The organism is Actinomycetes bacterium, assembly GCA_035506535.1.
In the GTDB taxonomy this organism is placed as follows: Bacteria; Actinomycetota; Actinomycetes; order DATJPE01; family DATJPE01; genus DATJPE01.
In genome coordinates, this window is the sequence record DATJPE010000001.1 from 1 (window position 1) to 57,671 (window position 57,671).

Below are 57,671 nucleotides of genomic sequence, written 5' to 3' on the forward strand. Positions count from 1 at the left end.
CCGCAACCTCGCGAAGTCGGTCACCGTCGAATAGCCCAGCACCGCCGCCTGGCCACCTCCTCACCGCGCCCGCCTCTGTCCTGCCCGAATGAACGCGACGTTGAGTCGGACCTATTGGAGGAACGCCGCGTTCATTCGAAAAGGTCGGGGGTGGGGTCGTAGCGTGGCGGCGTGATCATCGGGATCGGGACCGACGTGGTGGCGCTGGACCGGCTCGCGGCGGTCCTCCAGCGCACCCCGTCGTTCCTGGATCGGGTGTTCACCCCGGCGGAGCGCGGCCTGCCGCTGGAGTCCCTCGCGGGCCGCTGGGCCGCCAAGGAGGCGGTGGCCAAGGCGCTCGGCGTCCCGGACGGCCTGTCCTGGCAGGACTGCGAGATCCGTAACGAGAGCGACGGGCGGCCGGTGCTCACCGTGACCGGGACCGTCGCCGAGGCCGCCCGGGCCCGGGGCGTCACGTCCTGGCACGTGACGCTCACCCACGACGCCGGGGTCGCCTCGGCGGTCGTCGTCGCGGAAGGCTAGGCGCGTGCGCACCGCCCACACCGCCGATCAGGTCCGCGCGGCCGAGGCCCCGCTGCTCGAGGCCCTGCCCGAGGGCGCCCTCATGGCGCGTGCGGCCGGCGGCCTGGCGGCCAGGTGCGCCTCGCTGCTGGGGCGCGTGTACGGCGCCCGCGTGGTCCTCCTCGTCGGCGCCGGCAACAACGGCGGCGACGCGCTGCACGCGGGGGCCGCCCTCGCCCGGCGGGGGGCGCGCGTCGACGCCGTGCTCCTGGGCGCGAGCGCGCACGAGGCCGGCCTGGCGGCGCTGCGCCGGGCCGGCGGGCGTCCCTGCTCCGCCGCGGACGCCGCCGGCGTCCTCGCCGGCGCCGACCTCGTGGTCGACGGCATCCTCGGCATCGGCGGCCGCGGCGGCCTGCGGCCCGAGGCCGCCGCGGTCGTGGCCGCCGTCCCGCAGACCGCCATCGTGGTCGCGGTCGACGTACCCAGCGGGGTCGACGCCACCACCGGCGAGGTCCCCGGCGAGGCGGTGCGCGCCGACGTCACGGTCACCTTCGGCAGCCTCAAGGCCGGCCTGCTGGTGGCCCCCGGGGCCGACCACGCCGGCATCGTCGACGTCGTGGACATCGGCCTTAGGCCCGGCCCCGCCGCGCTCGAGGCACTCCAGGCCGAGGACGTGGCGCAGCGCTGGCCGTGGCCTCAGGAGCAAGGGGACAAGTACGCCCGCGGCGTGCTGGGCGTCCACGCCGGGTCCAGCGCCTATCCCGGGGCCGGGGTCCTCTGCCTGGCCGGGGCGCTGGGGGCGGGCTGCGGCTACGTCCGGGTGGCCGCGACGTCGGGGGCGGCGGTGGCCGTCCGGATGGCCCACCCAGAGGCGATCGTCGTCCACGTCGAGCCCGAGCACCCCGCCCACGGGGTCGGCCGCGTCCAGGCATGGGCGACCGGGCCGGGCCTGGGGACCGGACGGGCGGAGCAGGCCGGGGTACGCGCGCTGCTGGCGGAGGGGCTGCCGACGGTGCTGGACGCCGACGCCCTGGTCGTGCTGGCCGCCGACCCGGGCCTGCTGCGTGGTCGGGAGGGCGGTCCGGGGGCGGTGCTGCTGACCCCGCACGCGGGGGAGCTGGCCCGGCTGCTGGGCGTCGGGCGCGAGGAGGTCGAGCAGCGACGGCTGGAGCACGCGCGGGCGGCCGCCGAGCGCTTCGAGGCCACCGTGCTGCTCAAGGGGTCGACGACCCTGGTCGCCGCTCCCGGCGAGGTACCAGTGCGGGTCAACACCACGGGGACGGCGTGGCTGGGCACGGCCGGCTCGGGCGACGTCCTCACCGGCGTGGCCGGGTCCCTGCTCGCCGCCGGCCGAGACGCCCGGGACGCCGGCTCGGTCGCGGCGTGGGTGCACGGCCTGGCCGCCCGCCTGGCCTCCGCCGGCGGCCCGCTCACCGCCTCGCGGCTGGCCGAGGCACTGCCCCGAGCGGTCGCCTCCCTGGGCTGAGCCGCCGCGCGTGACAGACTCGACGCCGATGGGCGGGACGTCGACACACCCGGTCCACCGGGCCGAGGCCGTGGTGGACCTCGCGGCGATCCGCGCCAACGTGGCGACGCTGCGCCGCGCCGCCGGTCGGGCCGAGGTGCTGGCCGTCGTCAAAGCCGACGCGTACGGACACGGGCTGCTCCCCGCCGCCCGGGCCGCGCGGGACGCGGGCGCGGCCTGGCTGGGCACCGCGCTGCTCGAGGAGGCCCTCGCGCTGCGCGCCGCGGGGGACGGCGGACGTCTCCTGGCCTGGATGCTCGACCCGGGCGACCCCTTCGCCGAGGCGGTGGCCGCGGACATCGACCTCTCGGTCAGCGCCCCGTGGGCGGTCGAGGAGATCGCCGCGGCAGCACGGACGGCCGGCCGGCCCGCGCGCCTGCACCTCAAGGTCGACACCGGCCTCGGACGGGCGGGGGCACCAGTGCACGACTGGCCGGCCCTCGTCGAGCGGGCCGCCAAGGCCCAGGCCGACGGCGAGGTGGTGGTCAGCGGGGTCTGGTCGCACCTGGCGTACGCCGACGCGCCGGGCCACCCCACCACCGATGCGCAGATCGAGGCCTTCCGCGAGGCGGTGGCCCTGGCCGAGGCCGAGGGGCTGCGCCCGGAGGTGCGGCACCTGGCGAACAGCGCCGCGACGCTGACCCGGCCGGACGCCCACTTCGACCTGGTGCGGCCCGGCATCGCGGTGTACGGCCTGTCCCCGATGCCCGACGACCACCCGGCCGACACCCTCGGGCTGCGCCCGGCGATGACGCTGCGCGCCCGGATCGCCCTGGTCAAGCGGCTGCCGCCCGGCCACGGTGTCTCCTACCTGCACCGCTATCGCACGACCCGGGAGACGACGACCGCGCTCGTCCCCCTCGGCTACGCCGACGGCATCCCGCGCAACGCGACCAACGTCGGGCCGGTGCTGGCGGCGGGGGCGCGACGCACGATCGCCGGCACGGTGTGCATGGACCAGTTCGTCCTCGACCTGGGCGACGACCCGGTCTCGGTCGGCGACGAGGTCGTCCTCTTCGGGCCAGGGGACGGCGGGGAACCCAGCGCCGACGACTGGGCACGGGCCACCGGCACCATCTCCTACGAGATCGTGACGCGGATCGGACCCCGCGTGCCGCGCGTCCACCTCGGCGGCTCGGCGTGAGCCCGCGCATGTCCGGGCCGGCGGGCCTCGGCCTCGGGGTGCTGGCCGCCGGCGCCGCCCTCGGCTGGGTCGGCGAGCGGCTGCTCGTCAAGCGCCCGCCGGGCGGCGCGATCGCCATCACCGGCCCGAACGCGGGGCGCGCCGACCCGCGGCTGCTCACCGTCGACGACGGGGTCGAGCTGTACGTCGAGATCGACGAGGTCGCCGCCACGGCGGCGTACGCGCCGCTCACCGCGATCTTCATCCACGGCTACGCGCTCAACCTCGACTGCTGGTACTTCCAGCGTCAGGCGCTGTCCGGCGACGTCCGCGGCGTGTTCTACGACCAGCGCGGCCACGGCCGCGCCGGTCGGGGCGAGGCGGGCACCCACACCATCGAACGACTGGGACGCGACCTGGGCGAGCTGCTCGACGTCGTGGCCCCGCAAGGACCGGTCGTGCTCATCGGTCACTCGATGGGCGGGATGACCATCATGGCGCTCGCGGAGCAGCGGCCCGAGGTGTTCGAGCGCCGGGTGGTGGGCGTGGGTCTGGTCGCCACGTCGGCCTCCGGGGTGGGGGAGTCGCCGCTCGGCCTGCCCCGCCGGCTCGGCGAGGTCGTGCACCGGGCCGCCCCGCTGGTGGTGTCCGCGTTGTCGCGGGCACCCGCCCTGGTGGAGCGTGGGCGCAAGTCGGGCAGCGACCTCGGACACCTGCTCACCCGCTACTACAGCTTCGCCTCGCGTGTCCCGCCGGGACTGGTGGAGTTCGCGGCGGAGATGCTCTCGGCGACCCCGCTGGAGGTCGTGGCCGAGTTCCTGCCCTCCCTCGACGCCCACGACCGCACCGACGCGCTCCCGGTGCTGCGGTCCTGCCCGGTCCTCGTGGTGGGCGCGCAGCAGGACCTCATGACCCCCGTCGAGCACACGCACGCGATCGCCGCGGCCCTTCCCGAGGCGGACGTCCGCGTCGTCGAGCCCGGCGGGCACATGATCCTGTTGGAGTACCCCGACGAGGTCACGGCCTGGATCCGGGAGCTGTTGCGCCGCTCGCTGACGCTCGCGCAGCAGCGGGGTCTCGCGTGAGCGAGGCCTGGTCCCGGCTGGCCGCACGGATCGCCGGGTGCACGGCCTGCGCCGAGCTCGTCGCGACGCGCACCCAGGTCGTGCCCGGCGTCGCGCCGCCGGGGGCCCGCCTCGTCCTGCTCGGCGAGGCGCCCGGCGCGGCCGAGGACGCGGCCGGCGTCCCGTTCGTGGGCCGCTCGGGCTGGTGGCTGGACGCGGCCCTCGGCGCGGCCGGGCTGGCGCGCGCGGACGTGGCCGTCGTCAACGTGCTGAAGTGCCGGCCGCCGGGCAACCGGGCCCCCCGCCGTGCCGAGGTGGCCGCCTGCCGCCCCTGGCTCGAAGCGCAGCTCGACCTGCTGGACCCCGCCCTCGTGGTGGCCCTCGGGGGCACCGCCGCCCAGTGGTTCTTCGGGCCCGCCGCTCGCATCAGCCGGCTGCGCGGCGAGACGCATCGGGCCCTGGGCCGCCGCGTGCTCGTGACCTACCACCCCTCGGCGGCGCTGCGCTTCGGGCCGACGGGGCAGCCCGCGCTCGCGCTGGCGGCCGACCTGGCGATCGCGGCCGACCTCCTGGCGGCGTAGTGGCCGACGTCGCGCTCGAGGTGCCCACGGAGCAGGACATGCGGGCCCTCGGCCGGCGCCTGGCGACCCGCCTGCGCGCCGGCGACCTCGTGGTCCTGGGGGGCGACCTGGGGGCGGGCAAGACCACCCTCGTCCAAGGGCTCGGGGCGGGCCTCGGCGTCCTGGGCGAGGTGACCTCGCCGACCTTCGTGCTCGCGCGGGTCCACCGCAGCCGCGTCGGCGGTCCCGCCCTCGTGCACGTCGACGCCTACCGGCTGGCCTCCCTCGCCGAGGTGGACGACCTCGACCTGGACGCCTCGCTGGCCGAGTCGGTGACGGTGGTCGAGTGGGGCGGCGGGAAGGTCGAGGGGCTCAGCGAGGACCGCCTGGAGATCGAGCTGGTCCGCCCCCGCGGCGCGGCCGGGGGAGAGGTCCGCACGGTACGCCTGCACGCGGTCGGGCCTCGCTGGAGCGGCGAGGACCTCGCCTCGGCGGTGGAGGGCCGCCCCGAGGGCAGCGCCTAGGGTTTCGGTCGTGCTCGTCCTCGGCCTCGACACCTCGACCGCGCAGCTGACGCTGGCCCTGCACGACGGGACGCGGATGGTGGCCGAACGCCACGCCCTGGACGCCCGCCGCCACGGCGAGCTGCTCGCCCCCCTCCTGCGCGACCTGCTCGTGGAGGCCGGACCGGCGGAGGTCACCGACGTGGCGTGCGGGGTAGGTCCGGGGCCGTACACCTCGCTTCGGGTCGGGCTGGTGAGCGCGGTGGCCTTCGCCGCGGCCCGCCGCCTGCCGGTGCACGGCGTGTGCTCCCTCGACGTGCTCGCGGCCGAGGCGGCGCGGACGGGCGCGAACCGGGGCGAGCCGTTCGCGGTGGCCACCGACGCCCGTCGGCGCGAGGTGTACTGGGCGACCTACGACCCGAGCGGGACGCGGACGTCCGGCCCCGCGGTCGGCCACCCGGCCGGGCTGGGCCTGCGCGAGGTGCCGGCGGCGGGGGAGGGCCCGCGCCGGTACCCCGAGGCGTTCGCGCGGCCGATCGAGCCGACCTACCCACGGGCGGCGGTGCTGGCCGGGCTGGTCGCCGCCGCGCTGTCCGGCTCGGCCTCCGGCACGTCCATCGAGCTGCTGCCGCCGCGCCCGCTGTACCTGCGCCGGCCCGACGCCGCCGAGCCGCACTCCCCGAAACCGGTGCTCACGTGAGTGCGGCCACGCTGCGTCCGATGCGCTGGTGGGACGTCGAGGAGCTGGCTGCGCTGGAGGAGGAGGCGTTCCCCGACCTGCCCTGGTCGGCCGCCGCGTTCTGGAGCGAGCTCGCCGGGGTGCCGCTGACCCGCTGGTACGTCGTCGCCGAGGAGGACGGCGGCATCGCTGGCTACGCGGGCCTGTTCGCCACGGGGCCCGAGGCCGACGTCCAGACGGTGGCGGTACGCCCGGACCGCCGCGGCAGCGGGCTCGCCGACCGGCTGGTGACCGCGTTGCTCGAGGAGGCCGGACGGCGCGGGGCGGCCCGGGTGCTGCTGGAGGTCCGCGATGACAACACGCCTGCGCTTCGCCTCTACGAGCGGCACGGGTTCGCGGCCGTGGGGCGCCGGCGCGGCTACTACGGGCCCGGACGCGACGCCGTCGTGATGGCCCGCCGGCTCGGGGCGGGGACCGCGTGAGCGACGTACCGCTCGTCCTGGGCATCGAGACGTCCTGCGACGAGACCGGGGTCGGGATCGTCGCCGGGACAGCGCTGCTGGCGAACGAGATCGCGAGCAGCGTCGAGGAGCACGCCCGCTTCGGCGGCGTGGTCCCCGAGGTCGCCTCGCGGGCGCACCTCGAGGCGCTCGTGCCGACCGTCGAGCGGGCGTGCGCCACCGCCGGCGTCGGGCTGGCCGACGTCGACGCCATCGCCGTCACGGCGGGGCCGGGCCTCGTGGGGGCGCTGCTCGTCGGTGACGCGGGGGCCAAGGCGCTGGCCGTCGCGCTGGGCAAGCCGCTGTACGGGGTCAACCACCTCGCCGCCCACGTCGCCGTGGACGTCCTCGAGCACGGCCCGCTGCCGGAACCGACGCTCGCCCTGCTGGTCAGCGGCGGCCACTCCTCGCTGTTGCTGGTGCGCGACGTCACCGGCGACGTGGAGCCGCTCGGCCGGACCATCGACGACGCGGCCGGCGAGGCCTTCGACAAGGTGGCGCGGCTGCTCGGGCTCGGCTTCCCCGGAGGGCCGTACGTCGATCGCGCCGCCCGCGACGGAGACCCGGACTCGATCGCGTTCCCCCGCGGGCTCACCGGCCCGGCCGACCTACGCGAGCACCGCTACGACTTCTCCTTCAGCGGGCTGAAGACGGCCGTGGCCCGCTGGGTCGAGCAGCGGGAGCGGGACGGGGAGGCGGTGCCCGTCGCCGACGTGGCGGCCGCCTTCCAGGAGGCGGTGGTCGACGTGCTCGTCCGCAAGGCGCTGCTCGCGTGCGCCGAGCACGGCGTCGACTCGCTGCTCATCGGCGGTGGGGTCGCGGCCAACTCCCGGCTGCGGGTGGTCGCCGAGCAACGGTGCGCCGGAGCCGGCGTACGGCTGCGCGTCCCACGCCCGGGGCTGTGCACGGACAACGGGGCGATGGTCGCCGCGCTGGGGTCCGAGATGGTGCGGCGCGGACGTACGCCTTCCGCCCTGGACCACCCGACCGACTCGGCGCTACCGGTCACCGAGGTCCTCCTGCCCTGACGTTGCGGGTCGGGGTCGCGTCGGGTCGGGTCGGGGTGCGGCGCGTCACGTTGCGTCGGTGATGGTGACGTGGGCGCGGGCGAGCCGTCGCGGCAGCTCCGGGAGCAGGCGGCGGGTCGGCTGCGCGACGTCCAGGCGCCGCTCGGCGACCAGCGGGACCAGGGCGGCCAGGCGCGGATCGGCGAGAACGGCCGCGAGCGCGGCGCGGTCCCCGCCGAGGACGATCGCGTCGAGGCGGTCCACGCGGGGGAGCACGACGAGCGCCGTCGCGTCGGCGGCGGCCGCGTACGACTCGCGTGCCTGCGCCTCCCGGCGGCGCGCGAAGCGCTGCTGGGACCAGCCACCCGCGGCCGAACGGCCTTGGACGTGGCGCGTCCCGACCTTGGACGCCACGACCGTGTCCCCGTCGACAACCGCGACGAGGTAGCCCGCCTTGCGGGCCAGCGCGATACCCACGAGGCGGCGGCGCCGAACGTGGGCCAGCAGGCAGGCCAGCCCCCGACCGTCGTCGACCAGGGGCGGGAACGCCACGTCGATCCTCGCCGTGGTGCCGTCCTCCGCCCGCAGCAGCGCGCCCGACGGCCCGAGCTCGGTCGACGTCGCCCCGTGTGCGGCGACGAAGCGCTCGATCCAGCCGGCCAGGCGCGCGGCGTCGACCTCGACCGCACGGGTCATCGGGGCGTCCCCAGGGCGGCCGGATCCCCTGATCGCGGCGGGTCGTAGCGCGCCACCAGCAGCGCGAGCGGGCCGCCCTCGGTACGGGTGAGCACGAGCGTCGCGATGGGGCCGTCGCCGCCGAGGGCGAGCCGGCGGCGCAGCTCTTCGGGCGCGACGCCCACCCCCCGCTTCTTCACGACCACGTCGCCGACTCCCCTGGCGCGCAGCACGGCGCGCATCCGCTTGAGCGCGAAGGGGATCTCCTCGAGCACCTCGAACACCGCCCCGAAGCGGGCGTCGGGCTCGGTCTCGGTGGTCACATAGGCGATGTGCCGGTCGAGCAGGTGACCGGCCAGCCGCTGCGCGACCGCGCCGACCAGCCCCGCGCGGATGATCGCGTCGTCGGGCTCAACCAGCCACCCCTCCACCGCACCGACCGCCACCGAGGGCGGGAGGTCAGCGTCGGTGAGCACGGTCCCTGCCGGCAGCAGGGTGGCGCGGCGCCGGGCCGTCGCCAGCGGCCCGTGCCAGATGGCGGCCTCCTTCAGCTCGCCCCTCACCGACACCCACTCGCCCTCCGCGTCCGGCGGTATCAGCGAGTGCGGGATGCCCGGGGCCACCTTGGCGACGGTCGCCGGCACCTCGCGGGCGAGGTCGGCGATCCACGACCAGGGCGGTGACCACGTCTCCGGCTGCTGCCGGCGGTGCGCGCCGGCACGGCGTGCCGGGTCGACGTACGCCGCCTCGCAGCCGAGCCCGGCGAGCCGAAGCGTCGTCACGTCGGCGGTTCGCACTGTGATCCGGCCGGAATGGCCCTCGGCGGCCGCGTTGGCGGCCGCGAGGGCCGCGACGGTCGGGTCACGGTCCACCGCGAGCACCTGCGGACCGGCGTCGGCGAGGGCCAGCGCATCGGCCCCGGCCCCGCAGCACAGGTCGGCCACCCGGGCGAAGCCGGCCAGCCGGGTGGCGCGATGCGCCGCGACCTCGGGCCGGGTGGCCTGCTCCAGGGTCTCCTGGGTCCAGAGCAGGCGCCCCCCGCGTGGACCCAGGCGGACGGCTGCCCGGCGGCGCAGGCGGCCCTGGGTGAGGGCGAGAGCGACCAGCACCGGGTCGTGACCCTCGGCCCGCAGCCGCTCGGTGAGGCCGAACAGGTCGGGCTCGGCGTCGCCGGCGTACGCCTCGGTCGCCGCGCGCAGCACGTCCGCCGCCGCCGCGGACCGCAGCAGGGCCACGTCCTCAGGGGTCACGCCCCCAGCCTGCCGCCCCCCTCCGCCGTTCGGCAGCGGCCCACCCTGGGGGAGCCACCCCAGGCACACTGGCACTCGGGTTGACGGAGTGCTAACGGCCTGGCTAGGTTGGTCGTTGGCACTCTCCGGCTGGAAGTGCCAGCGACCTCCAGGGTCTGGCCCCGCGACGGCAGGGTCTGGTGGTGGCAACCAAGCCGCATACCCACACACGAAGCTCACGGAGGGTAGACCACCGTGTCGGTCTCCATCACCCCGCTCGAGGACCGCGTCCTCGTCCGGCCGCTCGACGTCGAGCAGACGACTGCGTCCGGCCTCGTCATCCCGGACACCGCCAAGGAGAAGCCCCAGGAGGGCGAGGTCCTGGCCGTCGGGCCGGGCCGCTTCGAGGACGGCCAGCGCCTGCCGCTCGACGTCAAGGTCGGCGACAAGGTCATCTACAGCAAGTACGGCGGCACCGAGGTGAAGTACGAGGGCGAGGAATACCTCATCCTCTCGGCCCGCGACCTGCTCGCGAAGGTCGGCTGAGGCTCGACCTCGCCGACCCGCACCGAGGAGCCATCGCCCCGGCCGCCGACCTCGGTGGCCGGGGCGCCGCTCGTCCCGCCCACCGGGCGAGCGCCGCACCACCGCGCCCGCTGACCCGTCATCCGGCAGCACCCACGTTCGGAAGGACCTCCACGCCATGGCCAAGACCCTGCTGTTCGACGACGACGCCCGCCGCAGCCTCGAGCGCGGCGTGAACGCGCTCGCGGACGCGGTCAAGGTGACGATCGGCCCGCGCGGCCGCAACGTGGTCATCGACAAGAAGTGGGGCGCCCCCACGATCACCAACGACGGCGTCACGATCGCCCGCGAGATCGAGCTGCACGACCCCTACGAGAACCTCGGAGCGCAGCTCGCCAAGGAGGTCGCCACCAAGACCAACGACGTCGCCGGCGACGGCACCACGACCGCGACGGTCCTGGCCCAGGCGATGGTCCGCGAGGGCCTGCGCAACGTCGCCGCCGGCGGGACGCCGTTGGAGCTGAAGCGGGGCATCGACGCGGCCGTGGCCGCCGTCTGCGGTCGGCTCATCTCCTCCGCGCGCGAGGTCAGTGGCCACGACCAGATCGCCCACGTCGCGACGATCTCGGCGCAAGACCGCGTCATCGGCGAGCTCATCGGCGAGGCGTTCGACAAGGTCGGCAAGGACGGCGTCATCACCGTCGAGGAGTCCAACACCGCCGGCACCGAGCTCGAGTTCACCGAGGGCATGCAGTTCGACAAGGGCTACATCAGCCCCTACTTCGTCACCGACGCCGAGCGCATGGAGACGGTCCTCGAGGACGCCTACGTCCTGATCAACCAGGGCAAGATCTCCTCCGTCGCTGAGCTGCTGCCGATCCTCGAAAAGGTCGTCAAGGCTGGCAAGCCGCTGCTCCTCATCGCCGAAGACGTCGAGGGCGAGGCCCTGTCGACGCTCGTGGTCAACAAGATCCGTGGCCTGTTCACCTCGGCGGCGGTCAAAGCTCCCGGGTTCGGCGACCGCCGCAAGGCGATGCTGCAGGACATGGCGGTCCTCACCGGTGCCACCGTGATCGCCCCCGAGATCGGGCTCAAGCTCGACCAGGTCGACCTCGACGTCCTGGGCACGGCTCGCCGGGTCGTGGTCACCAAGGACGACACCACGATCATCGACGGTGGGGGCGCGGCCGAGGCCGTGGCCGACCGGGTCGCGCAGATCCGTGCCGAGATCGAGGGCACCGACTCCGACTGGGACCGCGAGAAGCTGCAGGAGCGGCTCGCCAAGCTGGCCGGCGGCGTCTGCGTCATCAAGGTGGGCGCCTACACCGAGACGGAGCTGAAGGAGAAGAAGCACCGCATCGAGGACGCGGTGTCGGCGACGCGGGCCGCGATCGAGGAGGGGATCGTCGCGGGCGGCGGAGCCTCCCTGGTGCACGCCGCCACCGTCCTCGACGGTGACCTCGGCCTGAGCGGGGACCAGGCCACCGGCGTCGGCGTGGTGCGGCGCGCGATCGACGAGCCGCTGCGCTGGATCGCGGAGAACGCCGGGCTCGAGGGCTACGTCGTCGTGGACGCGGTACGCGCCCTGCCCGACGACCATGGCCTCAACGCGGCCACCGGTGAGTACGTCGACCTCGTGGCGGCGGGCGTCCTCGACCCGGTCAAGGTCACCCGGTCGGCGTTGGAGAACGCGGCGTCGATCACCTCGATGCTGCTCACCACGGAGACGCTCGTCGTGGAGAAGCACGACGAGGAGCACGCGCACGCCGGGGACGGCCACGGCCACGGGCACTCCCACGGTCCCGGCGGCCACGTCCACTAGGGGTGCACTGGGACCGCCCAGCGAGCTCAGCCCAGCGGACGCCAGGCCAGTGAGGTCAGGCCAGTGAGGTCAGGCCAGTGAGGTCAGGCGCATGAGACTGGCCCAGGGCGGGTCTGGCCAGCGATGAGCGTCGGGCTCGCCCCGCACCGGCTCCGGCACGGTGCGGGGCGAGCTGCTCTCAGGACCTCTCAGGACGCCGTCGCGAAGGTGGGCGTGCGCCGGCTGAGCAGCCGCTCGCGCTCGTCCTCGGTCATGCCGCCCCAGACGCCGTACGGCTCCCGCACGGCGAGGGCATGCGTCCGGCAGGCGTCGATCACCGGGCAGCGCGCGCACACGGCCTTGGCCGCGCGGTCGCGGGCCAGGCGGGCCGGGCCGCGCTCGCCCTCGGGGTGGAAGAAGACGCTGGGCTCCACCTCGCGGCAGGCGCCCCGCAGCTGCCAGTCCCACAGGTCGGCGTTCGGCCCGGGGAGCCGGGACAGGTCCGCCATGTCTGCCTCCTGGAGTCTTGGCGTCGTCGATGGCACCGTATAACCGAGCCACGATCGAGTCAACTTCCAAAGATGAACAACTTATGACGCGATCGTTCCGGCTTCGGGGTGCGCTGCCGGCTCGGGGCGGGACAATGAGCGTGTGTCCGCCGACCCGCAGCCCGGCGCAGGGGCGGAGACCTCCGCCCCCGCGCTGACGGTGGCCGCGGTGGCCCGCCGGCTCGGGGTGGCGCCGGCCACCCTGCGGACCTGGGACCGCCGCTACGCGCTTGGTCCCTCCGCGCACACGGCGGGTGCCCATCGCCGCTACGGCCCCCACGATGTGGCCCGCCTCGAGGTGATGCGCCGCCTGACCATGGAGGGGGTCGCGCCGGCGGACGCCGCGCGGGTCGCCCGCGACTTCCACGGCCCCGCCCCCGAGGAGGCGCTCGCTCCGCCGCCCGACGCGCGGGTGGTCTCGATGCGCGCCGAGTCGCGAGCGGTCCGCGGGCTGGTCAACGCGGCGTCGGCGCTCGACGCCGGGCAGACCGCGCGCGTGCTGAGCGAGGCGATCCATCGACGTGGAGTGGTCTGGACCTGGGACCACCTGGCGGTACCCGCCCTGGTGAGCGTCGGCGCCCGCTGGGAGGCGACGGGGCGCGGGATCGAGGTCGAGCACCTGCTCTCCTCGTGCGTGGCCACCGCGTTGACCGGCGCCGTGGAGTCTCCGCGGCGGCCGCTGAACGCCCGGCCGGTGCTGCTCGCCGCGGCCGACGAGGAGCAGCACGTGCTGCCCCTCCACGCGCTGGCCGCCGCGCTGGCTGAACGGCACATCGCCACCCACCTGCTCGGGATGCGGGTACCGACCGCTGCGCTGTTCGACGCGGTACGCCGTACCGGGCCTGCCGTCGTCTTCGTCTGGTCGCGCCTGGAGGCCACCGGCGACCCGGACGCCCTCGCGGCGCTGCCGGCGATGCGTCCCCCGGTCGCGGTGGTCGCGGGCGGTCCGGGCTGGACCTCGCCCCTGCCGCCGGGCGTCCAGCGGGCCCACGACCTCGTCGAGGCCGTCACCACGGTGATCCGCGCCGCCGCCTGAGACGCCCCGGCGAGGGTCGCGACGTGGCACCGGCCGACGACCCGCGGTGAGCCTCGACCGACGCGCCGCCACGGTCCGTCGCGGCGCGCTCGGTACCCTGCCGCGAGGCGGTGCCGACGTCGCGGCGTGGGCGGGCCGCAGGACCGGGCGGTCAACCGCCGGCCGGTGCGAGCCGAAGGTGGGATCCGTGGAGTCGGTCGAGGGCGAACTGGCGGGGCTGCTCGCCTCCGGCGAGCGCGCCGCCTTCCACGGCCGCCCGGTCTCCGGGATCACGCCCCTTCAGCAGGCCGTGGAGGTGGCCCGAGCCGCCGGCCGCCCGGCCGAGGCCACGGCGGCCGCATGGCTGCTCGGCGTCGCCCTCGGCGCTGCGGGGCGCTACGGCAGCGCGCTCACGGTCCTCGAGCCCCTGACCACGACCCACTCGGGCTCGGCCGAGCGGCGGCTTTTCGCGGCGCTCGCCGCCGCCACGGCGGCCAGCGTGCAGCGCCAGCTGGGCAGCCACGCGGTGGCCGCCGAGCTGGACGAGCTGGCGGAACGGCTGGCCGGCGACTCACCCGAGGCCTGCTTCGACGCAGCCCTCGGTCTGGCCGCGGACGCGGTGGGGCTCGCTGATGCCGCCACCGCCCGCCGTCACGTCGAGCGCGCGGCGTCGCTGACCGAGGGCCGGGCGGACTGGTGGCGCCAGCGGGTCCGCCTGCTGTGGGTGCGCGCCGAGGTGGCGCTGCTGGAGACCGATCCCGGCTCCGCCGCCCAGCTCGCCGAGCGGGCCGTCAGCCTGGCCGAGTCCTCCCGGGCACCCAGGCATGTCGCCAAGAGTCTGCTGTTCCTGGGGATCGCCCAGGTGCACGCCGGCGAGAACGCCGAGGCCATCACGACGCTTCGACGCGCCGCGACGCTGGCGGAGTCGCTGGGCACGCTGCCGCTGCTCTGGCCCTCCCGGGCTCTCCTCGGGGCTCTGCTCGAGGCGAGCGCCCCCAAGGAGGCCGCTCGCTCGCTGGCGTCCGCGCGCAACGCGGTGCTGCAGATCGCCGACGACCTGCCCGAGAGCCTGCGCGGGCCGTGGCTGGCTCGCCCGGACGTCGCGGCGCTGCTCGGCGGCTGAGGCGATCTGTCGCTTCCGGGCTCACGTCGGGGTCCCCTCCTGCCGACACCTAGATCGTGACCACCGTGTGCGTCTGCGACGACTCCCCGCTGGCCCGGGAGTCGTTGCGCCGTGCGGTGGCGGCGCTGCCCGGGGTGACCCGGGTCACTGCGGCCGCCAGCGGCGAGGAGGTCCTCAACCGCTATCCCGCCGAGCGGCCCGACCTGGTCCTGCTCGACGTGCGGATGCCCGGCCTCGGCGGAGTGGAGGCGCTGCGACGGCTGGTGGCCGTGCACCCGGAGGCCTCGGTGCTCATGCTCACCCTCGCCGAGGACACCGACGGGGTCGCTCGCGCGGTCGCTGCCGGTGCCCGGGGCTACCTGCGCAAGGACGCCACCCGCGAGGAGCTGATCGCGACGGTCGGGCAGGCGCTCAGTCGAAGCCGGGGACGCGAGTCCGCGGCGGCCCGCCCCCGGCCGACGGTGGAGGGGATGCCGCCAGTGCTCACCGAGCGCGAGCTCCAGGTGCTCTCGGGGATGTCCCGGGGTCGCTCCAACGCCGAGATCGGGCGTGAGCTGTACCTGTCCGAGGACACCGTGAAGACCCACGCGCGGCGCCTGTTCCGCAAGCTGGGGGCCGCGGACCGCGCCCACGCGGTGGCGCTCGGGTACCGCTGGGCCCTGCTGCGCTAGCCGGGGCTCGCCCCCCGGGGCGAACGGGACGCGTCGCATAGCATCGAGGACATGAGCGACGCGTTCGTCCTCGAGACCGGACTCACCTTCGACGACGTGCTGCTCCTGCCCGGGGAGACCGACGTCGTCCCGAGCGAGGTGGACACGACCACCCGGCTCACCCGCGAGGTCTCCCTCCGAGCGCCCCTCGTCTCCGCCGCGATGGACACCGTCACCGAGGCGCGGATGGCGATCGCGATGGCCCGCGAAGGTGGCATCGGTGTCTTGCACCGCAACTTGTCGATCGCCGACCAGGCCTATCAGGTCGACCTGGTCAAGCGAACGCAGACCGGCATCATCTCCAACCCGGTGACGATCGGGCCGAAGGCGACCCTTGACGAGCTGGACGAGACGTGCGGGCGCTACCGGGTCTCCGGTCTCCCGGTCGTCGACGACGACCAGGTCCTGCTGGGCATCATCACCAACCGTGACCTGCGCTTCGTGCCGGTGGCCGAGTGGGGGACCACCTACGTCGGCGACGTCATGACCAAGGCGCCGCTCGTGACCGGCCCGGTCGGCCTCAGCCGCGAGGAGGCGACCGTCCTGCTGCGCCGGCACAAGCTGGAGCGGTTGCCGCTGGTGGACGCCCAGGGCCGCCTCGGCGGGCTGATCACGGTCAAGGACTTCGTCCGCTCCGAGCAGTACCCCAACGCCTCCAAGGACGCCTCCGGCCGGCTCCTCGTCGCCGCCGCGGTCGGCTACTTCGGCGACGCGTGGGAGCGGGCCACCACCCTGGTCGAGGCCGGCGTCGACGTGCTGGTCCCCGACGTCGCCAACGGACACGCCCGGCTCATGTTGGACATGATCGGTCGGCTCAAGTCCGACCCCGCCACGCGCCACGTGCAGATCCTGGGCGGCAACATCGCGACGAGGGCAGGCGCGCAGGCGCTCGTCGACGCCGGCGTCGACGGCGTCAAGGTGGGTGTCGGGCCGGGCTCGATCTGCACGACCCGGGTGGTCGCCGGCGTCGGGGTACCCCAGGTCACCGCGATCCGCGAGGCCGCGCTGGCGTGCGGCCCGGCGGGCGTACCCGTCGTCGGCGACGGCGGCGTCCAGTACTCCGGTGACATCGCCAAGGCGCTGGTGGCGGGGGCGGACACGGTCATGCTGGGATCGCTGCTCGCCGGGTGCGAGGAGAGCCCGGGGGAGACCGTCCTGGTGGCCGGTCAGCAGTTCAAGGCCTACCGCGGCATGGGCTCGGTCGGCGCGATGGCCTCACGCGGCAAGAAGTCGTACTCGAAGGACCGCTACTTCCAGGCCGACGTGCCCAGCGACGACAAGATCGTGCCGGAGGGGGTCGAGGGGCAGGTTGCCTACCGCGGCCCGTTGTCCACCGTCGTCCACCAGCTCCTCGGCGGGCTGCACCAGTCGATGTTCTACGTCGGCGCGCACACCATCGCCGAGCTCAAGGAGCGCGGCCGCTTCATCCGGATCACTCCGGCGGGCCTCAAGGAGAGCCACCCGCACGACATCCTCATGACGGTCGAGGCGCCGAACTACCACGGTCGCTAGGGTCGCCGCGTGACCGAGATCGAGATCGGGCGCGGCAAGCGGGGGCGGCAGGCGTACGCCTTCGACGACATCGCGATCGTGCCAAGCCGGCGCACCCGGGACCCCCAGGAGGTCTCCATCGCCTGGCAGATCGACGCCTACCGCTTCGAGCTGCCACTGCTCGCGGCCCCCATGGACTCCGTCGTCTCGCCCGAGACAGCCATCGCCATCGGGCGGCTCGGCGGCGTCGGCGTGCTCAACCTCGAGGGACTGTGGACCCGCTACGAGGACCCGCTGCCGCTCTTCGAGGAGCTCGGGCAGACCACCGACTCGTCGGTGACCGCGCGCATGCAGGAGATGTACGCCGCGCCGATCCGCCCCGACCTGGTGGCCGAGCGCATCGCTCAGGTCCGGTCCGCGGGCGTGACCGCGGCCGCCTCGCTGTCGCCGGGGCGTACCGCCCAGCTGTGGAAGACCGTCGTCGACGCCGGCGTCGACCTGTTCGTCATCCGTGGCACGACCGTGTCGGCCGAGCACGTCTCCGCCCACACCGAGCCGTTGAACCTCAAGCAGTTCATCTACGAGCTCGACGTCCCGGTCGTCGTGGGCGGCTGCGCCACGTACACCGCGGCCCTGCACCTCATGCGCACTGGCGCTGCCGGCGTGCTCGTCGGGTTCGGTGGCGGCGCCGCGCACACCACGCGTGACGTCCTGGGCGTCCGGGTCCCCATGGCCTCGGCGGTCGCCGACGTGGCGGCCGCCCGCCGCGACTACATGGATGAGAGCGGCGGGCGCTACGTCCACGTCATCGCCGACGGCGGCGTCGGCCGTTCCGGCGACATCGCCAAGGCGGTCGCCTGCGGAGCCGACGCGGTGATGATGGGCTCCCCCCTCGCCCGCGCGTCGGAGTCGCCGGGACGCGGCTGGCACTGGGGCTCCGAGGCGCACCACCCGTCGCTGCCCCGGGGCGAGCGCGTGCAGGTCGGCACGATCGGCTCGCTCGAGGAGATCCTGCTCGGACCGTCACGGCGCGCCGACGGCTCGATGAACCTCTTCGGAGCCCTGCGCCGCGCGATGGCGACGACCGGTTACAGCGACCTCAAGGAGTTCCAGCGCGTCGAGGTCACCGTCTCCGGCGCCCTGCGCTGAGCCGCCCGTCAGTCAGATAGCGGTCGTAGCGGGTGGGCCCCCGACCGGCGGGCCGGCGGCGGCTGGGCCGAGGTAACGGCTGGAGTCGAGCCCCAGGATGAGCAGGAAGATCCAGCTGAGCAGGACCAGGCCCACGGTGAATCCGGCCCCGTGGCCGAAGCTGCGGGCGAGGTCGTAGGCCACGATGATCCAGATGATGAGGCTGACGAGAGGGATGAAGAACAGGATCAGCCACCATCCTGGGCGGCCCACCACCTTGAGGGTGATGTAGATGTTGTAGATCGGGATCAGCGCCGCCCACCCGGGCTGGTCGGCCTTGCGGAAGACCAGCAGCAGCGGGAGCACCGCGATGACGTACACCGCGACGACGAGGATCAGTCCGACGAGTCCGCTCACGACGAGCCTCCCAACTCTTCGGCGCGATTCTCACAGACAGAGTGGGTCCATCCAGCCGAGGCGCGCCGCGGCGGCCGCCGGTCAGTCCGCGTCCTGCCAGGAGTGCCAGAGGGCGGCGTACGGACCGTCGGAGGCGACCAGCTCCTCGTGCGAGCCGTACTCGGTGACCCGGCCGCCCTCGACCACCGCGACGACGTCGGCGTCGTGCGCGGTGTGCAGCCGGTGGGCGATCGCGACGACGGTACGGCCGTCCAGCACGGCGCCCAGGGAGCGTTCCAGGTGCCGTGCGGCGCGCGGGTCGAGCAGCGACGTCGCCTCGTCGAGCACCAGGGTGTGCGGGTCCGCGAGGACGAGTCTCGCCAGTGCGATCTGCTGCGCCTGCGCCGGCGTCAGCTTCCACGCTCCTGCCCCCACCCGCGTGTCCAGTCCCTCGGGGAGCTCGCGGACCCAGCCGGCGGCGTCGACCGCCTCAAGCGCGGCGAAGACCTCCTCGTCGGTCGCGTCGGGCTTGGCCAGCCGCACGTTGTCGCGCATGCTGCCCACGAAGACATGGTGCTCCTGGGTCACCAGCGCCACGTGCCGCCGGACCTTCTCCGCCGGCATCCGCGCGAGTGCGACCCCGCCCATCGTCACGTGCCCGGTGCGCGGGCCGTGGATGCCGGCGAGCAACCGGCCCAGGGTGGACTTGCCGGCGCCGGAGGGCCCGACGACCGCCACCCGCGAGCCGGGTTCGACGTCGAGGTCGACGCCGTGCAGGACGTCGCGCTCGCCGCGGTAGGCGAAGCGCACGTTGCGGGCCTCGATCGCGTCACCGGCCGGCTCCTGGGAGGCGTCGACCTCGGGGTCGGGCACCTCGTGGATGCCCAGCAGCCGGGCGAGTGAGGCCTGGCCGGTCTGCAGCTCGTCGAACCACATGAGCAGCAGGTCGACCGGCTCGATGAGCATCTGGGTGTAGAGCACGGCGGCGGTCATCTGCGCGAGGGAGACGTGCCCGCCGATGTAGAGCAGTCCGCCGGCGAGCAGCACGACCGCGATCGGCAGGACGTAGGCCGCCTCGACGCTGGGGAACCACACCGAGCGCAGACCCAGGGTGTAGGTCTCCCACGACACCCAGCGGCGGACGCGGTCGTCGGTACGCCGTACCCGCCGATCACCCAGGCGGAACGCCTCGATCGTTCGCCCCGAGTCCACGGTCTCGGCGAGCGAGGCGTTGACCGAGGCGTAGGCGGCGAGCTCGGCGTAGTACGCCTGGGGCGCGCGGCGGAAGTACCAGCGGCTCGCGAGCAGGATCGGCGGCACCGCCACCAGCCAGGCGGCGGCGAGCACGGGGGCGGTGAGCAGCAGCGCCGCCAGGATGAGGACCGCCGTCACGGCCGCGATCACCATCTCGGGTACGGCCTGCCGGACGGCCCAGGACAGGCGGTCGACGTCGGTCGTGGCCCTGGTGACCAGGTCACCGGTCCCGGCGCGCTCGACCGCGCCCAGCGGCAGGGCCACCGCGCGCCCGAGGAACTCCTCGCGCAGGTCGGCGAGGATCCACTCCCCGAGGATCGCCCCCCGCATCCGGGCGAGGCGGGTGAACACGGTCTGGACGGCGACCGCCACGACGAACAGCAGCGCCAGCTGGTTGATGCGGCTGGAGGTGATGGTGGAGTCGCGAACGCCCTCGACCACGTCGCCCAGGACGCGCGGTCCGACGAGGGCCGCGAGCGCGGCCACCCCGTTGAGCAGGGCGACCTTGACGAAGCCCGAACGGTGGGCGTTGATGAGCGCGAGGGCGTGGCGGCGTACGACGGGCGGCGCCGCCACCGGCAGCGTCGTCGCCGAATCGCCGACCAGCTCCTCGACTCCGGCCGGGGCTCTCACGACTCCTCCTCGGAGCGCAGCACGACGCGCCGGTACGCCGGCTCGCCGTGCAGCAGCTCGCGATGCGTCCCGCTGGCCGCGACCCGACCGTCGACGAGCAGGCTGACGTCGTCGACCCGGTCCAGCAGCAACGGCGAGGTCGTCGTGACGACCGTCGTCCGTCCGCGCCGCAGCGCCACGAGCCGCTCCGCGATCCTCGCCTCGGTGTGCGCGTCGACGGCCGAGGTCGGCTCGTCGAGCAGCAGCACGTCGGGGTCGGCGTACAGGGAGCGGGCCAGCGCCACCCGTTGCCGTTGGCCCCCCGAGAGACTCCGGCCGCGCTCGGGCAGCTCGGTGTCCAACCCCTGGGGCAGGGAGTCCACGATGTCATCGGCATCGGCTGCGCCGAGCGCATCAGCCAGCGGCACCGCTCCGGCTCCGGGCACGTCGAGGTTCTCGCGCAACGTCCCGGCGAGCAGCGCGGGGTCCTTGTCCTGGACCAGAACGTGCTCCCGGACACGGGGGGTGGGGACGTCGGTGAGACTCACCCGACCGAGGCTCACCTCTCCCGGCAGGTAGCGGCCCAGCCGGTCGACGAGGGCGCTGGCATCGTGCGGCTCGGCGCTGACGACGGCGCTCATCCGCCCCGGCCGGGCACGAAAGCCCGACGCGGCGTCCACGAGCTCGCCCCCGCGCGCTGCGGACGACGACAGCTCGACGCCGTCCGACGGCTCGGGCAGGGATCGCTCGAGGAGGAGCAGGGCGATGGTCCGTGCCGCCGCCACCCGCGCCGACGTCCAGCGCTGCGCGGTCTCGGTGATGGTGCGGAGCGGCAGCACGAGGAAGGCCGTGTAGCCGTAGAACGCGACGAGCGCGCCGACGGAGAGCTTGCCCTCCAGGGCGAGGTGAGCGCCGAGCCAGGTGACCGCGACGACGAAGATCCCCGGCAGGGCGACCTGCAGGGCGTCGAGCAGCGAGCGAACCTTGGCGCTGCGCACCGCGGCGCGTCGTACCTCGTCCGAGGCGGTGTGGAAGCGCTCGACGAACAGCTCCTCACCCCCGATGCCGCGCAGGACCCGCAGCCCGGCGACGGTGTCGGCGGCGATCGCGGTCGCCTCCCCGAAGCGGGCCCGCTGCGCGCGCTCGCGCCGCTCCAGGGGGCGGATCAGCGGCGTGACGCCGAGGGCCACCACGGGGACGCCCACGACGACCACCGCCCCGAGGGTCGGTTCCTTGACCAGAAGCACGACGGCGACGGTCAGGAACGACACGACGGCCCCCGCGAAGCGGCAGCACACGTCCATGGCCGAGCCGATGCGCTCCACGTCGTTCGCGGTGACCGCGACGACCTCCCCGGTGGCGACCTGGCGGGGCAGGTCCGCCCCGAGGTGGGCGGCGCGGCGGGCGACAAGCTGCTGGATCCGGCTGGCGGCGTAGATCCAGTTCGAGACCGCCATCCGGTGCCGCAGGATGCCGGCGGCCGCCTGGGTCGCGCCGAGCGCCAGCACGAGCAGCGACCACTCGGCCAGCTGGGTCCTGTCGTGGCTCGATGCGGCGTTCACGCCACCGCCGAGGGCGGCCGGCACGGCCGCCTGCGCCAGCATCCACACCGAGCCCCAGAGGACGCCCAGGCCGAGGACGCGACGCTGCTGCCAGGCGAGCCAGCGCAGGAGCGCGGTCGGCGAGGACAGGTCCGGTGTGCCCGGGTCGTCCACGGGGAGACGGTCGAGGGCACGCATGGCGTACCTCAGGCTACGTGCGCGGACCCCGCCGACGGAAACCGATTTGACCGGCGGTTGACCGGCCGGCGCCTTGGTCCGCAAGGCTGTTGGCAGCGCGCGGATACCCTGGCACCGTGAGCCTCACGCCGCGTCCGGTCCTGGTCGTCGACTTCGGCGCGCAGTACGCCCAGCTCATCGCGCGGCGCGTCCGCGAGGCTCACGTGTACAGCGAGATCGTGCCCTCGACGATGCCGCTCGATGCCCTGCTGGCGAAGCGGCCGGTCGCGCTGATCCTCTCCGGGGGGCCCTCGTCGGTCTACGCGGCGGGCGCCCCGCAGGTGGACGCCGCGCTGTTCGACGCCGGCGTCCCGGTGTTCGGGATCTGCTACGGCTTCCAAGCGATGGCCCAGGCCCTCGGCGGAGCGGTCGAGCGCACCGGGCTCTCGGAGTTCGGGCGCACCCCGCTGCACGTCACCGACCCCGGTTCGCGCGTGCTGGCCGGTCTCCCCGAGCTGGTATCGGTGTGGATGTCGCACGGCGACGCCGTGGTGGCGGCCCCGGCTGGGTTCGCGGTGACCGCGTCGTCGGCCGGCGCCGCGGTCGCGGCGTTCGAGGACCTCGGTCGCGGTCTGGCCGGGGTGCAGTTCCACCCGGAGGTCGCCCACACCGAGGGTGGCCAGCGGGTGCTGGAGCACTTCCTGTACGACGTGGCGGGGCTGGAGCCGTCATGGACCACCGCGTCGATCGTCGAGGAGCAGGTGCAGGCGGTCGCCGCCCAGGTGGGCGGGAAGCGCGTCATCTGCGGGCTCTCCGGCGGCGTCGACTCGGCGGTGGCCGCGGCGCTGGTCCAGCGCGCGGTGGGTGACCAGCTCACCTGCGTGTTCGTGGACCACGGGCTGCTGCGCAAGGGCGAGGCGGAGCAGGTGGAGCGCGACTTCGTCGCCGCGACGGGTGTCTCCCTCACGGTGGTCGACGCCTCTGAGACCTTCCTGTCCGCGCTCGCCGGGGTCGCCGACCCCGAGCAGAAGCGCAAGATCATCGGACGGGAGTTCATCCGCGCCTTCGAGGGTGCGGCGCGCGCGGTGGTCGCCGACGCCGGGGCGCACGGCGAGAGCGTGGACTTCCTCGTCCAGGGGACGCTCTACCCCGACGTCGTGGAGTCCGGCGGCGGCAGCGGGACGGCCAACATCAAGAGCCATCACAACGTGGGCGGGCTGCCCGACGACCTGCAGTTCGCCCTGGTCGAGCCGCTCCGCACGCTGTTCAAGGACGAGGTGCGCGCCGTCGGGCGCGAGCTCGGTCTGCCCCCGGAGATCGTCGGGCGCCAGCCGTTCCCGGGGCCGGGCCTGGCCATCCGCATCGTCGGCGAGGTGACCCGGGAGCGGCTCGACATCCTGCGCGAGGCGGACGCGATCACCCGCGAGGAGCTGAGCGCGGCCGGGCTGGACGAGCAGATCTGGCAGTGCCCGGTGGTGCTGCTGGCCGACGTCCGCTCCGTCGGGGTGCAGGGCGACGGGAGGACGTACGGCCATCCGGTCGTGCTGCGGCCGGTCTCCTCGGAGGACGCGATGACCGCCGACTTCTCTCGCGTCCCCTACGACGTGCTCGCCCGGATCTCCACGCGCATCACCAACGAGGTGCGCGCCGTCAACCGCGTCGTCCTCGACGTCACGAGCAAGCCGCCCGGCACCATCGAGTGGGAGTGATCCATCGGCGCTGGTGGGTGGTCCGGCGGTACGGGCGTCGCGGCGTCCGATACGTCTGACCGCTCGCCGGGGGTCAACCTGTCGGCTCCACGCGCCGATGGACGGGCATGGACCAAGGTCTGGCCACCGCCGCGCCCGCCGAGGACCCGGGGGCGAAGCGCCCTGCGGGCCGTCGCGCCCTCGGCTTGCTGGTCCGCTGGCGCTTTGCGGTGCTGACCGCCTGGACGCTCGCCTGCGGCTACCTCGTCTTCCGCCCGCAGACGCTGTCGACCGACTGGTGGGTCTTCGAGTACGGCTCCCGCATGCTCTCCGGACTCAAGACCTCGCACTACACCCCGATCGAGGGCGGTCCGCTGCACCTCTACACGTGGTTCCCGCGCCTGCAGATCGGGCCGCCGCCGCTGCTCGCCGCCGTGCCGACCCAGCTCCTGCCCCCGCAGCAGGGCAAGATCGTCGCCGCGGTCGTCATGTGCGGTCTCGGGGTGTGGGCCCTGTGGCTGATCGAGCGGATCGCCGGCTTGGTCGGGGTGGCGGCGGACCGGGTCAGCCGGATGACGCTGTGGGGCGGGCTGCTCGTGCTCCCCGCCTGGGCGGTGCTCGCGACCTACTGGATGCACCTCGACGACGCCATCGCACTGACCTTCACCCTGTGGGCCACCGGCTTCGTGCTGCGCGGCCGGTGGTGGGCGGCGGCGCTGCTGCTCGGGATCGCCGCGGCGGGCAAGCCGTGGGCGGTGGCCTTCTGGTTCCTGCTCCTGCTCCTACCCAGGGCGCGACGCTCCCACGCGGCGCTGCTCGCGATGGCGAGCGCCGCGGTGTGGTGGGTGCCGTTCGTCGTCGCCGATCCGACGACGTTTCGCGCCACCGGGAACGTCGTGTACATCACCACCGCCGACTCCACCGCGCGGCTGTTGGGGTTCGCGCGCACCGACGGCGGCCTGCGCGCCTTCCAGCTGCTCACGATGATCTTCGTCGGGTGGCTGGTGGTCCGCTACGGCCGTTGGCCGGCGATCGTGCTGGCGGTCGTCGCGACCCGCATGCTGACCGACCCGCAGACCTGGTCGTACTACACGGTCGGTCTCGTCCTCGGGGCCTTCCTGGTCGACGTCGTGGCGACCCGCTGGCGCTGGCCGTGGCTCACCACGCTGACGGCAGCGTTCCTCCTCGTGCAGAGCGTGGCGGACGTCAAGGCCCTCTCGCCCGTGACGGCGCTGACGCAAGGCCTGTGCTTGCTTCGTCTCGCCCTGCTGCTCCCGATCATCGTGCTGTTCGCGTGGCCGAGCCGCTCGCAGCCGTTCGGGCAGCCGCTCCCGGCTGCGGCGGCCGAGCCAGAGGGTGCAGACCCGGACGTGCCCGACGGGGCTACGTCGGGGGAGCCGGCAGTGGTCGAGTCCGCTGCTGGGACCGAGCTGACCGACTCCCTGGCCTGAGCCGGCCCGACACCAGAGACGACGAACGCCAGGCGCCCAGACCGGGCCGCCGGGCGGCCCGGCAGACTGTGGTCCGTGACGTCCTCGCCGCGCCGGGTGCTGGTCACGGGCGGCTCAGGGGGGATCGGGGCGGCGGTGTGCCGTGCCTTCGCCGACCGCGGTGACGTGGTGGCCGTGCACTGCGGTGCCGGCCGAGCCGCCGCCGAGGACGTGCTCGCCTCGCTCCCTGGCCAGGGCCACGTCGTCGTCCAGGCGGACCTGCGCGACCCCGCGGCCGTACGCCGCATGGTGGACGCGGCGGCCTTGGCCATGGGTGGGCTCGACGTCCTCGTCAACAACGCCGGCGTGTTCGTGCCGCACCACATCGACGAGGTCGACTACGAGCAGTGGCAGGCCTCGTGGCGCGACGTCGTAGGGGTCAACCTCGTCGGCGCGGCCAACGTCACCTGGTGCGCTGTTCGTCACCTGCCTCGGGACGGCACCGGTCGCATCGTCAACGTCTCGTCGCGGGGCGCCTTCCGTGGGGAGCCGCGCAGCCCGGCCTACGGCGCCAGCAAGGCCGGTCTGGTCGCGCTGGGCCAGTCCCTCGCGAGAGCCCTGGGCCCGATGGGGATTGCGGTGACCACCGTCGCGCCCAGCTTCGTGGCGACCGCCATGGCCGCCGACGCGCTCGCCGGGGACGGCGCCCTCCGGCGCGCCGCCGAGAGCCCCTTGGACCGGATCGGCACCGCTGAGGAGGTGGCAGCCGCCGTCGTCTACCTCGCCTCAGGCGCGGCCCAGTGGGCCAGCGGAGCGGTGCTCGACCTCAACGGGGCGTCGTACCTGCGGATGTGAACCCGCGCGCACGCGCGTCGAGCCTCACGGCGTCGACACGACCAGGAAGCTCTCGGCGAGGTGCCCCTCCGGTAAACCGGCGGCGGTGGCGTTCGCCACGCCCCACTGCCGGAGTCGGGCCTCCAGACCCTCGCCCATATGAGCGGTCTGCGAGACATGGCAACGCAGGGCCTCGAGCTTGGCCGCGAAGGTCTCGGTGATGTCGACGTAATGGTCCGGGCTCGGGCCACCCATCACCCAGACCTCGGGCACGCGCCAGGCCTCGAGCCCCTCCTCGGACAGGTGGGGGTGCGCGAAGGGGTTCCGCGCGTCGGGGTACACGGCGAAGATGGCCGCTTCCCCGGCCGCCAGGTGGTCCGGGTGGGAGGCGCCGATGCGCTGCCAGTTGCGCTCCGGGGACTGCTGCAGGACCCGCTGCGGGCGGACCTCTCGGATGACCCGCGACAGGTCGCTGCGCAGCTGCTGCGTCACCGTGAGCCGGCCATCGGGATAGCCGAGGAAGCGGACGTCGTGCACGCCGACCGCGGCGGCCGCCGCCGTCTGCTCGGCCCGGCGGATTCCTGGGATGTGCGCACGGGGCACGTCGGGGTCGAAGCCGCCGGCGTCCCCGTCGGTGATCACGCAGTACGTCACCTCGATGCCGATCCTGGTCCAGGACGCGATGGTCCCGGCGGCACCGAAGTCGACGTCGTCGGGGTGGGCAGTGACCACGAGGGCCCGTTCGATCGAGGCGTCGTCGAGCACCGGCATCCTTCCAGGCAGGGCGCGGTCAGGTTCTGGCCGCGGTCGTCGAACCGGGGGCAGCGCCAGCGGACGGGTGACATGGTAGGCAGGTGCTGCAGGCCCGGGCGGCCGGTGCCGATCATCACCCCATGCGCACCGTGGCTCCTCGCGCGTCGCGACGGTGCTCGCTCACGCTGCTGTTCGGCGTGCTCACCGTGCTGGGCGTGCTGCTGCAGCCGCTTGGGGTCCCGGGCGCCCTGGCCTCGCCGAAGCCTCCGGTCCCGGCTCCAATCACGCTCCCGGCCGCGATCGAGCCGCTGCCGACCTACCAGCCGCCGGTCGCGTGCGACCCCGTGGCCAAGGCCGGCCCCAAGCGGCTCGAGGCCCTGCTCGCGGCGACGTACGGATCGACCGCGTTCGGGATCACCCGCCCCTGCTCGGGGACCCCCACCTCCGAGCACCAGGAGGGCCGTGCGCTGGACTGGATGCTCGCCGCGCCGACGACCAAGGCGGACATCAACGCCTTCCTCAGCTGGCTGCTCGCCAAGGACGCCCAGGGGCACGCCGTCGCGATGGCCCGCCGGATGGGGATCATGTACGTCATCTGGCAGAACCGGATGTTCCGCGTCTACCAGCCGTCGGCGGGCTGGCAGCCCTATCTCGACTGCGCCAAGCATCCGCAAGCGGCCTACGACACCACCTGCCACCGCGACCACGCGCACTTCTCCTTCACCTGGGACGGAGCCCGGGCGCGCACGTCGTACTGGTCGGGCCGCGCGGTCACCGTGCCGGACTGCCCCGAGGCGACCGGGCAGCCCGTTGCGACCACGGTCTCGGCCAAGGGCCTGCAGTTCCTGCCGCTGCCCGCGACGACGCTGTTGGACACGCGCACCGGCAAGGACGCCTGCCGGCTCTCCCAGGACGAGTACGTCGGCGAGGGCCGGCGCCTCGACGTCACCGTGGCCGGCGTCGGCGGGGTGCCCGCCGGCGCGAAGGCGGTGCTGCTGCGGGTGTACGCGACCAGCCCCAACGCGTCTGGCGACCTGCGCGTGCAGCCCGCCGGTGCGCCCTCCTGGGCCAGCGACGCGCTCACGCTGACCGCCGGTGTCACGGGGACCAACGTGATCACCGTCCCGGTCGGGGCCGGGGGCGCCGTGTCGCTCACCCTCAGCACGGGCCAGGCCGCGATCGCGGTCGAGGTGCTCGGGGCGTTCGTCCCGGCCGACGCGACGCTGCTGCACCCCGTGGTGCCGAGCACCGTCCTGGAGGCCACGGTGCAGCCCTCGTCCGTGACGCCGCTCTCCCGCGCCCAGCTCGGCGTCCCCGCCGACGCGAGCGCCGTCGCCCTCTCGGTCGCGGTGTCCGGCGGCAGCGTCGCGGGCGGGGTCCGCGTGTACGGCGCCCACGACCCGCTCCCCGCCGCCGCCATGGCGGCCCCCACGGCGACGACCGGGCGCACCGCGACGGCGGCCGACGTGGTCGCGCTCGGCCCTGGGCTCCCCGACGACCCGGCGGTCCTCGTCCGCAGCGCCTCCGGCACCAGGGCCGTCCAGGTCGTCCTCACCGGGTGGTACGCCCCCGCGTCGGTCGCCGGCGGGGCGCTGTTCACGGCGGTGAAGCCGGCCACGCTGGTCAACTCCGCGAGCGGTGTCGGGCTCAAGGCGGCTCTCGCGGCGGGACGTTCGGCGACCCTGCGGCTGATCGGGCACGGCGTGCCGTCCGCGGCCGTCGCGGTCGTGGCCCAGGCCCGGCTGGCCTCCAGCGCCCGTACCCAAGCAGTGGTCTGGCCGGCCGGCACCGAGCCGGACGCGTGGGTGCTCGCCGCGGAGGCCAAGCGGGTGACCACGACCCAGCTCACGACCGCCCTCAGCTCCGCGGGCGCGGCGAGGATGGCAGCGGATGCGGGGGCGACCGCGGTCCGGCTGGTCGCGGTCGGTGCCTGGGTCCCGGCCGCGGGTTAGCGTGGTGGCAACGGGGGAGGTCGGCTCGACGAAGGGGATCATGAGCACGACGCGGTCGGTCCGGGGTGCCGCGTTGGCGGTCGCCCTCGTTGCCGTCGTGGCGGGTACGCCGCGGGCGGCGGCCAACCCCACGCCGCCCTCGCCCCCCGCGCCGCCCCCTCCGGTCACGGCGGTGACGACGTCGGGCGACGCCTCGGGCAGCGTCCGTCTGTCCGTGGTCACCCGGGCCGGTGCCGACCCGTTCCAGGTGCGCCGTGAGTCGCTCGGCGTGGCCGGGGCGCTTGGGGTCTCGTCGCGGACCGACGGGCAGCCCTACGACCGCTACTTCACCCTGGTGGTGCCCCGTGCCGACGTCGCGGCGACGACAGCGGGGCTGCGCCTCGACCCGGCAGTCGCCTCCGTCGAGCCGGTGCACCCGATGTCGCTGCTCGACGCGCCCTCGGACGCCCTCTTCAGCCAGCAGGAGCCCTATCTGAGCGCCATCGACGTCCCTAGGGCGTGGACCGTGACGCACGGATCGGCCGCCGTACGGGTCGCCGTCATCGACAGCGGCGTCAACACCTCCCACCCCGATCTCGCGGGCAAAGTGGTCGCGCGGTACAACGCGGTGACCGGCGGCACCAACGTCACCGACAAGGTCGGCCACGGCACGATGGTCGCCTCGATCATCGCCGCCGACACCGACAACGGGGCGGGCATCGCCGGGGTCGGGTGGCGCACCGAGCTGATGGCGGTGCGCGTGGCCGACAGCGCGGGTGCCATCGACGACGCCGACGTCGCGGTCGGGGTCAGCTGGGCGGTCCGGCACGGCGCCAAGGTCATCAATCTGAGCCTCGGCGGGCCGGCGGTGGGGACCGCACTGCGGACCGCGATCGCGGACGCGGTCGCCTCCGGCGTCGTCGTCGTAGCAGCGGCGGGCAACGACGGCACCACCAAGCGGTTCTACCCCGCCGCCCTGCCGGGCGTGATCGCGGTCGGCGCGACCACCCACGACGGCAAGGCGCGGGCGTCGTTCTCCGAGCACGGGAGCTGGGTCGACGTGGCGGCGCCGGGCGTCGGCATCCTCGGGGCCGCCCGAACCGGATCGGGGTACGACTCCGGTGACGGCACCTCCTTCGCCGCCCCTCTCGTCTCCGGCGTCGCGGCGCTGATCCGAGCATCCCGGCCGACGCTGAGCGTCGCCGGCGTGGGCAACGCGCTGCGGACGACCGCCTCGAAGGACGCGCACGGCTTCGCCCACGGCGACGTCGACGCCTATCGCGCCCTCGGCTACCACCTGGTGCTGCCGGGCCCGACCGTCACCTCGCCGACCCCCGGTGCGACCGTCGGCGGGGACGCCAACGTCCAGGTGGACGTCCCTTCTGGCGACCACGTCCGCGCCTGGCTGGTGGGGCGCCCGGGGACGAAGGCCGCGGCAGTCTCTGCCGCTTCCGCCGCTCTCACCCTGCCCGCCTGGGGGTCCGCCGGGTCGCGCACGCTGCGGGTCGTCGCGTGCCGGCAGACCCTGTGCTCCAGCACGGGCACCGACGTCCCGGTCACCGTCGACTACCCGGCGCCGGTGCTGACCGCGCCGTCCGACGGTGACCACGAGACCGCCACCTGGACGGTCTCCGCCACCTCGTCCGCGCCGGCCGTCCGGTTCCTGGCCGACGCCTCGACGGTGCTCGCGACGGACACCACCGCGCCGTTCAGCGCGTCGATCCCGGTGGGCAGGCTGCCCTCGGGCAGCCACGTGATCACCGCGGTGGCGTGCGACGCGGCTGGGACCACCTGCGACTCCTCGCCCGCCAGCTCCTCGGCGACGGTGAGCGTCGCGCACCTGACGCCGACCGTCACGTCGCTGACCCCTCGGGTGATCTCACCCAACGCCGACGGGACGCGCGACCGCACAACGCTCACCTACTCCCTGGACGAGGCCTCCGACGTCACTGTCAGCGTCGTTGGCCCGCGTGCGACGACGATCCACACGTGGTCGCTCGGGCAGCTCGGACCGGGCCGGCACCGGTGGATCTGGGACGGCACCGACGGGACCGGGACCGTCGTCGCCTCCGCCAGCTACGTGATCCGGCTCGACACCAGCAGCGTGAGCGGGGAGGCTCGGACGGGGACGGCGTCGGCGTCGGTCCGCGTCGACCTGGTGCGTCCGTCGCTGACCTCGGTCGCGACGACGTACGCCACCGTCTACCCGCACCACGACGGGTTCCGCGACTCCACCGTCTTGTCAGCGCGGCTGTCGGAGTCGGCGTCCGTGCTCATGGAGGTGCGCAACGCCGCGGGGGCTCGCGTCTGGTCAGCGACGGTGTCGCGGACCGGGCCTGGTGCGGTGCGGGCGACGTGGAGCGGCCGGTCCTCGGGCGGTCACGCCCTGCCCGCCGGCGCCTATCGCTTCACTCTGCGCGCGACCGACCTCGCGGGCAACACCACCACGACCCCAGCGCACGAGGTGACCGTGTCGCTGCGGGCGGCGGCGGTCCGCCACTGGAGCGAGACGATCAGCGCGCAGAGCGCCGGGGGCGGGGGCTATCAGTCCTCGGACGACGCGAGCTACGCCGAGGTGTACCCGCCCTTCGGCAGCGGTGCCCTGCGGCTGCACGCCTCGCCCTCCGGCGCGGTGCGCACGGTGAACCGGCTCGGGCTGCCGGCGGCGGCGGAGTACCGCTCGCTGCGGTTGTCCGCGTACGGCCGCGGGGTGGGCGGCGGGACCGCGGAGCTCGCCTTCCTCGACGACGCGGGGGATGAGGTCGGGGTCACCCACCTCCCCGCGTCCACGGGCAACCATTCGGGGACCGCGGTGCGGGCCACGCCCGCCGTGCTGGACGGGCACCGGGCCCGGTGGGAGCTGCTCGTCGAGGACGGCGACACCTACGACGTGCGCGACTTCACGATCACGCTCACCTACGTCGTGCTCGTCTGAGGGGGTCGGGCCGCGCACCTAGACTGGCTCGACGATGAGCACCCTCTTCGACGAGCAGCCGACGGGGCTCCCGAAACCTCCCCCACGCGCCGGCCGTCGCAGCGACCCGCAGGCGCTGCTGGAGGGGCTGAACCCCCAGCAGCGGGCGGCGGTGGTCCACGAGGGCTCCCCGCTGCTGATCATCGCGGGAGCGGGCTCGGGCAAGACGCGCGTGCTGACCCACCGGGTGGCGTACCTGCTGGCTGCCCGCCACGTCCAGCCGGGCCAGGTCCTCGCCATCACCTTCACCAACAAGGCCGCGGCCGAGATGAAGGAGCGTGTCGCCGACCTCGTCGGCGGGCGCGCGAAGGTGATGTGGGTCTCGACGTTCCACTCCGCGTGCGTGCGGATCCTTCGCGCGGAGGCCAGGCGGCTCGGGCACACCTCGTCCTTCAGCATCTACGACGCGGCGGACTCCCAGCGGCTCATGACACAGGTCGTGCGCGAGCTGGACCTCGACCCCAAGCGGTTCAACCCGCGCGCGTTCAGCGCGCAGGTGAGCACCCTCAAGAACGAGCTGGTCGACGAGGAGACCTTCGCCGCGCGGGCGGCCAACCACCTGGAACGCACCCTCGCGGAGGCGTACACGCGCTACCAGCGGCGGCTGCGCGAGGCGAACGCCTTCGACTTCGACGACCTCATCGGCGAGACCGTGCACCTCCTGCGCGCCTACCCGGACGTGGCCGAGCACTACCGGCGGCGCTTCCGTCACGTCCTCGTCGACGAGTACCAGGACACCAACCACGCGCAGTACGCCCTCGTGCGCGAGCTGGTGCAGCCGGTGGGCGACCTGCCCGCGCCCGAGCTGTGCGTCGTGGGCGACGCCGACCAGTCGATCTATGCCTTCCGGGGCGCCACGATCCGCAACATCATCGACTTCGAGGAGGACTACCCGGACGCCGAGACGATCCTCCTCGAGCAGAACTACCGCTCGACGCAGGTCATCCTCAACGCCGCCAACGCCGTCATCTCACGCAACCCCAACCGCAAGGAGAAGCGGCTGTGGACCGAGGCCGGCCAGGGTTCGCCGATCACGGGGTATGTCGCGGACAACGAGCACGACGAGGCGGCGTACGTCGCCCGCACCATCGACTCCCTCCACGACGCGGGCACCGCCCGGCCCTGCGACGTGGCGGTCTTCTACCGGACCAACGCGCAGTCCCGGGTGTTCGAGGAGGTGTTCATCCGGGTGGGTCTGCCCTACCGCGTCGTCGGCGGCGTGCGCTTCTACGAGCGGCGGGAGGTGCGAGACGCGCTGGCCTACCTGCGGCTGCTGGCGAACCCCGACGACTCGGTATCGATGCGCCGGATCCTCAACACCCCGCGTCGCGGCATCGGCGACCGGGCCGAGGCGATGCTGGAGGCGCTGGCCGAACGGGAGCGGATCCCCTTCCCCCAGGCGGTGGCGCGCGCCGCGCAGGCGTACGGCCTGAACCCCCGGTCCCTGGCCGCGATCGAGGGTTTCAACCGGATGCTGGCCGACCTGCGGACGCTGGTCGAGGCGGGGCTCGGTCCGGCGACGGTGCTGGAGGCCGTGTACGAGCAGACCGGGCTGGTCACCGCCCTGCAGGACAGCGACGACCCGCAGGACGAGACCCGCGTGGAGAACCTCCGCGAGCTCGAGGCCGTCGCGAGGGAGTTCGAGGAGAGCGACCCCGAGGGCAGCCTCGCCGACTTCCTGGAGCGCGTCTCCCTCGTCGCGGACAGCGACGAGATCCCCGACGCCGACGAGCACGGCGGCGTGGTCACCCTGATGACGCTGCACACCGCCAAGGGCCTGGAGTTCCCGGTGGTCTTCCTCACCGGCCTCGAGGACGGCGTGTTCCCGCACCTGCGCTCCCTCGGCGACGAGCGGGAGCTCGAGGAGGAGCGGCGCCTGGCCTACGTCGGCATCACGCGGGCGCGCCAGCACCTCTACCTCAGCCGCGCCCTCGTGCGCTCGGCGTGGGGGCAGCCGTCCTGGAATCCCGCGTCGCGCTTCCTCGAGGAGATCCCGCACGACCTGGTCAGCTGGGAGCGCGAGGAGCCGGCGGCCGGGGCGCGAGGAACGTCCGCGCCTTCGCTCGCGCAGGTCGCCGCGCGGCCCACCTCGCGCTCGCCGGGCAACCGGGAGGTCGTGGCGCTCGATCCCGGGGACCGGGTGAGCCACGACACCTTCGGCCTGGGCACCGTCGTCGGGGTCGACGGCGTCGGCGAGCGGGCGGTGGCCACCGTGGACTTCGGCTCCTACGGCCAGAAGCGCCTGCTGCTTCGCTACGCCCCCGTCGAGAAGCTCTGACCGGGGGATCCGCGGACGCTAGGGTCGCTCGAGTGCGCCCGCTGGTGCTCCTCTGCGCCTCACCGCGCTCACGCGAGGACCTCTTCGACCCCATGGCGTGGGCGGTGTTGACCGAGGAGTTCGAGGTCGTCGAGTACACCCTGCCGGCCGACGCGTCCTTCGACGAGGTGCTCCCGCGAGCCTTCGCCGTCGTCGGGCAACCGCGGCTGACGGCCCAGCGCCTGCAGCGGGCGGAGAGCCTGCGGGTCATCGCCAACGTCGAGGGCAACTTCTTGCCGAACGTCGACTACGACGCCGCCTTGTCCCGCGGCATCCACGTGCTGTCCTGCGGGCCGGCGTACGCGCAACCGGTCGCCGAGTACGCGCTCGCCCTCGCCCTCGACCTCGGTCGCGGGATCACCCGCGCGGACCGGGACTTCCGGGCCGGCGTCGAGCGGTACACCGTCGACGGCAACGCCGACTCGATCCTGCTCCGCCACGCCGACGTCGGACTGCTGGGGTTCGGCGGCATCGCTCGCGCGCTGCTCCCGCTGCTGCGGCCCTTCGCACCCCGGCTCCGGGCGTACGACCCCTGGCTGCCCGACGGGCTGCTCCGCGAGGCCGAGGTCGAGCCGGTCCCCCTGGAGGAGCTCCTGCGGCGCAGCACGTACGTGTTCGTCCTCGCGACCGTGACCGAGCAGAGCACCCACCTGCTCGACGCCGCGCGGCTCGACCTGCTGCCGCCGCGAGCCCGGCTGGTGGTCGTCAGCCGGGCGGCGATCGTCGACTTCACGGCGCTGTACGAGCGGGTGCGCGCCGGACGGCTCCTCGCGGCGGTCGACGTGTGGCCGCAGGAGCCGGTGGCGCTGGACGACGAGGCTCGTTCCCTCGACGGGATGGTGCTGTCGGCGCACCGCGCGGGCGGCATCGCCTCCGCGTTCCGTTTGATCGGCGACATGGTGCTGGACGACCTGCGCCTGGTGGCGTCGGGGCTGCCGCCGGTTCGCCTGCAGCGCGCGGAGCGGGAGCTGGTCCGCCGCTACCGCAACCGGCCGGTCGAGGCCTAGCTCCTCGGGACGAGGCTCAGGACGACGGTGCCGCGCGGGGCCTGGCCCGGGGCGGCAGCTGTGGCGCGCGGGCCGGCGCGCGCGGCGTCTCCGCCGGCGGGGCCGCGGGACGGGGGGACAGCTCAGCCAGCGTGCTCACGAGCTCGCGCACGACACGCCCGTCGACGAGCAGGGAGGAGTGGCCGACGCCGCGGACCAGGACGTTCTTGGCCTCGAGGTCCGGGTGCTCCAGCCGCGCCGACGCGCGGGGAACGACGATCGGGTCGTGGTCGGACCAGAAGCAGACGAACCGCGTGCGAATCCCGGGAGCGGGCTGCGCCAGCTCCTTGATGATGTCGCTGCCCGGCCGCAGGCTGCGCAGCAGCGGGTGCGGGACGAGGCGCGCGGGAAGGGTGCCGCCGTGCGGTGAGCCCAGGGTCACCACCGTGTGCACCCGCTTGTCGCCGCCGAGCCGCTGGACGTAGTAGCGGGCCACGATCCCGCCCAGCGAGTGCCCGATCAGGTGCACCTGCTCAGCGCCCCGTTCCTCGCACACCTGCTCGACATAGGTCCCCAGCTCCTCGGCGACGGCCCGCAGGTCGGTCGCCAGGACGCCGTACTCGAAGTTGTGGACGTGGCGGAAGCCACGGCGCCGCAAGGCCCGGCGGAGCAGGGTGAAGATCGAGCGGTTGTCCACGATGCCGTGCACCAGCACGATCGGGGTGCCCGCCGCCTCGACGTCGGACACGTACAGGCTGCGCTGGACCAGGGACAACCCCGAGACCGACAGCGGGGGAGCCTCCATGCTCGCGCGCTCGCGACGTGTGTTGAGCGGGTAGAGCAGCACGTGGGCACCGAGCCAGGCCGCCTCGACGACCGTGCTGCGCACAGCGGTCGCGACGTCCGCGGACATGACGGCCCGGGGTACGGCCACCGGGAGCGTGACGGCGCCCGTCACCGCGTCCAGGACCCTGCCGCGTACCCGCATGTTCACCCGGCCTTCCCACGTCGTACGTCACAACGGTGCCACATCGATGTGTCGTCATGATGGAGGTGCCCCTGGAGACCCGTCAGCATCATCGGGCGCGAAACCGTTGCCCGCACGGCATGATCGGCTCATGGAGCTCAGCGACGCCCTCGACTTCCTGCGCCCGCGCCACCACGGGGTCCTCGTGACCCTCAAGCGCGACGGCCGGCCCCAGCTGTCCAACATCGCCTTCGCCGTCGGCGACGACGACCTCGTGCGGGTATCGGTGACCGACTCCCGCGCCAAGACCGCGAACGCTCGCCGCGACCCACGGGTGTCCCTGCACGCGGCGTCCCAGGACTTCTGGTCCTACGTCGTGCTCGAAGGCGAGGCCGAGCTGGCTCCGGTCGCGGTCGAGCCGCACGACGCGACGGTCGACGAGCTCATCGAGCTGTATCGGGCGGTGTCGGGGGAGCACCCCGACTGGGAGGACTACCGCCGCGCCATGGTGGCCGACCGCCGGCTGGTGCTGCGGATCCGCCCCGTCCGGGCATACGGACAGCTGCCTGGCGCCTGATCCGGGGCGCGCGCCGCGGGGTTAGTCTGCTGACGTGGAGCCGATCCGCGTAGTGATCGCGAAGCCGGGCCTCGACGGCCACGACCGGGGTGCCAAGGTGGTGGCCCGCGCCCTGCGCGACTCCGGCGTCGAGGTGGTCTACACCGGGCTGCACCAGACACCCGAGCAGATCGTCGCGACCGCGATCGAGGAGGACGCCGACGCGGTCGGGCTGAGCATCCTCTCGGGCGCGCACCTCACGTTGTTCGCCCGCGTCCTCGAGCTGCTGCGCGAGCACGATGCGACGGACATCGTCGTCTTCGGCGGCGGCATCATCCCGGAGGAGGACATCCCCGAGCTCCAGGCCATGGGAGTCGCGGCCGTGTTCACCCCGGGCACGTCGACGCAGACGATCGTCGACTGGGTCCGCGACCACGTGGCCGCGCCTACCGGCTGACCCGGCGCCGCGTTCACCAATACCTGCACCGCTACCTGCACTGGGGACGGCAGGGGGCGCGGATCCGCTGGGCCAGCAGGGGCCTAGGCTGCCTCGCATCCACGTGACGAGGCGGAGGCCGCGGATGGACCTGTTCGAGTTCCAGGCCAAGGAGCTGTTCGCGGCCCATGGCGTCCCGGTGCTCCCCGGGGTGGTCGTCTCGACCCCGGAGGCCGCGCGCGAGGCGGCCGAGGCCCTCGGCACCGCTGTCGTCGTCAAGGCGCAGGTCAAGACCGGCGGACGCGGCAAGGCCGGTGGCGTCAAGTTCGCGGCCACTCCCGAGGAGGCCGAGCAGCGGGCGCGCGACATCCTGGGCATGGACATCAAGGGCCACACCGTGCGCCGAGTCCTGGTCACCGAGGCGAGCGACATCGCCGAGGAGTACTACGTCTCGTTCCTCCTCGATCGGGCCAACCGCAGCTACCTGTCGATGGCCTCCCGCGAGGGCGGGATGGAGATCGAGCAGCTGGCGGTCGAACGGCCCGATGCCCTCGCCATGGTCCCCATCGACGCGCGCTCCGGCGTCGACCACGCCAAGGCCCGCGCCATCGCCGCCGAGGGTCGTTTCGCCGACGACGTCCTCGACCAGGTCGTGGGGATCCTCGAGCAGCTGTGGACGGTCTTCAAGGACGAGGACGCGACGCTGGTCGAGGTCAACCCGCTGGTGCGTACGCCCGACGGGCGGGTGCTGGCCCTGGACGGCAAGGTCACCCTCGACGACAACGCCGGCTTCCGCCACGCCGACCACGACCGCTTCGCCGACGTCGAGGGCACCGACCCCCTCGAGCTGCGCGCCAAGGAGCGGCACCTCAACTACGTCAAACTCTCCGGCGAGGTCGGGATCATCGGCAACGGCGCGGGCCTGGTCATGAGCACCCTCGACGTCGTCGCCTACGCGGGCGCCGACGTCGGGGGGATCACCCCGGCGAACTTCCTCGACATCGGCGGGGGCGCCTCGGCGGAGGTGATGGCGGCCGGCCTCGACATCGTCCTCAACGACCCCGATGTGCGCGCCGTCCTCGTCAACGTCTTCGGCGGGATCACCGCCTGCGACGCGGTGGCCAACGGCATCGTGTCCGCCGTCGAGCTGCTGGCGGCCCAGGGCGAGAGCATCGACAAGCCCCTCGTCGTACGGCTCGACGGCAACAACGCGGAGAAGGGCCGGCAGATCCTCACCGAGGCCGCCCTGCCCAGAGTGGAGCTCGTCGACACGATGGACGGAGCCGCCCGCCGGGTGGCCGAGCTGGCCGCCTCGGCCGCCTGAGTCGGGACCTGGGGTCGGGAAAGGACACTCGATGGCGATCTTCCTGGACGAGGGCTCGCGGATCCTCGTCAACGGCATGACCGGCTCCGAGGGGACCAAGCACACCAGGCGCATGGTCGCCTCGGGCGCCAACGTCGTCGCCGGCGTCACCCCGGGCAAGGGCGGCCTCGACGTCGACGGGATCCCAGTGTTCGGCTCGGTCAAGGAAGCCGTCGAGGAGACCGGGGCCAACGTCTCCGTGGTCTTCGTGCCGCCGCGGTTCACCGCCGGCTCGGTCCACGAGGTCATCGACGCCGGCGTCCCGTTGTGCGTCGTCATCACCGAGGGCGTGCCGGTCCACGACACCGCGGAGTTCTTCGCCCGGTCGCAGGGCAGCGCCACGCGCATCGTCGGTCCCAACTGCCCGGGCCTGATCAGCCCCGGGAAGTCCAACGCGGGGATCATCCCCGCCGACATCACCGGTCCCGGGCCGATCGGCCTGGTCAGCAAGTCCGGGACGCTGACCTACCAGATGATGTACGAGCTTCGCGACCTCGGGTTCTCCACCGCCCTCGGGATCGGCGGTGACCCGGTCATCGGAACCACTCACATCGACGCGCTGGCGGCCTTCCAGGAGGACCCGGAGACCGAGGTCGTGGTGATGATCGGCGAGATCGGCGGGGACGCCGAGGAGCGTGCCGCCGCCTACATCGCCGCGCACGTGACCAAGCCTGTCGTCGGCTACGTGGCGGGGTTCATGGCGCCCGAGGGCAAGACCATGGGGCACGCGGGCGCCATCGTGTCGGGCTCCTCGGGGACCGCCCAGGCCAAGAAGGAGGCGCTGGAGGCGGTGGGCGTACGCGTCGGCAAGACCCCCAGCGAGACCGCCCGCCTGGTCCGCGAGGTCCTCACCGGCTGACCGACCTCCTCCCGCGCCCCACCTCTCTTCCCGCGATTGCGCGGAATCCGGGGGTCCGGACCGGTGCCGGGGGCGCGATTCCGCGCAATCGGCGGGAAGCGGGTACGTGCTCGGCGGGCTCGCCCAGCGTGTCGGTCGGCACCCGGCGGCGCGTCGCCGCCCACGATGGGGCGGTGGCCCTGACCGACCGGCGAGCGACTGCCGCGCGGGCCCGGCGGCCCGCGGTGTCGGCCTCCGGCCCGGGCACGCGCATCGGACCCCCGGACACGGTGCAGACGCCGTTCGCGGCCGGGGCGGGCGCCGCCTTGTGGTCGGCCGCGCTGGGGCTCGCGGTGACGACCGCGGCCGTGCTGGCGACGTGGGCGGTCGGCGGGGTGGCCGGACCGCGCTCGGCGCTCGTGATCGGCGCGCAGGCCTGGCTGCTCGGCCACGGCACCGACCTGCGGATGGCGCACGGCAGCCTCACCCTGGTCCCGCTGGGGCTGACGCTGCTCTTCGGCGGGCTGCTGGCGCGAAGCGGGGTGTGGGCCGGCCGGGCGGCCATGGTGCGCACGCTGCGCGAGGCGGCGGCGACCACCGCGTGGCTGGCCGGGGTCTACGCCGCGGTCGCCGTCGGGGTGTCGCTCGGCGCGACCTCCCCGGTGGTCACGCCCGCCCCGGCCTCGGCGCTCGTCGGCGCGGCGGTGCTGGCCGTGGTCTCCGGCGGCTGGGGGGTCCTCTACGGCAGCGGGCTGCTGGGCACGGCCCTCGCGGGCCTGCCGACGGAGGTCCGTCTCGCCGGGCGAGCCGCTCTGACCGGCGTCGCGACGTTGCTCGCGGGGGGTGCCCTGACCCTGCTGGCCGCCCTGCTGTGGCATGCGCAGGACGCGGCGCACGTCTACTCCGCCCTGGGAGCCGACCTCGTCGGGTCGGTCGAGCTGGTCGTGCTGAGCGCCGTCTACGTCCCCGTCGGCGCGGTCTGGGCGATGACCTACTGCCTCGGGCCCGGCTTCGCGGTCGGGGCCGGCACCCTGGTCGCGCCCTCCGGCACCACGCTGGGCGACCTGCCGAGCTTCCCACTGCTCGCGGCGCTGCCCGGGGAGGGGCCGGCCCGGGGCGTGGGGTTTGCCGCCCTCGCCGTCCCGCTCGCCGCCGGCGTGGTGATCGGTCTCGTCGTGGCCCGCCGATCGCCGTGGCCGGCCGGGCGTACCGCCTGGGTCGCTGCTGTCGGCGGCGCGCTCACCGGTGGGCTGGCCGGCGTGCTGGCGCTCCTGGCCCGCGGTGGGCTGACGTCGGGCCGGATGGCCAGCCTCGGCCCCCAGCCGCTCGTGGTCGCCGCCTGGAGCGCCCTCGAGCTCGGCGTCCTGGGCGCGCTGGTCGCCGGCGAGTACCGCCACCGGGTGCTCGTGCGCGCCGAGCGTCGGAGCAGTCCCAGGGTCATCGACCTCACCGAGTCGGCGGTCCGTGTCCTCGATCCCGGCGAGGTGGCGCGTGCGGCCGACGTGACGGACGCGGAGCCGGCCCCGGCGCAAGGCGTGGGAGATCCGGCGGAGGGCGAGGACATCGGCGACCGGTAGGCTCCCCGGCCGTGCCCGCCCGGATGGTGGTCCTGGTCTCCGGGACCGGCTCCAACCTCCAAGCGCTGCTCGACGCCGCCGCCGATCCCGGCTTCGGTGCCACTGTCGTCGCGGTGGGAGCCGACCGGGCGGGGATCGCCGCGCTGGAGCGCGCCGAAGGCGCGGGACTGCCCACCTTCGTGCTCCCGGTGGCGGAGTTCGAGTCCCGCGCCGCCTGGGACGCGGCGCTGGCCGAGGCGGTGGCCGGGCACCTCCCGGACCTGGTGGTCCTCGCGGGCTTCATGAAGCTCGTCGGCGGGGCCTTCCTCGCCCGCTTCGGCGGTCGCACGGTCAACACCCACCCTGCGCTGCTTCCGGCCTTCCCCGGGATGCACGCGGTCCGCGACGCCCTGGCGTACGGGGTCAAGGTGACGGGGTGCACCCTGTTCATCGTCGACGAGGGCGTCGACAGCGGGGCGATCCTCGCCCAGCGCGCCGTCGAGGTCCGTCCGGACGACGACGAGGCGGCGCTGCACGAGCGGATCAAAGTCGCCGAGCGCGCGCTCCTCATCGACACCGTGGGCCGGATGGCCCGCGAGGGTTGGTCGGTCGACGGCAGGAAGGTCAGCATCCCGTGAGTGACAGCAGCGACGTGCAGGCGCGGACCACCGGCGAGGGGAGGCGACCGGTGCGCCGGGCCCTCGTCAGCGTGTACGACAAGACGGGGCTGGTCGACCTCGCGCTCGGCCTCCAGGCCGCCGGGATCACGATCATCTCGACCGGCAGCACGGCGGCACGCATCGCCGAGGCCGGGGTCCCGGTCACCGAGGTCGCCGAGCTGACCGGCTTCCCGGAGTGCCTGGACGGGCGGGTGAAGACCCTGCACCCGCGGGTGCACGCCGGGATCCTCGCGGACGTACGCCGTCCCGAGCACCGGGCCCAGCTCAGCGAGCTGGGCATCGAGGCCTTCGACCTCGTGGTGTCGAACCTGTACCCCTTCGCCGAGACCGTCGCCTCGGGCGCCGGCGAGGAGGAGACGATCGAGCAGATCGACATCGGCGGCCCGGCCATGGTGCGCGGGGCCGCCAAGAACCACGCGAACGTCGCCGTGGTCGTCTCGCCCAGCCGCTACCCGGAGGTGCTCGAGGCCGTGCGCTCCGGGGGCTTCACCCTGGCCGAACGGCAGGCGCTGGCCGCGGAGGCGTTCCGGCACACGGCGACCTACGACGTCGCCGTGGCCTCCTGGATCGGCAACGTCGTCGCCCCTGACGCCGGTGAGAGCGGCTTCCCCGGCTGGCTGGGCGGGGTGTGGCAGCGGGCCGAGGCCCTGCGCTACGGCGAGAACCCGCACCAGCGGGCCGCCCTGTACATCTCCGAGCCGCCCCAGCCCGGACTGGCGGGGGCCGACCAGCTGCACGGCAAGGCCATGTCGTACAACAACTACGTCGACGCCGACGCGGCGTGGCGCGCCGCGCACGACTTCGACGTACCGGCTGTGGCCGTCATCAAGCACGCCAACCCGTGCGGGATCGCCGTCGGGTCCGACGCCGCCGAGGCGCACCGCAAGGCGCACGCCTGCGACCCGATCTCGGCGTACGGCGGGGTGATCGCGAGCAACCGGCCGGTGGACCGCACCTTCGCCGAGCAGGTCGCCGAGGTCTTCACCGAGGTGCTCGTCGCTCCCGAGATCGCCGCCGACGCGCTTGCGCTGCTCGTCGAGCGCAAGAACCTGCGCATCCTCGTCGCCCAGCCGCCCGTCCGCGGCGGCCTCCAGCTCCGCGACATCAGCGGTGGGCTCCTGCTGCAGACGGCGGATGCGCTCGACGCCGCCGGGGACGACCCGGCCACCTGGACCCTCGTGAGCGGTCAGCCCGCCGACGAGGCCACCTTCGCCGACCTGGCGTTCGCCTGGCGGGCGGTGCGCGCGGTCAAGTCCAACGCGATCGTCCTCGCCCACGACGGGGCGACCGTGGGGATCGGCATGGGCCAGGTCAACCGAGTCGACGCGGCCCGGCTCGCCGTGGCCCGTGCGGGGGAGGAACGGCGACAGGGCGCGGCCGCCGCGTCGGACGCCTTCTTCCCGTTCCCGGACGGGCTCGAGGTCCTGCTCGAGGCGGGCGTCCGCGCGGTCGTGCAGCCCGGCGGCTCCGTGCGCGACGACGAGGTCCGGGCTGCCGCGGAGGCCGCCGGGGCCACGATGTACTTCACGGGGACCCGGCATTTCGCCCACTGACGACTCCACGGGGCCGGGCTCGCTGGCGGCGGTCCCCGGACGCGGCCTCGCCGCGCCGGTCCTCAGCGCGGCGGTGATCGGGGCCCTGTCCTCCTGGCAGGGACACCTCAACGGCGAGCTCGCCCGCGACCTGGACGACGCGCGCCAGGCGGCCCTGGTGTCCATGACCATCAGCCTGCTCATCGCCTCGGTGCTGCTGGCCGTGCGCCCGACCATGCGCGCGGGGCTGACCCGTGGCCTGCGGGCCTACCGCGGCGGCTCGCTCGTGTGGTGGCAGCTGCTCGGCGGGCTCGGCGGCGCGACCCTGCTCGCCGCGCAGAGCGTGGTGGTGCCGCTCGTCGGCGTCGCGCTGTTCACCGTCGCGGTCATCGCTGCCCAGACCGCCGCCTCCCTCGCCGTCGACCGCGCCGGGCTCGGGCCGGCCGGGCCCCAGCCGCTGACGTCCCGTCGAGTCCTCGCCGCGGCGATCGCGGTGGCGGCCGTCGTCGTGAGCGTCTTCGGCAAGCACGGCTCCTTCGCCCTCGCCCCGCTGCTCCTCGCCGCGCTCGCCGGCGTCGCCGTCGCCGTCCAGTACGCCCTCAACGGCCGGGTCGGCGTCGCCACCGCCGACCCGATGGTGGCCGCCTGGGGCAACTTCGTGGTCGGCTTCCTGGCACTCGTCGTGGTGTTCTCCATCGGTGCCGGAGTGACCGGCCATCCCCCGGGGGCGCTGCCGAACCGTTGGTGGCTGTACCTGTCCGGCCCGATCGGCGTCGTCTTCGTGGCCGTCGCCGCTCACGTGGTCCGGGTCCTCGGGGTCCTGCTCTTCTCGCTGTCCGTGGTGTGCGGACAGGTCGTGGGCGCCGTGCTCATCGACGTGGTGTCGCCGACGGGAGGCGCGGGTGTGGGAGCCGCCACGCTGGCCGGCGTTGCGATGACGGTGCTGTCCGTCGGAGTCGGGTCCGGGGTGATCGGCCGGCGCGTGCAAGGATCGCCGACGTGAGCGCGACCATCCTGGACGGCAAGGCCACGGCCACGGCGATCAAGGCCGAGATCCGGCAGCGGGTCGACGCCCTCCGGGCGCGGGGCGTCACGCCCGGCCTGGGCACCGTCCTGGTCGGCGACGACCCGGGTTCGCACGCCTACGTCGCGGGCAAGCACCGCGACTGCGCCGAGGTCGGCATCGCCTCGCTGCGGGTCGACCTGCCGGAGACCGCGTCGCAGGAGGAGCTCGAGGCCCGCATCGCCGAGCTCAACACCGACCCGGGCTGCAGCGGTTACATCGTGCAGCTGCCCTTGCCGTCCGGCCTGGACCAGGGGCGCGTGCTCGGGCTGATCGACCCCGCCAAGGACGCCGACGGCCTGCACCCGATGAGCCTCGGCGACCTCGTCCTGGGCATCGACGCGCCGCTGCCCTGCACACCGCGAGGGATCGTGGAGCTCCTGCGCCGCTACGGGGTGGCCCTGGCCGGGGCCGAGGTGGTGGTGGTGGGTCGCGGGGTCACCGTCGGCCGGCCCCTCGGGCTGCTGCTCACTCGTCGCAGCGAGAACGCAACCGTCACGTTGTGCCACACCGGGACCCGCGACCTCGCGGCACACCTGCGGCGCGGGGACGTCATCGTGGCGGCGGCGGGCGTGCCTGGGCTGGTGCGGCCGCAGGACGTACGTCCCGGGGCGGCCGTGCTCGACGTGGGCATCACCCGGACCGAGCGGGGGCTGGTCGGGGACGTCGATCCGGCCGTCGCGGAGGTCGCCGGGTTCCTCGCGCCGATGCCCGGCGGGGTGGGCCCGATGACCCGCGCGATGCTCCTGGCCAACGTCGTCGAGCTCGCCGAGCGCGCCGCGGACCTGGAGTCGTGACCGAGCCCGACCAGTCGGCCGAGGGTCGGCTCGCGTGGCTGGGCCGGCAGTGGCCGATCACGGTGGTGCTCGTGGTCGCCGGGATCGGCCTGGTGGTCGTGGCCGGGCGCAGCTTCCGTCCCGGGTGCCTGCTCATCGCCGCCGCCCTCGTCCTCGCCGCCCTGCTCCGGGCACTGCTGCCGGACGAGGCGGCCGGGCTGCTGCGCCTGCGCTCCCGGGTCACCGACGTCGCGGTTCTCGGCGTCCTCGGCGTCGGCATCGGGGTGCTGGCCGTGGCAGTACCGCGCTGACCCCACGTGCCGGAGGCTCGCGTCGGCGCGCGGGCTAGCCTTGCTGGCATGTCCCGCACCCCTGTCAACGTCGCCGTGACCGGCGCCGCCGGCCAGATCGGCTACGCGCTGCTCTTCCGCATCGCCTCGGGCCAGCTCCTCGGGCCCGACGTACCCGTGCGGCTGCGGCTGCTGGAGATCACACCCGCGCTGCGCGCCGCCGAGGGCACCGCCATGGAGCTCGACGACTGCGCGTTCCCGCTCCTGGCCGGCATCGACATCACCGACGACGCGCACATGGCCTTCGACGGCGCCAACGTCGCGCTGCTGGTCGGGGCGCGCCCTCGCACCGCCGGCATGGAGCGGGGCGACCTGCTCGAGGCGAACGGGGGCATCTTCGGGCCGCAGGGCGAGGCCATCAACGCTGGTGCCGCCTCGGACGTACGGATCCTTGTCGTCGGCAACCCGGCGAACACCAACGCCCTCATCGCCTCCGCGCACGCCCCCGACGTCCCCGCCGAGCGGTTCACCGCGATGACCCGCCTGGACCACAACCGGGCGATCAGCCAGCTGGCGGAGCGCGCCAAGGTCGGCGTGGGCGACATCCGGCGGATGGCCATCTGGGGCAACCACTCGGCCACGCAGTACCCCGACCTGAGCCACGCGCTCGTCGCCGGTCGTCCGGCCCTCGACGTCGTCGACGACCGCGACTGGGTCGAGAACGTCTTCATCCCGACCGTCGCCAAGCGCGGCGCCGCGATCATCGAGGCCCGGGGGGCGTCCTCGGCCGCCAGCGCCGCCAATGCCGCGATCGACCACGTACGCACGTGGGTGGGTGGCACTCCCGCCGACGACTGGACCTCCGTGGCGCTGCCCTCGGACGGCTCGTACGGCGTCCCGGAGGGCCTGATCTCCTCCTTCCCCTGTCGCAGCGTCGACGGGCGTTGGGAGATCGTGACCGGCCTGACCATCGACGAGTTCTCGCGCACGCGCATCGACGCCTCGGTCGCCGAGCTGCAGGAGGAGCGCGAGGCCGTGCGCGCCCTCGGCCTCATCTGAACGGCGCCCACCGCCCCCGACTCTTCCGCAACAGGGTGAGGTGGCTGGGCTGGCTGGGGCGGCGGGCGCCGGCAGGTGGGGGCGGCGAGGGCGGGCCGAAGGGCGTACGGCGTCCTCGGTAGGCTCGAGGGTGCCGAGAGGAAGGACCGCAGCGCCGATGGCGAGCATCAAGGTCGTGAACCCCGTCGTCGAGGTCGACGGCGACGAGATGACCCGGATCATCTGGCACTTCATCAGGGAGCAGCTGATCCTGCCCTACCTCGACATCCAGCTGGAGTACTACGACCTCGGGATCGAGCATCGCGACGCCACCGACGACCAGGTCACCATCGACGCGGCGAACGCGATCAAGCGCCACGGCGTGGGTGTGAAGTGCGCCACCATCACCCCCGACGAGGCGCGCGTGGAGGAGTTCGGCCTGAAGCGGATGTGGCGCTCGCCCAACGGCACGATCCGCAACATCCTCGGCGGCGTCGTCTTCCGTGAGCCCATCATCATCAGCAACATCCCGCGACTTGTGCCCAGCTGGACCAAGCCGATCGTCATCGGCCGCCACGCGCACGGTGACCAGTACCGCGCCACCGACTTCAAGGTCCCCGGCCCGGGCACGGTCACCATCAGCTACACCCCCGACGACGGGTCCGCGCCGATGGAGCTCGAGGTCGCCCGCTTCCCCGAGGGCGGCGGCGTGGCGATGGGGATGTACAACTTCACCCGCTCCATCGAGGACTTCGCCCGCGCCTCCTTCGCCTACGGCCTGCGGCGCGGCTACCCCGTCTACCTGTCCACGAAGAACACGATCCTCAAGGCCTACGACGGGCTGTTCAAGGACGTCTTCGCGGAGGTCTACGAGAAGGACTTCCGGGCCGACTACGAGGCCCGGGGCCTCACCTACGAGCACCGGCTCATCGACGACATGGTCGCCGCTGCGCTGAAGTGGGAGGGCGGCTACGTCTGGGCGTGCAAGAACTACGACGGGGACGTGCAGTCGGACACGGTCGCGCAGGGGTTCGGCTCGCTCGGCCTGATGACCAGCGTGCTCATGACACCCGACGGCAAGACCGTCGAGGCGGAGGCGGCGCATGGCACGGTCACGCGGCACTACCGCCAGCACCAGCAGGGCCGGTCCACGTCGACGAACCCGATCGCGTCGATCTACGCCTGGACGGGCGGGCTCAAGCACCGCGGGCTGCTCGACGGGACCCCCGAGGTGACCGGCTTCGCCGAGACCCTGGAGCGAGTGTGCGTCGAGACGGTGGAGTCCGGTCGCATGACCAAGGACCTCGCCCTGCTGATCGGCCCGGACCAGCCGTGGTTGACGACCGAGGAGTTCCTCGACGCCCTCGACGAGGGGTTGGCGAAGGCGCTGGGCTCCTGACGGTCGGTCAGGAGTCGCGCCGTGCGCCGTCCGACGGGGTGACCGGGAAGGGATCCGGCGCGGCCCAGCCGTGGGCGGCGAAGGCGGCGCGCACAGCCGTGGTGCACGCCTCGACGTCGCCGGCGGGGAGCAGGGCGATGGCCGAGCCACCGAACCCGCCGCCGGTCATCCGCGCCCCGACGGCGCCATGCGCGAGGAGGGTCTCGACGCTGCAGTCCAGCTCTGCGCAACTGACCTCGTAGTCGTCGCGCAGTGACGCGTGCGAGGCGGTCATCAGCCCCCCGACCGTGGTCCAGTCGCCGGCACGCAGGGCGGCGACCGTGTCCAGCACGCGGGCGTTCTCGCTGACCACGTGGCGTACGCGCTGTCGCTGCTCCTCGTCACCCAGCCGCTCGAGCGCATCGTCGAGGTCGGTGACGTCGCGCAGCGCGGTGACGCCGAGGAGCTTCGCCGCGTCCTCGCAGACCGACCGCCGGCGGCCGTACGCGCCCTCCGCGTTGCCGTGGTGCACCCGGGTGTTGACCACCAGGAGCGCGAGCCCGGCGTCGGCCACAGGCAGCGGGACCTGCTCGACGACGAGGCTGCGCATGTCGACGAACAGGGCGTTGTCGCGGGTCGCGAGCAGGGAGGCGACCTGGTCCATCATGCCGGTGGGGGCGCCGACGAACTGGTTCTCGCTGATACGAGCGAGGCGGGCGACGTCGAGGCGGGCCATCCCGAGCCCGTGGATCTCGTCGACGGCGAGGCCCACCGCGCACTGGAGCGCGTGCGACGAGGACAACCCGCTGCCCAGCGGGACCCGTCCGTCGACGAACACGTCCAGCCCGCCGACGTGGTGCCCCTCCAGGCGGGCCGCCCAGAGCATCCCGGCGACGTAGGCTCCCCAACCCAGCCCCTGGCCGGGCGTGACCTCGTCGAGGGGGACCAGCACCTCGTCGGGCTGCTGCACCGAGCGCACCCGGAGGATGCCGTCGGCGCGAGCCGCCGCGGCGACGTACGTGCGGGCGGCGATCGCGAAGGGCAGGACGAAGCCGTCGTTGTAGTCGGTGTGCTCGCCGATCAGGTTGACCCGCCCGGGCGCGGACCAGACACCGACCGGCGCACGGCCGTACGCCGCCTCGAACGCCTCCGCGACGCTCATGCGCCCACGCCGGGCAGGGCGTCGCGCAGGGCGGACGCCGCGCGTTCCGGGGGGATGTCGTTGATGAACGCCCCCATGCCCGACTCCGACCCCGCCAGGTACTTGAGCTTGTCCGGCGCCCGTCGGGACGAGAACAGGCGCAGGTGCAACGCGGCGAGGTCACGGTCTCGGCGCACCGGAGCCTGGTGCCAGGCGGCGATGTAGGGCATCGGCAGGCCGAACAGTCCGTCGAGGGCTCGGAGCACGCGCAGGTACAGAGGACCGAAGTCGTCCCGCTCGTCCGGGTCCAGGGCCGGCAGGTCGGGGACGCGCCGCCTCGGGTAGAGGTGCACCTCGTACGGCCACCGGGCCGCCGCGGGTACGAAGGCAACCCAGTGGCGGGACTCGGCCACGACGCGCAACTCCTCGTCGAGCTCGGAGGCGAGCACCTGCTCGAAGAGGTTGTGGCCTGTCCTGTCGTGGTGCGCGCGGACCGCCTCCAGCATGCGCGAGGTGGTCGGCGTCACGAACGGGTAGGCGTAGATCTGCCCGTGCGGGTGGCTGAGGGTGACGCCGATCTCGGCGCCGCGGTTCTCGAAGGCGAAGACCTGCTCGACGCCCTCGATGGCGGACAGCGCCCTGGTCCGGTCGATCCACGCCTCGAGCACGGTGCGGACCCGTTCGGGGGACAGTGACGCGAAGGAGGAGTTGTGATCGGAGCTGAAGCAGACCACTTCGCAGCGCCCCCGTCCCGGCCGGCGGGCGACGACCTGCGAGCGGTCCGCCCATGGGGGAACGCTCGCGACGTCCTCGGCGAAGGACGGGAAACGGTTCTCGAAGACGACCACGTCGTAGGACGAGGACGGGATCTCGGTCGCCTTGCCGACGGTGGACGGGCACAGCGGGCACTCGTCCGCCGGAGGCAGGAACGTGCGGGTCTGGCGGTGCGAGGCGATGGCGACCCACTCGTCCATGAGCACGTCGTGGCGGACCTCGGACGCGGTCGTCGCCTCGGGAAGGTCGCGGGAGTCGTGGAGCTCATGCTCCGCCGCGTCGTCCTCGTCGAAGTAGATGATCTCACGGCCGTCGGCGAGCCGGGCCTCGGTGCGCTTCATCCGCGTCCATCCCTCGTGGTCCTCGGCGGTGCCGACGTCGGCCGACAGCGTGCCGAGCACTCGCGCGCAAAGTCAACGCGAAGCGACCGCGGGCGATGAGGAGGCGCCCCGGGCTCGCTACCCTCGTCGGGGCGGGCAAGCCGCCCTCCCCGAGCGGAACGAAGTGAGGGCGTGAGCGCAGGTCGACTCGACCCGGGCGAGCGCGTACGAGCGCTTCGCCGGCTGACGGAGGAACGCGTCGACGTCCTCGTCGTCGGCGGTGGCGTGGTCGGCGCGGGGGCAGCGCTGGATGCCGCCTCGCGGGGTCTTCGGGTCGGGATCCTGGAACGTCGCGACTGGGCCTCGGGTACGTCCAGCCGGTCCTCACGCCTCGCCCATGGCGGCCTGCGCTACCTCGAACAGCTCGAGTTCGCCCTCGTCCACCAGGCACTCAGCGAGCGCGGCCTCCTGCTGGAACGCCTCGCCCCCCACCTGGTGCGCCCGGTGCCCTTCGTGCTACCGCTCACCCACCGGGGCTGGGAGCGCCCGTACATCGGGACCGGGGTCGCGCTGTACGACGTGCTCTCCCGCGTCTCGCGCAAGGGCGGCGCCCTGCCCGGCCACCGCCACCTGAGTCGCAAGGCGACCGCGCGCCTGGCCCCGGGGCTGGCGCCGGCGTCCTACACCGGCGCGATCGGGTTCTTCGACGCGCAGATCGACGACGCCCGCCACACCCTGGCTCTCGTCCGGACCGCGGTCGCGCACGGCGCCCACGCCGCCTCGCGTGTGGAGGTGACCGGCTTCCTGCGCGAGGAGGATTCGGTGGTCGGCGTCGAGGCGCGCGACCACGAGTCGGGGCGTGACATGCGCATCCGCGCCCGCGTCGTCGCGGGTGCGACCGGCGTGTGGACCCCGGAGACCGCCGCCCTGCTCGGCGGTGAGACCAAGCCGGGTCACGTCCAGCCCAGCAAGGGGGTGCACCTCATCGTGCCCCGGGGTGCGATCGACCTGCATGCCGCGCTGATCGCGCGCACCCGCTCCTCCGTGCTCTTCCTGCTGCCCTGGGGACAGACCTGGCTGGTCGGCACGACGGACACCCCGTGGGACGGCGACCCCGACGAGCCGAGCGTCACCGCCCAGGACGTGGACTACCTGCTGGCCGAGGCCAACCGCTGGCTCACCCGCCCCCTCACCCACGACGACGTCGTGAGCGTGTACGCCGGGCTGCGCCCGCTGCTCGCCGCCACCGACGAGGGCGTCGACACCGCCAAGCTGTCCCGCGAGCACGCGGTGACCCGCCCGGCAGCCGGCTTCGTCCAGGTCGCCGGCGGCAAGTACACGACCTACCGCGTGATGGCTCGCGACCTCGTCGACGCCGCGGTCGCTGGGCTGCCGTTCGCGGTGCCGCCCTCCCGCACGGAGCAGGTGCCGCTCGTGGGCGCCGAGGGCTTCGCCCAGGCATGGGCCGAGCGGGAGACCTACGCCGTCGAGTCGGGGCTGGGGGAGACCCAGGTCCGCCGGCTGCTCCGCCGCTACGGCGCCGACGCCCCTGAGGTGCTCGAGGTGGCATCCGACGACCCGGCCGCCCGTGAGCTGGTGCACCCCGAGGCGCCGTTGCTGCGGGCAGAGGCTCGTTACGCCGTGACGCACGAGGGGGCGCTCCGGCTCGAGGACGTCCTCCTGCGACGGACCCGGCTGGCCTTCGTCACCCGAGACGGTGCCCGCTCGGTGGCCGAGGAGGTGGCCCGCATCGTGGCGCCGTTCCTCGGCTGGGACGAGGACCGGGTCGCCGACGAGGTGGCGGCGTTCCGCGCGCTCGCCCCCCACGTCGACGAGCCATGATCATCCGGCTGGCCTCCCCGTACCCTACAGAGGTGTCCCGAGCCTGGCCCGGCCGCCGATCGGGGTGGGCGCCGTGAGCAGCACTCTCCGCGACGCCGGGCTCATCCTGCTGTTCATCCTGACCAGCGGCTTGTTCGTCGCGGCCGAGCTGGCGCTCGTCTCCCTGCGCGAGGGACAGCTGCGCACGCTGGCCGCGCGCGGCAAGCGTGGTCAGCGGGTGGCCGACCTCGCCGCCGAGCCCAACCGCTTCCTCGCGGCGGTGCAGATCGGGGTGACGGTCACCGGCTTCCTGTCGGCGGCCTTCGGCGCGGCGACCCTCGGCAAGCGGCTCGCCCCGCGCCTGGAGTCGTGGGGGCTGTCCTCCGGCGCGGCATCGGCCCTCGCCATCATCTGCGTGACCCTGGTGATCTCCTACGTCTCCATCGTCCTCGGCGAGCTGGTCCCGAAGCGCCTCGCGCTCCAACGGTCCGAGGGCATCGCGCTGGTCGTGGCGCCGTTCGTGGACCGGATGGCCCGCCTGCTGCGCCCCGTGATCTGGCTGCTGTCCCGCTCGACCAACGGTGTGGTGCGCCTGGTCGGCGGGGATCCCGACATCGGTCGCGAGGAGATGAGCGAGGAGGAGCTGCGCACCCTCGTCAGCGAGCACGAGTCGCTGGGCGAGGAGGAGCGCCGTATCGTCGAGGACGTCCTCGACGTCGGCGAGCGGCAGCTTCGCGAGGTGATGCTGCCGAGGACGGAGGTGGACTTCCTCGAGGCGTCCACCCCGGTGCGCCGCGCGGTGGAGGAGTGCAAGGACCGGCCGCACTCCCGCTACCCGGTCATGCGAGGAACGCCGGACGAGGTCGTCGGCTTCGTCCACGTGCGCGACCTGTTCGACCCGGGCGTCGCGGCGCCGGGGATGCGCGTCGGCGAGCTCGTGCGTGACGTGCTGCAGTTCCCGTCCTCCAAGCGGGTCCTGCCCGCGCTGTCGGAGATGCGGGCGTCGGGGCAGCACCTGGCCATGGTGGTCGACGAGTACGGCGGCACGGCAGGGATCGTGACGCTCGAGGACCTCGTCGAGGAGCTGGTCGGGGACATCCGGGACGAGTACGACGTCGCCGCCGGCCAGACCACCCACCTGACGGACGGCGCGGTCGAGGTCGGGGGCCTGCTCAACCTCGAAGACTTCGAGGACGAGCTCGGGTTCGCCCTGCCGGACGGCCCGTACGAGACGGTGGCCGGCTACGTCGTCGCTGCCCTCGGTCACCTGCCGCGGATCGGCGAGACGGTCGCCGTCGGCGGGCACACCCTCACCGTGACCGAGCTCGACGGGCGGCGGATCTCCCGGCTACGCGTCCACTAGCGGCCGCGGCCGCTGCCGGAGCCGTACCCGGGCATGGGTCACAATGTGCGGATGCCCGATCGCCGGTCCGACCTCCCGCGCGTGCTGTCCGGGATGCAGCCGACGGCGGACAGCCTCCACCTCGGCAACTACCTCGGCGCGCTCGTGCAGTGGGTCGCGCTGCAGGAGACCCACGAGAGCTACTACTGCGTCGTCGATCTCCACGCGCTGACCGTTCAGCCAGACCCGGACCTGCTGCGCCAACGTACGCGGGTGACCGCCGCGCAGTACCTCGCGGGTGGCGTCGACCCCACACGCAGCGCGCTGTTCGTCCAGAGCCACATCCGCGAGCACGCCGAGCTCGCCTGGGTGCTCAGCTGCCTCACCGGCTACGGCGAGGCCAGCCGCATGACGCAGTTCAAGGACAAGAGCGCCCGCGGGGAGGTGGTGAGCGTCGGGCTGTTCAACTACCCGATCCTCATGGCCGCGGACATCCTGCTCTACCAGGCCGACCAGGTGCCGGTGGGCGCGGACCAGCGACAGCACCTGGAGCTGACCCGCGACCTCGCGATCCGGTTCAACGCCCGCTACGGCGATGCCTTCCGGGTCCCCGAGGCCTACATCATGAAGGAGACCGCCAAGATCTACGACCTGCAGGCGGTCGACAAGCAGATGAGCAAGTCCCTCGGCGGGACCGGGGCCATCTGGCTGCTCGACGACCCGGCGGTCACCGTCAAGCGGATCCGCAGTGCGGTGACCGACACCGGTCGGGAGGTCCGCTACGACCCCGAGGCCAAGCCCGGTGTCAGCAACCTGCTCGCCATCCACTCGGCCCTGTCCGGCCGCTCGATCACCTCGCTCGAGGCCGACTTCGAGGGCCGCGGCTACGGCGACCTCAAGACCGAGGTCGCCGAGGTCGTCGTCGAGGAGCTGCGGCCCTTCCGGGAGCGGACCTTGGAGCTGCTGGCGGACCCGGCCGAGCTCGACCGCATCCTGGCCGAGGGCGCCGCTCGGGCGCGCCGCGTCGCCGCCCGGACCCTGGCCGACGTCTACGAGCGCGTCGGCCTGCTGCCCGCGTCGCCCCGCGGGGGCGACGGACGTTGACCGCCGGCTCGACCTCCCTGATCGGGGTCGTGTTCACCATCCCGCGGCCCTGGGGTGACGAGCTGGCCGCGTGGCGGCGGGCGTTCGGCGATCCCCTGGCGGACGCGGTACCCCCGCACGTCACCCTGCTCCCGCCGACCCCCGTACCGGGCGAGGAGCTGCCTGCCGCCGAGGAGCACCTGCGCAAGGTGGCCGAGCGATCCACCCCCTTCGACGTGCATCTGCGCGGGACCGGGACCTTCCGGCCGATCACGCCGGTGGTCTTCGTCCACCTGGCCGCGGGCATCGGCGGGTGTGAGCGGGTCGAACAGCTCGTCCGATCGGGACCACTGTCGCGGGAGCTCGAGTTCCCCTACCACCCGCACGTCACGGTCGCCCACGAGCTGCCCGACGACGTGCTGGACCGCGCCTACGCCGAGCTCGCGTCCTACGAGGCGAGGTTCCTCGTCGAGGGGTTCAGCCTGTACGAGCACCTCGACGGGGTCTGGCAGCCCCTGCGCGACTTCGCCTTCGGGGTGGGCTGAGCTCCTCAGGGCGACCAGCGCCGGGCCGCCCTCAGCAGCCGGTCTCGCTCCGTCCCCCGCCGGCGACGCCCGACGAGAGGGCGCACGAGCAAGGCGATGCCCACGAGGACCAGCGCGGCCCCGGCCCACATCAGCCAGCCGTGCCCCGAGGTCCCCGAGGTCTTGGCGTGCGTGGTCGCGACGCTCGGCGTCGCCTTGGCCGCCCCTGGCGAGGCGGCGGCCGCTGCAGAGGGCGCGGCGTGGGCGGTCGTGCTGGCCGGCGGCACGAGGATTCCGACCGGGTGCGCCTTCGAGGCGTTGTGGAACCCCCATGCGAGCAGCGAGCGCGCCGCCGCCGCTGACGGCTCCTTGATCCCCATGAGCGTGACGATGATGGTGTGCCCGCCGCGCTGGGCAGCGGCCACGAAGGTCCGGCCGGCCAGCGTGGTGTAGCCGGTCTTGCCGCCGATGAGGCCGGGGTAGCCCTGCTGCAGGAGCCGGTCCTGGTTCCACAGCTCGTACGTCTTGCGTGGGTGACCCTTCTTGGGCATCTTCCCCGGCATCGGGTGCTCGAGGGTCCCGATGTAGAGACGGAAGTCCGGACGGGCCAGCCCCGCCCGGAAGATCAGCGCCAGGTCGTAGGCGGAGGAGTACTGCCCGTCGGCGTCCAACCCGGTCGGGTTCACGACGGTCGTGTCCAGGGCCTGCAGCGTCTTCGCCTCGGCGTTCATGAGCGCGACCGTGCTGCGAACACCTCCAGCAGCCTTGGCGAGCGCCGTCGCGGCATCGTTGCCCGACGGGAGGAACATCCCGTAGAAGAGCTGGTCGACGGTGTACGGGGCGTTCGGCACCAGCCCGGCCTTGCTCCCCTCGACCCGAGCGTCTGCGTCGGTGGCGACGTACGTCGCGGACTTGTCCAGCCGGGGCAGCAGGGTGACCGCGGTCAGCGTCTTGAGCGTGCTGGCCGGGCGGTGCCGTACGTGCGGCGCCTTCGCCGCGAGGACCTCGCCGGTGGTCGCGTCCGCGACTACCCAGGAGGCGGCCTGGACCTTGGGCAGCCTGGACACTCCGGCCGCGTAGTCGACGACGACCCCGCGCGAGGCGAGCGCAGGCCCCCCCACGGGCGACCCCGTCGCGTGAGCGGGGGCCGTCGCAAGCCCCGCGGCACCGGCCGCGAGGACGAGGACGGCGAGGGTCCGGAGGCAGCGCATGGCCGCTTCAGGGTACGCGGCCCTTCGACCCTGTCCGATAGGTTCCGCCCGCGGGGATCGTGGAGGCCGCTGGCCACCGAGGGAGGCGCACGATGGATCGCCAGACGCAGTCCGGGCTGCCGTTCGAGCCGGTGTACGGCCCCGATGCCCTGAGCGGCTGGGACGCGGCGGAGCGGCTCGGCGAGCCGGGGGCCTACCCCTTCACCCGCGGCATCCACGCCACCATGTACACCCAGCGGCCGTGGACCATGCGCCAGTACGCCGGCTTCGGGACCGCCGTCGAGTCCAACCGGCGCTACCACCAGCTCCTCGACGCCGGGACGACCGGCCTGTCGGTGGCCTTCGACCTGCCGACGCAGATGGGCTACGACTCCGACCACCCGCTCGCGCACGGCGAGGTGGGCAAGGTCGGGGTCGCCATCGACTCCGTCGAGGACATGGCCGAGCTGTTCGCGGGCATCCCGCTGGACAAGGTCTCCACCTCGATGACGATCAACAGCCCCGCCCCGGTCCTGCTCCTGCTCTATCAGCTCGTCGGGGAGCAGCAGGGGGTCACCGGGTCCCAGCTGAGGGGCACCGTGCAGAACGACGTCCTCAAGGAGTACATCGCCCGAGGGACCTACATCTTCCCGCCCAAGGCCTCGCTGCGCTTCGCCACCGACCTCTTCGCCTACTGCCGGACCGAGATCCCGCAGTGGAACACGATCTCGATCTCCGGCTACCACATGGCCGAGGCCGGCGCGACGCCGGCCCAGGAGGTGGCCTTCACGCTGGCCGACGCCCGGGAGTACGTCCGTGCGGCGCTCGCCGCCGGGCTGGACGTCGACGACTTCGCGCCGCGCCTGGCGTTCTTCTTCGTGTCACGGACCACCCTGCTCGAGGAGGTGGCCAAGTTCCGCGCCGCCCGCCGGATCTGGGCCCGCGTCATGAAGGAGGAGTTCGGCGCGCGGAACCCCAAGTCGATGATGCTGCGCTTCCACACCCAGACCGCCGGCGTGCAGCTCACCGCGCAACAGCCCGAGGTGAACCTCGTCCGTGTCGGGATCCAGGCGCTCGCGGCGGTCCTCGGCGGGACGCAGTCCCTACACACCAACTCCTTCGACGAGGCCCTGGCGCTGCCGAGCGAGCACGCGGCGCGGCTGGCGCTGCGCACCCAGCAGGTCCTCGCCTTCGAGACCGACGTGACGGCGACCGTGGACCCCTTCGCCGGGTCCTACGTCGTGGAGAGCCTCACCGACGACCTCGAGGCCGAGGTGCTTCGGCTCATGCAGCGCGTCGAGGACGCCGGCGGCGCGGTGGCGGCCATCGAGCGTGGCCTGCAGAAGGCCGAGATCGAGCAGAGCGCGTACGACGTGGCCCGGCAGATCGACTCCGGTGAGCGGGTGGTCGTCGGGGTCAACGCCTACCTGCAGGACGAGCCGGCCCACCAGGACACCCTTCGGGTCGACCCTGCCATCGAGGAGCAGCAGGCCGAGCGGCTCCGGCAGCTGCGAGCGCAGCGCGACGCCGACGACGTCGAGCGAGCGCTGGACAGGCTGCGCGAGGCAGCGGCGGGGGAGGCCAACACCCTGCCTCCGCTCCGTACGGCGCTGGCGGCGCGGGCCACCGTCGGCGAGGTCAGCGACGCGCTGCGCGAGGTGTGGGGGACCTACACGCCAGTCGACGCCTTCTGAGGCCGGGCCATCGGCCTTGCCGCGCCGAGCGCCGAGGAACCGGACGTTCTCCGCCGCTCACAGTCCGATAACGGCATTGCATTCGGCCACCGGACCCCCCTGGACGCGCAACCTTCGAGCCCTATGCTGACGCCCGAGCGGGGTGCCGGGGTCCCCGAGGTCCGTCGGCGAACTGGAGGAGTCTGGTGAACAAGCGTGTGCAGGCCCTCGCCCTGGTGGGCGTGGCAGCACTGGCCCTGTCCGGGTGCGCGTCCAAGAGCAGCGGCTCGAGCGGCGGTACGTCCTCGAGTGCTGCGCCGGCGACCTCCACTGCGGCCTCGACGCCCACGTCGAGCAACGGTGGGTCGGGCGTCGCGACGGCAGCGTTGAAGGCCTGCATGGTCCTGGACACCGGTGGGGTCGACGACCGCTCGTTCAACCAGTCCTCGTGGGCGGGCATGCAGGCGGCCCACGCCTCCAACCCGAACATCCAGATCAGTTATGTGCCGTCGAACTCCCAGAACGACTACGCGCCGAACCTCGCGGCGGAGCAGGCGAAGGGCTGTGACACGATCATCGCGGTCGGCGGCCTGATGGCCGATGCGGTGAAGGCGGCGGCCGCCAAGAACCCGCAGCAGACCTACGCCGAGATCGACAACGCCTCGCAGGGCCCGAACATCTACGGCCTTCAGTACAACACCGCGCAGGGTGCGTTCCTGGCGGGCTACCT

Annotated in this window: 52 protein-coding genes (1 of these 52 running past the window's edge); 41 read left to right on the top strand and 11 right to left on the bottom strand. The window is 73.8% G+C overall.

Annotated elements, in window-relative coordinates; all coding sequences use genetic code 11:
* The first annotated feature begins 171 nt into the window (after positions 1–171).
* The 9 genes from VMI11_00005 to tsaD are packed head-to-tail and all read left to right on the top strand — an operon-like array spanning position 172 to position 7,483.
* Positions 172–522 (top strand): holo-ACP synthase, encoded by a 351-nt coding sequence (locus VMI11_00005; protein ID HTY70785.1) that lies wholly within the window; start codon positions 172–174, stop codon positions 520–522.
* A gap of 4 nt (positions 523–526) precedes the next feature.
* Positions 527–1,987, top strand: a complete 1,461-nt coding sequence (locus VMI11_00010) for an NAD(P)H-hydrate dehydratase (protein HTY70786.1) — start codon at positions 527–529, stop codon at positions 1,985–1,987.
* Positions 1,988–2,015: 28 nt separating this feature from the next.
* Positions 2,016–3,170, top strand: coding sequence for an alanine racemase (gene alr / locus VMI11_00015; GenBank protein ID HTY70787.1), 1,155 nt, complete (start codon positions 2,016–2,018; stop codon positions 3,168–3,170).
* The gene (locus tag VMI11_00020; GenBank protein ID HTY70788.1) at positions 3,167–4,234 is read left to right on the top strand and encodes an alpha/beta hydrolase; all 1,068 of its coding nucleotides are present in this window, start codon (positions 3,167–3,169) and stop codon (positions 4,232–4,234) included. Before alr ends, VMI11_00020 begins: the two co-directional genes overlap by 4 nt.
* Positions 4,231–4,794: a uracil-DNA glycosylase gene (locus VMI11_00025; protein HTY70789.1), complete on the top strand. Its 564-nt coding sequence runs from the start codon at positions 4,231–4,233 to the stop codon at positions 4,792–4,794. The genes VMI11_00020 and VMI11_00025 overlap by 4 nt, the downstream gene beginning before the upstream one ends.
* Positions 4,794–5,297, top strand: a complete 504-nt coding sequence (gene tsaE / locus VMI11_00030) for a tRNA (adenosine(37)-N6)-threonylcarbamoyltransferase complex ATPase subunit type 1 TsaE (GenBank protein ID HTY70790.1) — start codon at positions 4,794–4,796, stop codon at positions 5,295–5,297. Before VMI11_00025 ends, tsaE begins: the two co-directional genes overlap by 1 nt.
* A gap of 10 nt (positions 5,298–5,307) precedes the next feature.
* Complete coding sequence (gene tsaB, locus VMI11_00035) at positions 5,308–5,976, top strand: tRNA (adenosine(37)-N6)-threonylcarbamoyltransferase complex dimerization subunit type 1 TsaB (protein ID HTY70791.1); 669 nt, start codon at positions 5,308–5,310, stop codon at positions 5,974–5,976.
* Complete coding sequence (rimI, locus tag VMI11_00040; GenBank protein HTY70792.1) at positions 5,973–6,437, top strand: ribosomal protein S18-alanine N-acetyltransferase; 465 nt, start codon at positions 5,973–5,975, stop codon at positions 6,435–6,437. Before tsaB ends, rimI begins: the two co-directional genes overlap by 4 nt.
* Positions 6,434–7,483, top strand: a complete 1,050-nt coding sequence (gene tsaD / locus VMI11_00045; protein ID HTY70793.1) for a tRNA (adenosine(37)-N6)-threonylcarbamoyltransferase complex transferase subunit TsaD — start codon at positions 6,434–6,436, stop codon at positions 7,481–7,483. The genes rimI and tsaD overlap by 4 nt, the downstream gene beginning before the upstream one ends.
* Positions 7,484–7,528: 45 nt before the next feature.
* On the opposite strand, the gene VMI11_00050 is transcribed toward tsaD, so the two are convergent.
* Positions 7,529–8,158, bottom strand: a complete 630-nt coding sequence (locus tag VMI11_00050) for an acVLRF1 family peptidyl-tRNA hydrolase (GenBank protein HTY70794.1) — start codon at positions 8,156–8,158, stop codon at positions 7,529–7,531.
* Positions 8,155–9,387 (bottom strand): methyltransferase domain-containing protein, encoded by a 1,233-nt coding sequence (locus VMI11_00055; GenBank protein HTY70795.1) that lies wholly within the window; start codon positions 9,385–9,387, stop codon positions 8,155–8,157. Before VMI11_00055 ends, VMI11_00050 begins: the two co-directional genes overlap by 4 nt.
* 234 nt (positions 9,388–9,621) lie before the next feature.
* Between VMI11_00055 and groES the strand changes: the two genes are divergently transcribed.
* Together groES and groL are read left to right on the top strand one after the other, a co-directional pair.
* Positions 9,622–9,912 carry a co-chaperone GroES gene (gene groES, locus VMI11_00060; GenBank protein HTY70796.1) on the top strand — a complete coding sequence of 97 codons (291 nt, stop codon included), beginning with the start codon at positions 9,622–9,624 and terminating at the stop codon, positions 9,910–9,912.
* Between the two features lie 157 nt (positions 9,913–10,069).
* Positions 10,070–11,713, top strand: coding sequence for a chaperonin GroEL (gene groL, locus VMI11_00065; GenBank protein HTY70797.1), 1,644 nt, complete (start codon positions 10,070–10,072; stop codon positions 11,711–11,713).
* A gap of 188 nt (positions 11,714–11,901) precedes the next feature.
* Here groL and VMI11_00070 read toward each other — a convergent pair whose 3' ends face one another.
* A complete protein-coding gene (locus VMI11_00070; GenBank protein HTY70798.1) occupies positions 11,902–12,201 on the bottom strand; it encodes a WhiB family transcriptional regulator in 300 nt (99 codons plus the stop codon).
* Positions 12,202–12,343: 142 nt separating this feature from the next.
* On the opposite strand from VMI11_00070, the gene VMI11_00075 reads away from it, so the two are divergent.
* The 5 genes from VMI11_00075 to VMI11_00095 all read left to right on the top strand — a co-directional run bounded on the left by VMI11_00075 (position 12,344) and on the right by VMI11_00095 (position 17,728).
* Complete coding sequence (locus VMI11_00075) at positions 12,344–13,276, top strand: MerR family transcriptional regulator (GenBank protein HTY70799.1); 933 nt, start codon at positions 12,344–12,346, stop codon at positions 13,274–13,276.
* Between the two features lie 187 nt (positions 13,277–13,463).
* Entirely contained in the window at positions 13,464–14,378 is a 915-nt protein-coding gene (locus VMI11_00080; GenBank protein HTY70800.1) for a hypothetical protein, read from the top strand.
* A 56-nt stretch (positions 14,379–14,434) separates the two neighbouring features.
* Positions 14,435–15,049 (top strand): response regulator transcription factor, encoded by a 615-nt coding sequence (locus tag VMI11_00085; GenBank protein HTY70801.1) that lies wholly within the window; start codon positions 14,435–14,437, stop codon positions 15,047–15,049.
* A gap of 51 nt (positions 15,050–15,100) precedes the next feature.
* Entirely contained in the window at positions 15,101–16,600 is a 1,500-nt protein-coding gene (gene guaB / locus VMI11_00090) for an IMP dehydrogenase (protein HTY70802.1), read from the top strand.
* A gap of 9 nt (positions 16,601–16,609) precedes the next feature.
* Positions 16,610–17,728 carry a GuaB3 family IMP dehydrogenase-related protein gene (locus VMI11_00095; GenBank protein HTY70803.1) on the top strand — a complete coding sequence of 373 codons (1,119 nt, stop codon included), beginning with the start codon at positions 16,610–16,612 and terminating at the stop codon, positions 17,726–17,728.
* A 12-nt stretch (positions 17,729–17,740) separates the two neighbouring features.
* Here VMI11_00095 and VMI11_00100 read toward each other — a convergent pair whose 3' ends face one another.
* From VMI11_00100 to VMI11_00110, 3 genes are all read right to left on the bottom strand, one after another.
* Positions 17,741–18,124 (bottom strand): DUF5684 domain-containing protein, encoded by a 384-nt coding sequence (locus VMI11_00100; protein ID HTY70804.1) that lies wholly within the window; start codon positions 18,122–18,124, stop codon positions 17,741–17,743.
* 81 nt (positions 18,125–18,205) lie between these two features.
* Entirely contained in the window at positions 18,206–19,990 is a 1,785-nt protein-coding gene (locus tag VMI11_00105) for an ABC transporter ATP-binding protein (protein HTY70805.1), read from the bottom strand.
* Complete coding sequence (locus VMI11_00110; protein HTY70806.1) at positions 19,987–21,708, bottom strand: ABC transporter ATP-binding protein; 1,722 nt, start codon at positions 21,706–21,708, stop codon at positions 19,987–19,989. Before VMI11_00110 ends, VMI11_00105 begins: the two co-directional genes overlap by 4 nt.
* A 116-nt stretch (positions 21,709–21,824) precedes the next feature.
* On the opposite strand from VMI11_00110, the gene guaA reads away from it, so the two are divergent.
* From guaA to VMI11_00125, 3 genes are all read left to right on the top strand, one after another.
* Positions 21,825–23,396, top strand: a complete 1,572-nt coding sequence (gene guaA, locus VMI11_00115; protein HTY70807.1) for a glutamine-hydrolyzing GMP synthase — start codon at positions 21,825–21,827, stop codon at positions 23,394–23,396.
* 107 nt (positions 23,397–23,503) lie between these two features.
* Positions 23,504–24,826, top strand: a complete 1,323-nt coding sequence (locus tag VMI11_00120; GenBank protein HTY70808.1) for a hypothetical protein — start codon at positions 23,504–23,506, stop codon at positions 24,824–24,826.
* A 75-nt stretch (positions 24,827–24,901) separates the two neighbouring features.
* Complete coding sequence (locus VMI11_00125; protein ID HTY70809.1) at positions 24,902–25,660, top strand: SDR family oxidoreductase; 759 nt, start codon at positions 24,902–24,904, stop codon at positions 25,658–25,660.
* A gap of 24 nt (positions 25,661–25,684) precedes the next feature.
* On the opposite strand, the gene VMI11_00130 is transcribed toward VMI11_00125, so the two are convergent.
* Entirely contained in the window at positions 25,685–26,410 is a 726-nt protein-coding gene (locus VMI11_00130) for a PIG-L deacetylase family protein (GenBank protein HTY70810.1), read from the bottom strand.
* Between the two features lie 122 nt (positions 26,411–26,532).
* Here VMI11_00130 and VMI11_00135 point away from each other — a divergent pair, with 122 nt between their 5' ends.
* Genes VMI11_00135 through VMI11_00150 form a run of 4 tightly spaced genes read left to right on the top strand, consistent with a single transcriptional unit; the run spans position 26,533 to position 34,621 of the window.
* Entirely contained in the window at positions 26,533–28,344 is a 1,812-nt protein-coding gene (locus VMI11_00135) for a hypothetical protein (GenBank protein HTY70811.1), read from the top strand.
* Positions 28,345–28,384: 40 nt separating this feature from the next.
* Positions 28,385–31,258 carry a S8 family serine peptidase gene (locus VMI11_00140; protein HTY70812.1) on the top strand — a complete coding sequence of 958 codons (2,874 nt, stop codon included), beginning with the start codon at positions 28,385–28,387 and terminating at the stop codon, positions 31,256–31,258.
* 34 nt (positions 31,259–31,292) lie between these two features.
* Positions 31,293–33,575: a DNA helicase PcrA gene (gene pcrA, locus VMI11_00145; protein ID HTY70813.1), complete on the top strand. Its 2,283-nt coding sequence runs from the start codon at positions 31,293–31,295 to the stop codon at positions 33,573–33,575.
* A 32-nt stretch (positions 33,576–33,607) separates the two neighbouring features.
* The gene (locus tag VMI11_00150; GenBank protein ID HTY70814.1) at positions 33,608–34,621 is read left to right on the top strand and encodes an NAD(P)-dependent oxidoreductase; all 1,014 of its coding nucleotides are present in this window, start codon (positions 33,608–33,610) and stop codon (positions 34,619–34,621) included.
* Between the two features lie 16 nt (positions 34,622–34,637).
* On the opposite strand, the gene VMI11_00155 is transcribed toward VMI11_00150, so the two are convergent.
* A complete protein-coding gene (locus tag VMI11_00155; GenBank protein HTY70815.1) occupies positions 34,638–35,588 on the bottom strand; it encodes an alpha/beta fold hydrolase in 951 nt (316 codons plus the stop codon).
* Between the two features lie 130 nt (positions 35,589–35,718).
* On the opposite strand from VMI11_00155, the gene VMI11_00160 reads away from it, so the two are divergent.
* The 12 genes from VMI11_00160 to VMI11_00215 all read left to right on the top strand — a co-directional run bounded on the left by VMI11_00160 (position 35,719) and on the right by VMI11_00215 (position 47,094).
* Positions 35,719–36,144, top strand: a complete 426-nt coding sequence (locus tag VMI11_00160; GenBank protein HTY70816.1) for a PPOX class F420-dependent oxidoreductase — start codon at positions 35,719–35,721, stop codon at positions 36,142–36,144.
* Positions 36,145–36,178: 34 nt separating this feature from the next.
* Positions 36,179–36,580: a cobalamin B12-binding domain-containing protein gene (locus VMI11_00165; protein ID HTY70817.1), complete on the top strand. Its 402-nt coding sequence runs from the start codon at positions 36,179–36,181 to the stop codon at positions 36,578–36,580.
* Positions 36,581–36,704: 124 nt separating this feature from the next.
* Positions 36,705–37,883 (top strand): ADP-forming succinate--CoA ligase subunit beta, encoded by a 1,179-nt coding sequence (sucC, locus tag VMI11_00170; GenBank protein HTY70818.1) that lies wholly within the window; start codon positions 36,705–36,707, stop codon positions 37,881–37,883.
* A gap of 31 nt (positions 37,884–37,914) precedes the next feature.
* Complete coding sequence (gene sucD, locus VMI11_00175) at positions 37,915–38,781, top strand: succinate--CoA ligase subunit alpha (protein ID HTY70819.1); 867 nt, start codon at positions 37,915–37,917, stop codon at positions 38,779–38,781.
* A gap of 173 nt (positions 38,782–38,954) precedes the next feature.
* A complete protein-coding gene (locus tag VMI11_00180; GenBank protein ID HTY70820.1) occupies positions 38,955–40,337 on the top strand; it encodes a DUF6350 family protein in 1,383 nt (460 codons plus the stop codon).
* A gap of 23 nt (positions 40,338–40,360) precedes the next feature.
* The gene (gene purN, locus VMI11_00185) at positions 40,361–40,954 is read left to right on the top strand and encodes a phosphoribosylglycinamide formyltransferase (GenBank protein ID HTY70821.1); all 594 of its coding nucleotides are present in this window, start codon (positions 40,361–40,363) and stop codon (positions 40,952–40,954) included.
* Positions 40,951–42,549 carry a bifunctional phosphoribosylaminoimidazolecarboxamide formyltransferase/IMP cyclohydrolase gene (purH, locus tag VMI11_00190; protein ID HTY70822.1) on the top strand — a complete coding sequence of 533 codons (1,599 nt, stop codon included), beginning with the start codon at positions 40,951–40,953 and terminating at the stop codon, positions 42,547–42,549. The genes purN and purH overlap by 4 nt, the downstream gene beginning before the upstream one ends.
* A gap of 22 nt (positions 42,550–42,571) precedes the next feature.
* Positions 42,572–43,531: a DMT family transporter gene (locus tag VMI11_00195; protein ID HTY70823.1), complete on the top strand. Its 960-nt coding sequence runs from the start codon at positions 42,572–42,574 to the stop codon at positions 43,529–43,531.
* Positions 43,528–44,388, top strand: coding sequence for a bifunctional methylenetetrahydrofolate dehydrogenase/methenyltetrahydrofolate cyclohydrolase (locus tag VMI11_00200; GenBank protein ID HTY70824.1), 861 nt, complete (start codon positions 43,528–43,530; stop codon positions 44,386–44,388). The genes VMI11_00195 and VMI11_00200 overlap by 4 nt, the downstream gene beginning before the upstream one ends.
* Positions 44,385–44,678 (top strand): DUF3017 domain-containing protein, encoded by a 294-nt coding sequence (locus VMI11_00205; protein ID HTY70825.1) that lies wholly within the window; start codon positions 44,385–44,387, stop codon positions 44,676–44,678. Before VMI11_00200 ends, VMI11_00205 begins: the two co-directional genes overlap by 4 nt.
* Before the next feature lie 48 nt (positions 44,679–44,726).
* Positions 44,727–45,716 (top strand): malate dehydrogenase, encoded by a 990-nt coding sequence (locus tag VMI11_00210; protein HTY70826.1) that lies wholly within the window; start codon positions 44,727–44,729, stop codon positions 45,714–45,716.
* Between the two features lie 157 nt (positions 45,717–45,873).
* Positions 45,874–47,094 carry an NADP-dependent isocitrate dehydrogenase gene (locus tag VMI11_00215; GenBank protein HTY70827.1) on the top strand — a complete coding sequence of 407 codons (1,221 nt, stop codon included), beginning with the start codon at positions 45,874–45,876 and terminating at the stop codon, positions 47,092–47,094.
* A gap of 7 nt (positions 47,095–47,101) precedes the next feature.
* On the opposite strand, the gene galK is transcribed toward VMI11_00215, so the two are convergent.
* Together galK and galT are read right to left on the bottom strand one after the other, a co-directional pair.
* Entirely contained in the window at positions 47,102–48,235 is a 1,134-nt protein-coding gene (gene galK, locus VMI11_00220) for a galactokinase (protein HTY70828.1), read from the bottom strand.
* Entirely contained in the window at positions 48,232–49,329 is a 1,098-nt protein-coding gene (galT, locus tag VMI11_00225; protein ID HTY70829.1) for a galactose-1-phosphate uridylyltransferase, read from the bottom strand. The genes galK and galT overlap by 4 nt, the downstream gene beginning before the upstream one ends.
* Before the next feature lie 171 nt (positions 49,330–49,500).
* On the opposite strand from galT, the gene VMI11_00230 reads away from it, so the two are divergent.
* The 4 genes from VMI11_00230 (at position 49,501) to VMI11_00245 (ending at position 54,099) form a co-directional block, all read left to right on the top strand.
* Positions 49,501–51,150 carry a glycerol-3-phosphate dehydrogenase/oxidase gene (locus VMI11_00230; GenBank protein ID HTY70830.1) on the top strand — a complete coding sequence of 550 codons (1,650 nt, stop codon included), beginning with the start codon at positions 49,501–49,503 and terminating at the stop codon, positions 51,148–51,150.
* 73 nt (positions 51,151–51,223) lie between these two features.
* Complete coding sequence (locus tag VMI11_00235) at positions 51,224–52,492, top strand: hemolysin family protein (protein HTY70831.1); 1,269 nt, start codon at positions 51,224–51,226, stop codon at positions 52,490–52,492.
* 51 nt (positions 52,493–52,543) lie between these two features.
* Positions 52,544–53,575 carry a tryptophan--tRNA ligase gene (gene trpS, locus VMI11_00240; protein HTY70832.1) on the top strand — a complete coding sequence of 344 codons (1,032 nt, stop codon included), beginning with the start codon at positions 52,544–52,546 and terminating at the stop codon, positions 53,573–53,575.
* Positions 53,572–54,099, top strand: a complete 528-nt coding sequence (locus VMI11_00245) for a 2'-5' RNA ligase family protein (GenBank protein ID HTY70833.1) — start codon at positions 53,572–53,574, stop codon at positions 54,097–54,099. The genes trpS and VMI11_00245 overlap by 4 nt, the downstream gene beginning before the upstream one ends.
* A gap of 5 nt (positions 54,100–54,104) precedes the next feature.
* Here the strand turns inward: VMI11_00245 and VMI11_00250 are convergent, their stop codons facing one another.
* Positions 54,105–55,289: a D-alanyl-D-alanine carboxypeptidase gene (locus tag VMI11_00250; protein ID HTY70834.1), complete on the bottom strand. Its 1,185-nt coding sequence runs from the start codon at positions 55,287–55,289 to the stop codon at positions 54,105–54,107.
* Between the two features lie 92 nt (positions 55,290–55,381).
* Here VMI11_00250 and VMI11_00255 point away from each other — a divergent pair, with 92 nt between their 5' ends.
* Both VMI11_00255 and VMI11_00260 read left to right on the top strand, forming a co-directional pair.
* Complete coding sequence (locus tag VMI11_00255; protein HTY70835.1) at positions 55,382–56,962, top strand: methylmalonyl-CoA mutase family protein; 1,581 nt, start codon at positions 55,382–55,384, stop codon at positions 56,960–56,962.
* 185 nt (positions 56,963–57,147) lie between these two features.
* A protein-coding gene (locus tag VMI11_00260; protein HTY70836.1) for a BMP family ABC transporter substrate-binding protein crosses the window boundary here: on the top strand, positions 57,148–57,671 show its start. It continues 628 nt past the right edge of the window; the window shows 524 of its 1,152 coding nt (coding positions 1–524); it begins with the start codon at positions 57,148–57,150; its stop codon lies beyond the right edge, outside the window.

Bases quoted from the DNA above. Each gene is read 5' to 3' on its own strand.
- VMI11_00135 (HTY70811.1), top strand. From the start codon at position 26,533: ATGCGCACCGTGGCTCCTCGCGCGTCGCGACGGTGCTCGCTCACGCTG.
- VMI11_00050 (HTY70794.1), bottom strand. From the start codon at position 8,158: ATGACCCGTGCGGTCGAGGTCGACGCCGCGCGCCTGGCCGGCTGGATC.
- VMI11_00250 (HTY70834.1), bottom strand. From the start codon at position 55,289: ATGCGCTGCCTCCGGACCCTCGCCGTCCTCGTCCTCGCGGCCGGTGCC.
- groL (HTY70797.1), top strand. From the start codon at position 10,070: ATGGCCAAGACCCTGCTGTTCGACGACGACGCCCGCCGCAGCCTCGAG.
- sucC (HTY70818.1), top strand. From the start codon at position 36,705: ATGGACCTGTTCGAGTTCCAGGCCAAGGAGCTGTTCGCGGCCCATGGC.
- galT (HTY70829.1), bottom strand. From the start codon at position 49,329: ATGAAGCGCACCGAGGCCCGGCTCGCCGACGGCCGTGAGATCATCTAC.
- galK (HTY70828.1), bottom strand. From the start codon at position 48,235: ATGAGCGTCGCGGAGGCGTTCGAGGCGGCGTACGGCCGTGCGCCGGTC.
- alr (HTY70787.1), top strand. From the start codon at position 2,016: ATGGGCGGGACGTCGACACACCCGGTCCACCGGGCCGAGGCCGTGGTG.
- guaB (HTY70802.1), top strand. From the start codon at position 15,101: ATGAGCGACGCGTTCGTCCTCGAGACCGGACTCACCTTCGACGACGTG.
- VMI11_00110 (HTY70806.1), bottom strand. From the start codon at position 21,708: ATGCGTGCCCTCGACCGTCTCCCCGTGGACGACCCGGGCACACCGGAC.
- purN (HTY70821.1), top strand. From the start codon at position 40,361: ATGGTGGTCCTGGTCTCCGGGACCGGCTCCAACCTCCAAGCGCTGCTC.
- VMI11_00160 (HTY70816.1), top strand. From the start codon at position 35,719: ATGGAGCTCAGCGACGCCCTCGACTTCCTGCGCCCGCGCCACCACGGG.
- VMI11_00255 (HTY70835.1), top strand. From the start codon at position 55,382: ATGGATCGCCAGACGCAGTCCGGGCTGCCGTTCGAGCCGGTGTACGGC.
- VMI11_00070 (HTY70798.1), bottom strand. From the start codon at position 12,201: ATGGCGGACCTGTCCCGGCTCCCCGGGCCGAACGCCGACCTGTGGGAC.
- VMI11_00215 (HTY70827.1), top strand. From the start codon at position 45,874: ATGGCGAGCATCAAGGTCGTGAACCCCGTCGTCGAGGTCGACGGCGAC.
- VMI11_00130 (HTY70810.1), bottom strand. From the start codon at position 26,410: ATGCCGGTGCTCGACGACGCCTCGATCGAACGGGCCCTCGTGGTCACT.
- VMI11_00120 (HTY70808.1), top strand. From the start codon at position 23,504: ATGGACCAAGGTCTGGCCACCGCCGCGCCCGCCGAGGACCCGGGGGCG.
- VMI11_00140 (HTY70812.1), top strand. From the start codon at position 28,385: ATGAGCACGACGCGGTCGGTCCGGGGTGCCGCGTTGGCGGTCGCCCTC.
- VMI11_00155 (HTY70815.1), bottom strand. From the start codon at position 35,588: ATGCGGGTACGCGGCAGGGTCCTGGACGCGGTGACGGGCGCCGTCACG.
- VMI11_00210 (HTY70826.1), top strand. From the start codon at position 44,727: ATGTCCCGCACCCCTGTCAACGTCGCCGTGACCGGCGCCGCCGGCCAG.
- sucD (HTY70819.1), top strand. From the start codon at position 37,915: ATGGCGATCTTCCTGGACGAGGGCTCGCGGATCCTCGTCAACGGCATG.
- pcrA (HTY70813.1), top strand. From the start codon at position 31,293: ATGAGCACCCTCTTCGACGAGCAGCCGACGGGGCTCCCGAAACCTCCC.
- trpS (HTY70832.1), top strand. From the start codon at position 52,544: ATGCCCGATCGCCGGTCCGACCTCCCGCGCGTGCTGTCCGGGATGCAG.